This window comes from Bifidobacterium boum (genome assembly GCF_000741535.1).
GTDB classification, from domain to species: Bacteria; Actinomycetota; Actinomycetes; order Actinomycetales; family Bifidobacteriaceae; genus Bifidobacterium; species Bifidobacterium boum.
Genome location: NZ_JGYQ01000002.1, coordinates 115,343 through 173,013, shown reverse-complemented (window position 1 = coordinate 173,013; position 57,671 = coordinate 115,343). Strand labels below are relative to the sequence as shown.

Here is a 57,671-nt window from a genome sequence, read left to right as displayed (position 1 = left end):
GGCAAGGGCAGCTCAAGCAGTTCGCCCCGGACTACCATCCCGGCCAGCGCGGCTACCAGTTGGGCCGGTACGGCAATGAGGAACAGCTGTATGCCGTGGTCTACGCGGAATATCAGCATCGTTTGGCGGCGGCGAATGCCGTCGATTTCGACGACCTGATTATGCGTACCGTCGAACTGCTGCGCACCCAGCCGGATGTCGCCGATTATTACCGGCATAAGTTCCGCTACATCCTCGTCGACGAGTACCAGGACACCAATCATGCGCAATACGTGCTGATCCGCGAGCTCGCGGGTATCGACGCCCATGAGCAGCCCGATTCATCGACGATTGGCGCCGGCAGGGTGGGTCCGGCGTGGGTGACGGTCGTGGGCGATTCCGATCAGTCGATTTACGCGTTCCGTGGCGCTGATATCAGCAACATCCAAGATTTCGAGAAGGATTTCCCGGACGCGAAGACCATCATGCTCGAGCAGAATTATCGTTCGACGCAGACGATTCTCGATGCGGCCAACGCGGTCATCTCCCACAACGAGGGACGCAAGCCCAAGAAGCTGTGGACCGCCGCCGGCAAGGGCGAGCCGATCACAGGCTACGCGGCGGATAATGCGCAGCAGGAAGCCCTGTGGATCGCGACAGAAATCGCCCGTCTCGTCGCCGAAGATGGCTACAAGTACTCCGATGTCTCCATCATGTACCGGGCGAACGCCCAATCACGCTCCCTGGAAGAGGCGCTGATCAACGCGGGTATCCCGTATCAGCTGATCGGTGGCACCAAGTTCTATGAGCGCAAGGAAATCAAAGACGCCATCGCCTATCTGCAAGCGATTGTCAACCCGGCGGACAGCGTGAATATGCGGCGTATCCTCAATGTGCCCAAGCGTGGACTGGGGGCTCGCGCCGAGGCGCTGGTCGCATCGTACGCCGACGCCTATGCCGCACCGTTCTGGCAAGGAATAGCCAATATGGAGCAGATCGAGGGCCTGCCCACACGCACGGCGAAATCGCTCGGCGCATTCCGCGACACCATGCAGCATCTCGCCGCGTTCGCCCGCGACCATGCGAACAAGCCGTCGGATATCGTTGCCGAAGTGCTTGACAAGTCCGGTTTGCTTGAAGAACTGCAACGTTCGCAAGACCCGCAAGACGCTTCCCGCGTGGAGAACCTTGCGCAATTGCAATCGGTTGCAGCGGAATTCGAGCAGAACACGCCTGACGCCACGCTTGAGGGCTTCCTTGAAACCACCGCGCTGGTGGCTGATTCCGACCAGCTGCCCGGCGAGAACGAAGACAGCGGCAAAGTCACGCTCATGACCCTGCATACCGCCAAGGGCCTCGAATACCCGGTCGTGTTCCTCACCGGTATGGAACAGGGCACGTTCCCGCATTCCCGTTCGCTCGAAGACACCAGCGAACTGGCGGAGGAGCGCCGACTTGCTTACGTGGGTATCACCCGCGCCAAGCAGCGCCTGTACCTGACGCGCGCCGCGGTCCGCTCGCAGTGGGGGCGTGCCGACGATATGATGCCCAGCCAGTTCCTTGATGAGGTCCCTGACGAACTGATCGACTGGAAGCGCAAGGAAGCCAGCACCGAACGCATGAGTGGCGGCTGGAACTCCGAAGGTTTCGGCGATGACGAGTTCGGCGGCTGGGACGATGATGATTTCTCGTCTTCCAGTTTCGGCGGATCGACATTCGGATCATCGTACGGTTCAGGACGATCGTCCTCGTCTTCCCGTCGGTCGGGTGGTTCATCATACGGTTCCACGTATGGCGGTTCCTCGTATGGATTGCGCTCCGGTTCGTCGCGTGGCTCACGTTCAAGCTCGTCCTACGGTACCTCGTACGGTTCACGCAATGCGTACGGCTCCTACGGCTCGTCAGGTTCAGGACGTTCCGGCAAGGTGACGACACGCCGTACCACCCCGATGCGCAAGAAAGCCGCTTCATCGCCGTCCTCATCATCGGCCGGAGCGGACAATGGCTTGAATATCGCGGATTTCCAAGTTGGAGACAAAATCACGCACGACAAGTTCGGCTTGGGTACCGTACTGGAAACACAGGATAAAGGGCGCAACTCCGTCATCACGGTGGACTTCGGCTCTGACGGTGTCAAACGGCTGATGCTCCGCGCCGCTCCGATCGAGAAACTCTGAACGGTAGCACAGCGGCGTCGGATTGCGTCATAGTCGCACGCATGGTGTATGTTAGTGACTCGTGTGTGCAACCGCACACACTATCTGGAGTCTTAGCCCGTCAGTGGGTCGGCGATGGTTCTGTCCAATCGGAATCACCGTTCGTGCATGGCACGATGAAGCACTGGAGAGGCTGGCTCAGCGCGAAGGATTTCTTTCGCGTTCCGTTCAGATAACGACAGAAAAGGAACAACATGACTAACGCTCAGCGTTCCCGCCGTCAGGTGCGTCTTTCTCGCGCCCTCGGCATTGCACTGACCCCGAAGGCGCAGCGCCTGTTCGAGAAGCGTCCGTACGCTCCTGGCGAGCACGGCCGCACCCGCCGCCGCACCGAATCCGATTACGCGGTGCGTCTGCGTGAGAAGCAGCGTCTGCGCGCCCAGTACGGTATCTCCGAGAAGCAGCTTCGCGCCGCTTACGTGAAGGGCACCCGTACCGCCGGCCAGACCGGTGCCGCTATGCTCACCGATCTTGAAACCCGTCTCGACGCCCTCGTGCTTCGTGCTGGCTTCGCCCGCACGACCGCTCAGGCTCGTCAGTTCGTGGTGCACCGTCACATCCTGGTTGACGGCAACATCGTGGATCGTCCGTCCTACCGCGTCAAGCCCGGCCAGACCATTCAGGTTCGTCCGAAGAGCCAGACCATGGTCCCGTTCCAGGCTGCTGCTGAAGGCGTCCACCGTGACGTGCTTCCTGCGGTTCCGCCGTACCTCGATGTCAACCTCGCCTCCCTGAAGGCGACCCTGACCCGTAAGCCCGTTCCGGAAGAGATTCCGGTTCAGGTGAACATCCAGTACGTCGTCGAGTTCTACGCTCGCTGATCTGGATTCATTCCATTTTTCAAGGACATACAGCATAAGGCCCCGCTTGCATGCGGGGCCTTATGCTATCTGCTGTTCGACCGTCGCATGTTGCGCATGACTCATACTTTTCTGCCGACACTGAGGTGGGTGTGAGCGTCGGCAGAAGCAGACGATGGTGGATTTGCGCTCGGCTGCGTCGCCTGCATGGTCAGCCCATACAGGCGCGAGTCCACGACATGCTCGCCGGCGTGCTTTTACTCGCCGAGCACGCCTGCGACGATCGACGACACGATGGACATGATCAGTGAGCCAAGCACGGACCACCAGAATCCGCTGATGACCACGCCGACGTCGAAGAACGAGAACGCAAGCCATGACGCGAGTTCCATGAACAGCCAGTTGATGACCAGAGCAACAAACCCAAGACTGAGAATGGACAGGGGGAGCGCCAGCACATGCACAACGGGTTTGATGGACGCGTTGATAAGCGCCATGAATAGCGAGAACGCGGCAATACCGAGGATCGGCGGGTCGCCTTTCGCTTGCATGCCGGGTAACAGAGCGACCATCACTCCGGCGGCGATGGTCATAATCAGCCAATTGATAAGAAACCGTCTCATGGGCACAGTCTACCGCAATAGCGCCGTATCATCCGCCACCATGATGATGCCGTGCCCGCGCACGAAGCGTCATTGGCCGCAGAATGCTTGACGCATCATGATGGCGTAGGCGTCCCGGCCTTGTGGCGTCAAATGTGTGCCGTCATCATACAGGTATTCGCTATGTCCTTCGCTGGTGCCGTACCAGTCGATCACTCCGACATTGGCATGATGCGCCGCGAAAGACCGAATGGTCGCATTATTGGGATCCTGCCATGAGACCGGTGTGCGCAGTGTGAGGAAATACACCGGTTTGCCGTCGAAAGCTTCGACAATGCCTTGTAACGTGGATTCGTCACGAATCGCTCCGTTGTCGCCGAGCGCCACGACCACGGCATTGCCGGCGGTTCCTGCTGCGGCGTGTTGGGCGTAAAAACCCGGAGCGGTTCCCAATTGGCGGCTGACTTGCGCGTCAATAATAGCCTTCGGCATGATCTGTTGCAACGGTTCCGCTGCGCCTAAAGCCACGGAATCACCGATGATCAGCGGGTCTGCTGAGCATGATCCGCTGGAGGCGTCATACGCCCACTGCGTCAATGGCATGCCTTTGGGGACTTTCTCCGCTTTTGGGGTCACCGATGGCGTAGGTTCTGGTGGTTTCGAGCTGCTGGTGGTATGCGGTGCCGGGGACGTACCGGCGTGAGCGTCGGATGCTTTCATTTTGGGGGATGCGGATTTGCCATGATGCGGATCATGGAGCCGTGAGACGCTACGCTCCGCGATTTCAGGGCGCAGCATCACGGCTCGCCGATACGAAATCTCCTGCCAATTGGCGGGGACAACACCAAGCACCACTGCGGTGATCAAGCCAGCCACGCTGAGCACACGGGCGGCCGGGCGCAAGGATGACATCGTGGAAATGACGGGGGCGCTCACACGACGGCGAAGGGAATCGAATGGTGGCATAGTCTCGGTCGTGTCGGATAGCGAAGACTGGTTGTCAGCGCCACGGTTCGCCATACCAAAAGGCTGAGCGAGCCCCTCATGCTTGTCGTCATGCGCTCGTGTCAGGGGGCGTTCAACGAACTTGTACAGCAATTCCGCGGCGGCACATAGGATGAGCGCTTCCACCAGCCAGCCCCACCACGGCAGATCGGCGGTACGGGTCGCCGGGTTCATCACTTCGAGCAGCGGGTAGTGAACCAGATATAATGCGAATGCTCGAGAACCGATAGTGACCAGCGGGGCGCAGCCGAGTACCCGGTCAGTCAGCGAATCCGCCGACGTGCAGGCTGCGACGATGCATGCTGACAGCAACGCGGCGCCGGTGAACCCGCCGCGGTACATCCACGCATCGTCGCCATGGACGGTGAAGCAGCCGACGGCCAATACCATCAGGGAAACCATCGCCGCGATATCCAGTGCGTCGACGTGTACTGATCCGAGACTGCCATACCAGTTGAGTACGCGTGATAGCCACACAGGCATCCGCCTTGCGGAGGAGCCGCCTTCCGCCGACGCTCCTATGGCAGCCCGCCAGGCCGCAGTGTCATCAAGCATGAGCGCGAGCTCGGCGCCGACGAGCATTTCCGCGGCACGGGTGTCAAGCCCATAATACGCGTGAGTCGTATCGTCGCCGTGGGATGCGGACCATGCCATGGCAATGCTTGACAGGATGATCATGAACCACACTGCACCATGAAGCCACGCACGTGAGCGGCACACACGGTGCAGCAGCCATAGTAGCGCCGTCCAGACAATCGCAAACTGCATAATGACGGCAATGAACCACAGCGGTGTAAAGGGAGATGGAAGACCAGCGGCAGCAAAATACGGTACTTTGCGCAAAATGTACACCCAGTTGACGGCGAACACAGCAGACGGCAATGCGTCGGACTGGGTTTTGGGCAGTAGCGACGGGGCGAGCAGGTATATCAACGGCACCGTCAGCGCAATGGAAGACAGGAGCATGGGCCACAACCGGATAAGACGCTTACGGATCATCGTCGCGTAGCGGAAGCGCCCTGACTGCCATGCGTGCTCAATACTACGTGTCATGAGGAATCCGGTGATCACGAAGAACGTCGTGACACCGAGGAACCCACCAGAGAACGGGGAAGGTGATGCATGATACGCGACGATTGCAATGATTGCGAGTGCGCGCAACCCATCGATACCACGGAATCTCGGCGATATCCGTTCGTCATGCGATGTGGTGGCATTGCTCATATTGAAGCCGGCTGAACGTGCCAACATGGTCCCTTTCCTCATGCCCGATGCGATAGACATTTCTACTGAGCACCGAAGACGTAGCGGAGCGCGACACGCCGGAGACCGGATGGTTGCTCAGATCAGCGGCGATAGCATGGGAATATGAGGATTCACATCTATCTCGTGCGACACGGGCAAACCTTCTTCAACCGGTACAACCGGTTGCAAGGATGGTCAAATTCACCATTGACCGATCAGGGCATTGCCGACGCGGATACTGCGGCACACAAACTAGCTGATATCGCATTTGCTGCCGCCTACTGTTCGGACACTACGAGGGCTGAACAAACGGCGCGCCGGATTCTCGACGTGAATGAGCGGTGCGGTCATGTGCGTCCCAAGCTGGTTGCGGATATGCATTTTCGTGAGCAGTTCTACGGGTATTTTGAAGGGCAGGACATGTCAATGGCATGGTGGGCGGCGGGCGCCCCTCATGGTGTCGGAACGTACAACGCCATCGTTGACCGGTATGGGTTTGCAGCAACACGTGATTTCCTCAAAGAGGCTGACCCGTTCCATGATGCTGAATCCGATGGGGAATATTGGGAACGTATCGCAGGAGGGTATCGTCTGATTGCGCAGAATCCTGATTTGCGTGACGGGGATAACGTGCTGCAGATTTCCCACGGCAACACGCTGCTCAGTCTTATGCAACGGTTCGCTCCGGAGGGGTATGACTTGTCCTGTCGTCCGGCCAACGGCAGTGTCACACAAATGGACTTTGACACTGAGGCTCCGTTCGACCATGCTCTTAGCGTAGTGTCGTACAACAAGTGACAGGAACAGATAAGGTCGATGTCATTCGGGTGATGTTTGCCGTCTCGCCCGGATACTAGGCTAAATGCGGTATTGTAAGCGCATGATGCGCGTGAGCAGAAAGAGGTTCGCATGGGTGTCGGAGACGTCGCCGGTCTGATCGCGGCAATCGCATTCGCGATTCTTGTCGGTTTCTTGATCTACCCCCTGATCCGTTTGGGCAAGCTGTTCGACCAGGTCGCCTTGACGGTCAAGGAGTCGGGCGACCACGCCATTCCGGCTCTTGATGAAGGTGTCACTACAGTCAAGCAAGTGAATAAATCCTTGGCCGACGTCAACAGGATTTCCGATTCCGCGTCGACGACCGCCACGAATATCAGCGCATTGACTGATTTGTACGGATCCTTCCTCGGCAAGCCTGTTATCAAGGCTGCGTCGACCTTGTACGCTGTGAAAACTACCGCCCAGTCCTTCTTCTCCAAGAAATCCGGGCTTCGGTCCACACCCGCCAAGCCATCCGCTCCAACAGCGGTGAAGGCGACTTCCCAGACCAAGGAGGCGTGATGAAACGAGTATTTTGGGTTGCGGTGGGCGTCACCATCGGCGTGGTCGCAGTGGCCAAAGCACAGGCCTATGTCAAAGCGAACACTCCTGACAAGGCGAGACAGTTCCTGCTCGGCCCTGACCAGAACAATGTGATGCAACGCACGCTTGCAGGACTGATTGAGGAGTTCAACACCGCACGCAAGGCACGGGAGGCTGAGCTCAACCGGCAATATTCCGGCATCGCCGAATAGCGCAAGTCCATTGCTGAACTGACCACATTCCGCTATATATTTCTGTCGGGCCCGCCGCACATGTCGAGCCCTCAACAACACAAGGAGTTATCTCGCTTATGCGCACTGCAGACATCGCAAAGCGTTATCTCGACTATTTCGAGAAGAACGGCCATATGGTCGTACCTTCGGCGTCACTGATTTCGCCGAACCCGACGACCTTGTTCACCATCGCAGGCATGGTGCCGTTCATCCCGTATTTGCTGGGCGAGCAGACACCGCCGTCGAGGCGTATGGCATCGAACCAGAAGTGCGTGCGTACGCTGGACATCGATGAAGTCGGTAAAACCACGCGTCATGGCACCTTCTTCCAGATGCTTGGTAATTTCTCGTTCGGTGATTATTTCAAGGAAGAGGCGATCCACTACGCGTGGGAGTTGCTGACTACGCCGCAGGATAAAGGCGGGTACGGCTTCGACCCTGAAAAGCTGTGGGTCACCACATACACTGACGATGAGGAAGCCCGCTCCATCTGGAAGAACGAGGGCTTCGACCCAGAACATATGCAGATTTTCGGTATGGAAGACAACTTCTGGACCACCGGTGGCCCTGGCCCTGGCGGTCCATGCTCCGAGATCTATGTCGACCGCGGTCCGGAGTATGGCCGGGATGGTGGCCCGGCAGCCGATGAAAACCGTTTCATCGAAATCTGGGATCTGGTGTTCGAGAACTATGAGGTGGATAACGTCAAGTCCAAAACCGACCTGCATATCGTCGGTGAACTCGAGCACAAGAACATCGATACCGGTGCCGGTCTTGAACGTTTGGCTTACCTGATGCAAGGCAAGCAGAACATCTATGAGACCGATGAGGTGTTCCCAGTCATTGAGGCCGCACAGAAGCTGTCCGGCCGCACCTATGGCGAGGATCCTGAAGCCGACGTGCGTTTCCGCGTCGTTGCCGACCATGTGCGTTCCGCACTCATGATCATGTCTGACGGCGTGCGCCCCAGCAACGTCGGCCGTGGTTACGTGTTGCGCCGTCTGCTGCGTCGTACTGTCCGTTCGATGCGTATGCTTGGCGTGCGTGATCATGTGCTGCCTACGCTGTTCCCGGTGTCTGAAGCCGCGATGGAGCCGAATTATCCTGAACTCAAGGACACGTTCCACGATGTGTGCGAATCCGCGTTCGGTGAGGAGGATGCGTTCCTGCGTACATTGGAAAGCGGCACCACGATTCTTGATGTCGCGGTCAACCAGGCCAAGAGCCACCATGGTGAAGTGTCCGGTGAGGATGCGTTCAAGCTTCATGATACGTATGGCTTCCCGATCGAGCTGACTCTGGAAATGGCTCAGGAGCAGGGGGTCAAGGTTGATGAGGCCAAGTTCCGTGAACTCATGGCTGAACAGAAGTCCCGCGCTCGTGCTGATGCGCTCAAGAAGCGTCACAACGTTGACTTGAGCGTGTATGACGATTTCAAGAAGACTCTGGCCAAGCCGATTGACTTCTTGGGCTACACCGATTTTTCAAGCCGATCCAAGGTGCTGGGCATCATGCAGGAAGGCAAGGGTTCTGTTCCGGCGGTGACCGGTCCGGCGAATGTCGAAGTCATTCTCGACCGCACGCCGTTCTACGCGGAGGCTGGCGGCCAGCTCGCCGATCAGGGTGAAATCATCTCTGACGATGGCGCCGTACTCGAAGTGGATGATGTGCAGAAGCCGATCAAGGATCTTATCGTCCACCAGTGCCGTCTGACTGAGGGAACCTTGGTTGTCGGCGCTGATGTGAACGCCAATATCGACCTCAATCGCCGTGGCGCAATCGCACGTTCGCACACCGCCACACACATGGTGCATAAGGCGTTGCGGGAAGAGCTTGGCCCGCAGGCGACCCAGCGCGGTTCTGAGGATGCGCCGAACCGTCTGCGTTTCGACTTCCAGTGGTCCAAGGCCCCGAGCAAGGACATCATGAACGCTGTCGAGGCTCGGGTCAATGATCGCTTGCGCGACAATCTGGCCGTTACGACAACCGAAATGAAGTTCGATGACGCCATCGCTCTCGGCGCGATGCATCTGTTCGGCGAGAAGTACGGCGATATCGTCCGCGTCGTCTCGATTGGTGAGGATGGCTGGAGCCGTGAGCTGTGCGGCGGCACCCATGTCGATCATGTCGGCAAGATCGGCCAGATCAGCATCATGTCCGAGGCTTCCATCGGTCAGGGTGTTCGCCGTGTCGACGCCGTGGTGGGCCAGGGTGCATACGAGTTCAATGCTCGCGAGCATGCTCTCGTCTCCCAGCTGTCTGACAAGCTCAATGCTCGTCCTGACGAATTGGCTGACCGTGTCAATACGCTGCTGGCCAAGCTCAAGGAATCCGATCGTCGTCTCGCATCGATGTATGAGTCCCAACTTGCAGCGGCCATTCCGCAAATCGTCGCCGAAGCGCAGCATTCCGACGCACCGGTTGTCGTAGCCGCCAAGAACGTGGGGCATTTCGGCTCCTTCGACGCCCTGCGTAAGACCGTGCTTGATATCCGCGGCCGTCTCGGTGAGGATAAGCCTGTTGTCGTGGCTCTTGCGGGCGTGAACGCCGATGATAAGCCGATGGTCGCCGTCGCCACCAATGATGCTGCACGCAAGTCGGGCATCAAGGCTGGCGACTTGGTTCGCGGCGCTTCCAAGGTGCTCGGCGGCGGTGGCGGCGGCAAGCCGGACTTCGCCCAGGGCGGCGGCGCCGACGCGAGCAAGATCGACGCGGCGTTGGTTTCGTTGCGTAACGAGGCGATGAGAGGCTGACCACATATGGTGTGGCTTGGCGTCGACCTTGGTGCAGCCCGGGTCGGACTGGCATTGTCCGACCCGGAGCTGACCTTTGCGCACCCGATTGGCAATATTCGCGTGTATGGCGACGCGTTGGAAGCCATCGATGACGTGATTGACATCATTGAACGCGAGCATGTCGACCACGTGGTGGTAGGTATGCCGCTGTTGCTGAGCGGTAGTGCGGGAGAAAGCGCGAAAAAAGCGCGACACTGGACTCATGAGTTGGTTGCCCGCATGGTTGAATATCGTGATACGGATCAATTGCATATTGACGATATCCCAGTGGTTGAATTGCATGATGAACGGCTGACCACAGTCACCGCGCACCGACAGCTGTCTGATGTGCGTATTGCGACGCGTGGGCATCGACCTATGGTGGATCAGCAGTCGGCGGTGCTGATTTTGCAGTCTGCGCTGGATGCTGCACGGACGGACGAAGGACAACACAATGGGGTGCTGTCCGATGAGACAAGGAAGAGGAACGAATATGGCGGATGATTTTCGTGATTTTTTCGAGGAGCGTACGCAATGGACTGATCCGGACGCTCCCAAAGCGCTTGAGTCGGATGCACATATCCTTTCGGATGAAGAAGCCCCACGTTCCAGGCGGGAAATCCGCAAGTCGAAGGAACGTAAGCGGACACGACAGTTGACTCGTATCGTCGCCATCGTTCTCGTGGTTGCCGTCGCCTGCTCGTTGGCTGGATTCGGATATCATCGGCTCACCATGTGGCGGGACGCTCGTGAGCGAGCATCTGAGACGTTGACCGCAGATTATCCGGGGCCAGGCAGCGGCGCTGTGGAATTCACGGTCGAAAGCGGCGAAGGCCCAGCGGAAATCGGTGACAAACTGGTGAAAGCCGATGTCATCAAATCGCAAGGTGCGTTCACCAGTGCAGTCGCAGCGAATAACAGCACGCTGTATCCGGGAACGTACGAGCTGAAGAAGCACATGGCGTCAGCTGATGTCGTCGCGATTCTGTCCGACCAGTCCAAAGCCACGGGCTTCCTCCAAGTCAAAGCGGGGGAGCGTGTCTCCCAGGTGATTGCTGACGCGGCGAAATTATCCGGTATCAATGCCGACGATTTCAATGCGGTGATCAACGGCGGCGGTGCGGGTATTCTTCCCGCTGAAGCCGGCGGCAAGTTCGAAGGCTGGTTTGAACCGGGAACCTATAACGTGAAGAATCACGGTTCAGCGAGCGACATCATCAAAACGATGGTTGATAAGCGGGTCGAAAAGCTTGACGCTCTCGGTGTGCCTACTGGCACCGACCGTCAGCGACTGCTGATTATCGCCTCGATTTCAGAATCCGAAGTCAATTCAGAAGAATACTACGGCAAAGTGGTACGTGTGATTCTCAACCGTATGGCCAAGAATATGCCGCTGGGCATGGATTCGACTGTCGCTTACGGTCTGGGCGTCTCGGCGGACAAGCTCACCGACGCCATGCTCAACGACGCTTCGAACCCGTATAACACGCGAGTGAACACGGGACTGCCGCCTACCCCGATCAGCAATCCGGGAGAATCCGCCATCAAAGCGGCGATGAACCCGCCGGAAGGTGACTGGCTGTATTTCGTCACGGTCAACCTGACCACAGGAGAGACGAAGTTCGCAGCAACGGAAGACGAGTTCTGGAAGCTGCGCGACGAATACAAAAACTCGAACAGTAATGCGAACTGATACCCGCCGTATCATTCGTCTGTAATAGAGTCCATATAGAAGACGTGGCCGTGTGGGCGGTCGCGATTGCCGCTAATATGCGAAAGCAGTAGAGCTGTGGCAAGACACGTAGAAATACAGAGACAAAGGAGACCACATGTTGCGTTGGCAGACCGCCGGAGAATCGCATGGTGAAGCGCTTGTCGCGATGATGGAGGGGCTGCCTGCCGGCGTGCAGGTCACCACGAAGGACATTTCCGAGGCCCTCGCCCGCCGCCGCTTGGGCTATGGCCGTGGCGCCCGCATGAAGTTTGAGCAGGATCAGGTCCGACTGCTTACCGGCGTGCGGCACGGCTCCACGTTGGGGTCGCCGATTTCCATTGAAATCGGCAATACAGAGTGGCCGAAGTGGACCGAAGTCATGAGCGCCGACCCGCTCGATCATGAGCTGCCGCAAACCGGTCGCAACGCGCCGCTGAGCCGTCCGCGCCCAGGGCATGCCGACTTGACGGGGATGCGTAAATACGGGTTCACTGACGCCCGTCCCATTCTCGAACGTTCCAGCGCACGTGAAACCGCGTCCCGTGTCGCGTTGGGCGCTGTCGCATCGAACTTCTTGGAACAATGCTTGGGCATTCGCACGGTCGCTCACGTCATCTCCATAGGGGGCGTGGGTATTGACGAGGATACGCCGCTGCCGCTGCCGGATGACGTCGCCGCACTCGACCAGTCTCCCGTTCGTACCTTGGACAAGGATGCGGAGCACCGCATGATGGAACGTATCGATGAGGCGAAGAACGCCGCGGATACGCTTGGCGGCGTGATTGAGGTGATCGCTTACGGCGTTCCTGCTGGTCTTGGCACGTATGTCGAGTCCGACCGGCGTCTCGACGCCGCGTTGGCGAGTGCACTGATGGGCATTCAGGCCATCAAGGGTGTGGAAATCGGCGACGGTTTCAAAGAAGCGGATCGTCCTGGTTCCCTTGCCCACGATGAGATCGTAGTCAATGATGACGGACGGATCAGCCGGTTGAGCAATCGTGCAGGCGGTATCGAGGGTGGCATGTCCAACGGTGAGCCGATTCGTGTCCGTGCCGCTATGAAGCCTATCCCATCGATTCCCAAGGCGCTGCGTACGGTGGATGTGCTCACCGGGGAGCCTGCCCAGGCGATCAACCAGCGTTCTGATAACACTGCAGTGCCGGCTGCGTCTGTTGTCGCCGAAGCGATGGTTCGTTTGACGCTGGCGAAGTTTGTGCTGGAGAAATTCGGCGGGGACAATATCGCTGAGACCCGCCGTAATGCCCAAGCGTATCTCGCGTCCTGGCCTGAACATTTGCGCTGATGTACTGTACCGGTTCGGCATTACAGCGGGAACGTGAGGTGAAGTGATATGACGCAGCATCATCGTCGGTACGGTGGCAGCCGTGACGCTTCGCGACGTCGCTATGCTACGCGACGTGCCGATGTCGCATCTCATCAGGAGGGCAGATTGTCGGCTCCCGTAGCTGTGCTTATCGGCATGCCGGGGGCTGGCAAAACCAGAGTCGGTGGGGAAGTGGCCCAGTTGCTTGGTGTCCGATTCACCGATTCGGACGAGGTGATTGAGCATCGCTCCGGCATGAAGATCACGGACTATTTTGAACGGTACGGTGAGCCGAAGTTCCGTGCGTTCGAATGCGACGTCATTGAGGATCTGCTGCATTCCACGGACGGTATTCTGTCACTCGGCGGCGGGGCTCCGATGACCGGCCAGGTCCGTGAAGCGTTGGCGGCTTATGAGGAGAACGGCGGGAAGGTCGTCTATTTGCAGGCTGATCCGCATGAGGCGATGGAGCGTGCCCGACGCGGTGGGAACCGGCCGATGCTGGCGGGAGATGCCGACGCGAAGTGGCGTGCCCTGTATGAGGTGCGGGACCCCGTGTTCCGTGCTATCGCGAATGTGCAGGTCCGCACGCACGGATCGTCGCCGCAGCATGCGGCAAAGAAAGTGGTGGATATGGTTATGGAACATGATGTGCATGTCACTGGTGCGTCAATCACCCCGTATGATGTCCGAATCGGTGTGGGAACGTCGAATCATCTTGCGGAAGTCCTCGGTGACAAGCCGGTCAAGGTTGCGTTGATCCATACGGCGCCGGTGCAACGGCACTCCGATCGTGCGCGTGCATTGCTGCGTCAGGGGGGGTATGAGGTCAGTGACATTCTGATTCCTGATGCGGAAGCCGGCAAAACCATTGAAGTTGCCAATGGTATCTGGCAGCGTTTGGGCGATGAAGGATTCACTCGTTCTGATGCTGTCGTCGGTCTCGGTGGCGGAGCGGCGACGGATCTTGCCGGATTTGTCGCCGCAACGTGGATGCGTGGCATCCGATACGTGAACTGCCCGACGTCATTGCTGGCGATGGTGGATGCTTCCACAGGCGGGAAAACCGGCATCAACACACCGCAAGGCAAGAATCTGGTCGGTTCGTTCTACACGCCTGCCGGCGTGCTCGCTGACATGCGTGCGCTGGAAACGCTACCTAACGATATTTTCGTCGAAGGTCTGGGCGAGGTAGCGAAGTCCGGTTTCATCCGCGACCCGCAGATTCTGACCATCCTTGAAGAGCATGCGCGCGAGCTGCGCGCTTTTGACGGCAGCACATTCCTAGGGTCGCCGTTGGAGGGCGTGGTCGCCGAACTGATTGAGCGTACGGTTACAGTCAAGGCATACCATGTTTCCAACGATTTGCGTGAAGCGGGGCTGCGCGAGTTCCTCAACTACGGTCACACGCTTGGTCATGCCATTGAACAGATCGAGCATTTCAAGTGGCGTCACGGCAATGCCGTGGCTGTCGGCTGTGTTTTCGCGGCTGAACTGTCCCATATTCTCGGGTATATCGACGAGGATTTGGTCGAGTATCATCGCGATTTGCTTGGCTCCTTGGGATTGCCCACATCGTGGGGCGGCGGCGACTGGCAACGTGTTCTGGCGCTGATGCACCGTGACAAGAAGGCACGCGGTAATACCTTGCGTTTCGTCATTCTTGACGGTATCGGTCATCCGATTCATTTGGATAATCCGCCGATTGAAGCAGTCCATGAGGCTTTTGAACGGATTCGCCCCACACAGTGACACGGTGGGTGTCCACGAGTCCAATATCATCGGAACGCAGAAAGGTAAACGTATGACGCGTCGTGTTCTTGTCGTCAATGGGCCGAATCTTGGCCGTCTCGGTGTCCGCCAGCCTGATGTCTACGGTCATCAGGATCTACAAACGCTTCGTGAGGATTGTGAGCGGTGGGGCCGTGACCTCGGTTTGGATGTCGAGGTTCGGCAGACTGACGACGAAGCCGAGATGATTCATTGGATGCATGAGGCCGCGGATGGTGCGATTCCGGTGGTCATGAACCCGGCGGCATTCACGCATTACAGCTATGGTTTGGCTGATGCCGCACACATGGTCGGCGATGCCGGGGTGCCTCTGATGGAAGTGCATATCTCCAATCCCGCATCACGCGATGAATTCCGTAAGCGCAGCGTGATTTCCCCTGTGGCTACAGGCACGATCACCGGGCTTGGATTCTTCGGTTACAGGCTCGCCCTTGAGGCGATCGCCCATATCATGGGCGAATGACTGTAGGCATGGGCGTTATTGTGGGGCGGGAATCATCGTAGGTTCCCGCCCCACGTTACTGAGGTGCTCCCGATCATGACAACGTTTTCCTTGGCCATGCAATGATGCATGTGTCCGGTTGGATACCATCTACTGCCGGTGCTGCTGTACGCGGGCGGTTTTCTTTGATTGTTGGCGTGTGTCAACGCCACGTTGTCATTGCAAAATATTCACGTTATCATAGAAGCGCCGAGTACAAACGTATGCAATCCCCATTCAGGGAACTCCACAGGCCGCCACAGTCGATGTGACGGGAGGCATACCACACTGCTGCGAAGCCCCAGGATGGCAAGTCCGCGGCGCAAGCCGCGAACCAGCCGGCGGATCTCGCCAAGACCGGCGCTTCCGTTGCCGGTGCCATCCTCGTGTGCCTCGCACTGGCCTTGGCTGGTGCAATGTCACTGGCAGGGGAGCACAGAGCCAAGCACGGCGCATACCGTGACTAGCCTGGTCTACGGCGCATAGTCCGACCTCGTGTCAGACGCGTCCCACCAACGGGTGACGAACGTAAGACAACGTTCGTCACCCGTTGTCGTTTTCATCGACTCGTTTGCGCTCCCGCAAGGTGTTATCGTCCACCGCCGACTGCGAACGTTTGCAGGACCGAGCCGCCCGTCATACAATGCTGTCAGCCCATCCAACGGAGGAATCATGAAACAACGCATCAGAACCATCCTGATCGCAGTGCTGTGCATCGCCGTCAGCGCAGGCCTTACCGTAGCGACATTCCGTACACCGACCGGCATCACCGCCAATTTCGATCCGGCCAGCTACCGCAGTGACGTCATCGTTACCGCGTTCCAGGAAAACTGGACGTCGATCGCCAAGGAATGCACCAAGACATTTGGTCCGGAAGGCGTCGCGTATGTCCAAGTCTCCCCGCCGCAGGAATCCATCAAGGGAACGCAATGGTGGACTTCATATCAGCCGGTCAGTTACAAGTTAGACTCCAAGGAAGGCACTGAACAGGAATTCAAATCCATGATCGCCACATGCAAGGCGGCGGGGGTGGGCATCATCGCCGATGCCGTCATCAACCACACCACCGGCGTCGGGCAGGGCAGCGGCACCGGCACAGTCGGCAGCGCATACGATGCGAAGGGAGATTTCCCCGCTATCGGATACACTGCCAAGGATTTCCATTCCTGCGACTCGGATGTCATCAATTACACGGACCAAGAGAATGTCCAGGATTGCCGTGTCACCGGATTGCAAGACCTCGACACGTCTTCAGCCCATGTACGAGACACACTCGCCTCGTATTTCGCCAAACTCATCAACTATGGGGTCGCAGGCTTCCGCGTCGATGCCGTCAAACACATCTCCAACACGGATGTCCTCGCCATCAAAAAGCTCGTAGCACAGAAAACCGGACGCTCCCTGAACGATATCTGGTGGATGCAAGAGGTCATCGGCAACGTGAACGAGGCAGCGGCGATCCAGCCGAAGAACTACACGCGTTCCGGGCAGGTGTCGGAATTCCAGTACGCGTACCAGCTCAAGACCTTCTTCTCCAATTCGCTTGTCGGGGGCACCAAGTCGATCAAGGACATCACCAGCAATCTCGTGCCAAGCGACGAGGCGGCGATATTCGTCACCAATTGGGATACGGAACGCAACGGCATGACGTTGACATACCGTGACGAGAACTCGTATCTGCTAGCCAATGCGTTCATGCTCGCGTACCCGTACAGTACGCCGAATATCTTCTCCGGCTATGAATACGAGAACAGTGATGACGGCGCTCCAGGCGCCACCTCGACCTCCGTTCCCGATACGACCTGCGGCACGGGGTCGGATTGGACCTGCACGCAACGGTGGACGGCGATCCGGGGCATGATCGGCTGGCATAACGTCGCCAGGTCCGCACGCATGGTGGATTGGCATGACGACGGCGATAACGTAATCGGTTTCGGCCGCGGCAACCGGGCATACATCGTCATCAACAACGGGGAAAACGATGCCGCCGTGTCGTACGCCACCTCGATGCCGGCAGGCGAATATTGCAACGTCTATGCCAGCGGCGATTGTTCGTCGACGGTGCGTATCGGCATCGACGGCAAGCTCAATGCGACTGTGCCGGCGGGATCGGCCATAGCGATCCATGTGGCTGCCACGCCGTCCACCTGGCACGGCGGTTCCGCCCGCGACGCATCCGACCCGGATTGGTATGGGAACTGAGCAAGAAAGGGAATACTCGGCACCTGTCGCTCGTTTAGGGTAAAATTGTTAATGTTGGGTTGTTATCGTGTATCTCAGATGCACAATCGAGCATCCAGGAAGATGCTCGATTCCGCCCGCACATGCGTGTAGAGAAATGCTTGGAGATGGTGAGGCAGCTATGGGTGGCAGTGAACATGGCATGGCACTGCGACGGCTGGTTTGTGACGCCAACAAACACATGCCGGCGATAGTGACGTTAGTGACCATAGTAATCGGCATGTTCTTCATCGTGGTGACGCCTCCAGGGCACATCCCGGATATCTGGGCACACGTGTATCGGATTGACGGCATCCTGAACGGCGATGTGCTGGTCAGACCAGTCGACTCGAAAAGCTTGCTGCATGGTTCCAACGGCAATGTCGGTGGTCACGTTGACTGGAGTTGGATCAACTTTTCCCTACAAGAATATGACGGGTACGATCCAGCAGTCGTCAGAGCAGATACCATCACCACACAGGATGCCGCAGGAGCTGATGTCCCGTACAACAACTCGGCTGTGAACTCTCCAGTCACCTACCTGCCACAACTTGTTGCATTTGCCGTAGGCAAGACATTTGGGATGTCTGCGCATGCTACGTATTATCTCGCGGAATTCGTCATGCTTGCCGTTTATGCATTGTGCATGGGTCTGGCTGTCGCTGCATTGCCGAGATGGCGAATACTCGTCAGCATCGCAATGGTATGCCCGGTGATAATGTACCGCAATGCATTCGCGATTTCAGCGGATTCTTTCACTCAAGCGTGTACGTTCCTTCTGACCTGTATGGTGTTCAGGACGCTGTACCGCCGTGTGTCTGTTCGCTATTGCATCGCCTTGGCACTTTTGTCGGTTTGTACGGCAATGTGCAAATTCACCTATGCACCATTGGTGTTGCTCATCCTGTTTGTACCCCATATGCAACGGCGGTTTGCCGGGGAGCACGTCGCCGGAGCGGCGCAAGGTAAAAGAACCTGCCGCGACCCTCGACTGTGGATATGTATTGCTGCAGTGGCCGTGTCATCGATATGGCTTGTCGTGTGGATACGCCTGACCTCATGGTTCGTCACGACTCCGATGATTGTGCCATCTGAGAATGTAGCCGCAAAGAAACGCGCACTGATGGGCAGTTTTACTGGTGTTGCGCAAGCGGCTTATGCCATCGGCAAAGCGATTATCCACGGCAAGTCCAACATGGACAATATTGCGAATAGCATCGTTATCATCTGCTGTTGGTTAGCAGTGCTTGTAATGACTGTCCTGATTACTGTCACAACGGTCACCAAGTCGTTGCCCGTCCGCATGCGAGTATTCCTGTGGTGTGCATGGGGCATCGACGTGGGCATCATCCTGCTGACATATCTTGCACTCTGGCTGCAATATACGCCTATTGGCATCGACGAGGTCTATGGCATGCAATATCGATATTTTCTTCCATTGACGGTGTTGTTGGTGCTCTGTAGCGCCGAATGTGTTGCCAGCTTGTACGCTGTGAAACAGCATAACGGGAACGCCGTGTCGGTTGACCCTTGTTGATTGGCGTGGAATGCATATCGGCGATGAACGCGCCATGTGACCGCCATCGACCCTGCAACGGCGGTCACATGGCCGGTGGATATCGATTCGGAACACTTTCCTGACGATTAATTTCGTGCCTATACGTCACAGTATTTCGATGCGGACAAGGACGGGACGCTCAGCGAGTCCGAGGCTGATGCCGTTACGAAGATTTCCATCACCAGCAAGACAATCTCAAGCCTCAAGGGCGTAGAGTATTTTCGAAATCTGACCCAGCTGCTTGCCTGGAACAACCAACTGTCGTCGTTGGACGTGTCGCATAACACCCGGTTGACGACGCTGTATGCAGCCGACAATATGCTGTCATCATTGGATGTGACGCATAACCCGCGACTGAAGGAACTGGATGTAGAGGGTGATGAGCTGACTTCATTGGACGTGTCTCACAATGAACAGCTGAAGCATCTTGATGTGGACCGAAGCAGCTTGCCATCGTTGGATGTGTCGCATAACGTCCAGCTGTCCACGCTGTATGCCACCGACAACCAACTGTCGTCGTTGGACGTGTCGGTGAACAGGCATCTGACATCCCTGTGCGTAGACGGCAACAGGCTCTCGTCTCTTGATGTATCAAAGAACATGAAGCTGAAAGTCCTGAGACTGTGGAGTAACAGGCTGCCGGCATTGAACTTGTCGGCGAATGCGCGACTGACGGAATGTTCTTCAGCCATGCAGCGGGTGACCTTCGCGGCAATGAAGTCACCGGACGGTACCATGACGGTATCGATGAAGCGAGCAGGTATCGACCCGTCATGGGTGAGCGGTGTATCCGCTGGCATGTTTGACGCTTACAGGCGTGGTGACGTTTTCCGAGTCCGAGACGGTCCAAGGATTCTCATATCGCTACGACACGAAGACACCAGAGGGGGTGACGTGGATTGCCGCATGACGGTGAATGTGACACTCAAGAAATGACCCGGCATGACTGCATCGCATGGCGCTTGCGGGATGGATACGGATTCTGTGGCGCTGCAGTGTCAGGGAAACACGCCGGGTCATGGCGAGATGATAGATTGGAGTTCCATGGCAAGAAGACAACATGGCAATGCATCGGAACACGTCACCAAGCATATTTTCGTCACCGGAGGCGTGGTGTCCTCCCTCGGCAAAGGACTGACTGCTTCGTCCTTGGGCCGCCTGCTGCGCAGCCGCGGAATCCGCGTTCTTCAGCAGAAACTCGATCCCTATATCAATGTCGACCCGGGCACAATGAACCCCTTCCAGCACGGTGAGGTCTATGTCACCGAGGACGGCGCCGAAACCGATCTCGACATCGGCCATTATGAGCGCTTCCTTGATGTCTTCCTCAGCCAGAAGGCGAATGTCACCACCGGTCAGATTTATCAGTCCGTGCTGCGCAAGGAGCGTGCCGGCGAGTATCTGGGCCAGTGCGTGCAGGTGATCCCGCATATCACCAATGAGATCAAGAGCCGTATGCGTGCCCAGGCGGCGGACGATGTCGATGTGATCATCACGGAAATCGGCGGCACCGTCGGCGATATCGAATCGCAGCCGTTCCTTGAGGCAGCCCGTCAGGTGCGCCGCGAACTCGGCCCGGAGAACTGCATGTTCGTGCACGTTTCGCTGGTTCCGTACATTTCCGCCGCGCACGAGCTGAAAACCAAGCCGACCCAGCATTCCGTGATGATGCTGCGCCAGCTGGGCATCACGCCTGACGCGCTGGTCCTGCGTTCCGACCGCACGCTGAATCAGTCCATCAAGGACAAGATTTCGCTGATGTGCGACGTCGATCCCGAAGGCGTGGTCAATTGTGTCGACGCCCCGAGCATCTACGATGTCCCGAAGATCCTGTTCGACGAAGGACTGGACGCTTACGTCGTCCGTGAACTCGGTCTGCCGTTCCATGATGTCGATTGGGCTGAATGGGAGGATCTGCTCGAGCGCGTTCATCACCCCAAGCATGAGGTGAATGTCGCCATCGTCGGCAAGTACATTGATCTGCCGGACGCTTACTTGTCCGTCACCGAGGCGATCAAGGCGGGCGGCTTCGCCAATTATGCCAAGGTCAACGTCAAATGGGTCGCGGCTGATTTGTGCGAAACCTGGGAAGGCGCGAAAGCGGCGCTCAACAATGTCGATGGCATCGTCATTCCTGGCGGTTTCGGCATCCGTGGCATCGAAGGCAAGATCGGCGCGTTGAAGTTCGCTCGTGAGACGGGCTTGCCGGCACTTGGCCTGTGCTTGGGACTCCAGTCCATGGTCATCGAGTACGCCCGTGACGTCCTCGGTCTTGAGGATGCGAATTCCACCGAGTTCGAGCCGGATTGCAAGAATCCGGTCATCGCCACGATGGAAGAGCAGAAGGATATCGTCGCCGGCCACGGTGATATGGGCCACACCATGCGCTTGGGCTCCTACCCGGCGAATCTCGAGGAGGATTCCTTGGTCGCCCAGCTGTATGGCAGCACCCATGTGACCGAGCGTCATCGTCACCGTTACGAGGTGAACGTCAATTACAAGCAGCAGCTGCGTGACGGCGGCATGCGGATTTCCGGCGAAAGCCCTGACGGCGAGCTTACCGAGTTCGTGGAGCTTCCGCAGGATGTTCACCCGTTCTACGTGGGCACGCAAGCGCATCCTGAGTTCAAGTCCCGTCCGACGCGCCCGCATCCGCTGTTCGCCGGTCTGGTGAAGGCGGCTCTGGATCATCAGGCGGCTGATCAGGGCTGACCGGCATGCATCGTGGTCGGCTTGACTGACTGGACACCTGCCGAATGCGCCTGCACATGCAAACTGTGCAGGCGCATTCGTTTCGACACGCCCATCACAGGAATCATATGATTTCGCATGAGGCGTAGTTCGGACAATCTCTAGTGTTTTCCGGTCAGGTCTGTTAGGTTAGCGATGGAACTACGAATGAATGGAGGCAGCGTACGGTGGCGAGTGAACACACACCAAACGCCGCGGCGGATGTGGAGATGAGCCAGTATGTGGCTGACCGTTCCCGCGTCAACGAGGAAAAAATCAAACAGGACGATGAAATCATCAGCCAGTTCGGTGACTACAACTACGGCTGGCATGATTCCGACGCCGCCGGTGAGGCAGCGAAGAAAGGCATCGACGAGAATGTCGTCAGGGCGATCTCCGCGGACAAGCATGAGCCGCAGTGGATGCTGGACATGCGCCTGCGCGGGTACCGTGCTTTCGTCGAAAAGCCGATGCCGTCATGGGGTGTCGATCTGAGCGGATTCAACGCCGATGATTTCAAGTATTATGTCAAGCCCCTCAAGGAGCAGGCGAAACGTTGGGAAGATCTTCCCGATGATATCCGCAATACCTACGACAAGCTGGGCATTCCTGAAGCGGAGAAGAAGCGTCTCGTCTCCGGTGTCGCCGCTCAATACGAATCCGAAGTCATCTACAATTCAATCCGGGATGATCTGAAGAAACAGGGCGTTATTTTCGTTGACACCGATACCGCGGTCCGGGAATACCCCGATCTGGTCCGCAAGTATTTCGGCAAGGTCGTGTCCCCGGAAGACAACAAGTTCGGTGCGTTGAACACCGCGGCATGGTCCGGCGGCTCATTCGTCTATGTGCCCAAGGGCGTTCATGTGGATATCCCGTTGCAAGCGTATTTCCGCATCAACACGCCGAATATGGGCCAGTTCGAACGCACGCTCATCATCGCGGACGAAGGCTCCTATGTGCATTACGTCGAAGGGTGCACCGCCCCGATCTATTCCACGGATTCGCTGCACGCCGCAATCGTCGAAATCGTGGTCGAGAAGCATGCCCGCGTGCGGTACACGACCGTGCAGAACTGGTCGAACAACGTGTACAACCTCGTAACGCAACGCGCCTATGTGCGTGAGGGTGGCACGATGGAGTGGGTCGATGGCAATATCGGCTCCAAAGCCACGATGAAATACCCGGCCTGTATCCTCGCCGAACCGTATGCCAAGGCATCCACCATGTCTCTCGGCTTCGCCGGCAAGGGCCAATATCAGGATACCGGCGCGAAGATGATTCATCTCGCCCCGCACACGAGTTCTACGATTGTGGCGAAATCGATTTCCCGAGGCGGCGGACGCTCGGCATACCGCGGTCTGGTCAAAATCGTTGACGGCGCCGAAGGTTCGAGCTCGTCGGTCGTATGCGATGCTCTGCTGGTTGACGATTTCTCACGTTCCGACACGTATCCGCATGTCGACGTGCGTGAGGATGACGTCTCCATGGCGCATGAGGCGACTGTCTCGAAGGTTTCCGAAGATCAGCTGTTCTACCTCATGAGCCGTGGTCTCGAAGAGAAGGAAGCCATGGGCATGATCGTCCGCGGCTTCGTGGAGCCGATCAGCCGAGAGCTGCCTATGGAGTATGCGCTTGAGCTCAACAGGCTCGTCGAATTGCAGATGGAAGGATCGGTAGGCTGATCCATGGCAGAACAAGAGCAGAACACCATGCAGAATGTGCAAAACGTACAGTCCCAGACGCAACCGACCAACACGGAGATCGACATCCCGAAGGCCGATCCGCATGATCCGTATGCTTTTCCTGCGGCAATGCCGTCGAGCGCGGATCGTGAACCTCGGTCCTTCGAGGTGGACGCGTTCAGCCAGCCGACCCGCAAACAGGAGGATTGGCGCTATACGCCGATCGAGCGTATCGAAGAGTTCTTCGACGTGTTCGAACCAAGCGGTGAAACGCGCATCGAAGTGACCGACACCGGCGGTCAGCCCGTCGACGGCGATCATGTCGACGTGTCGCAGGTCGCGCTGGGGGAGAAGCCCTCGGGGACCGTGCTCATGCCGAATGACCGCGTGTCGGCGGTTGAATGGGCCAGCGGTAAAACAGCGACCGTGATACGACTGCGCGGCGAGCTCGACAAGCCGGTGCTCGTGCGCATCCACGGCGGAGGTGACGACCTTGATGCGGTGCATCTGGTCATTGTCGCCGAGGATCGCGCGCATGGCGATGTCATCGTCGAACATGACGGCCGTGCCCGTATCGCCGAAGGCGTGGAAATCTCGACGGGTGCCGACTCGCATATCTCCACGACTTTCGTGCAGGAATGGGACAAGGGTTCCAAGCATGTCGGCAATCATCGCATTCGCGTCGGCGCCGGAGCGTCGTTGCGGCATTCCGTCGTGACGCTTGGCGGTGATGTGGTGCGCATCCGAATGGACCAGGATTTCGGCGGCTCACAAGGCGACTTGAACATGCTGGGCATCTATTTCGCCGATCCCGGCGAGCATATCGAGCATCGGACGATGGTTGTGCACAATTACCCCGAATGCAAGTCCCGTGTCGTGTACAAGGGCGCTTTGAGCGGTAAGGGCGCCCATTCCACATGGGTGGGCAATGCGCTGATCGAGCCGACCGCACCGGGCACCGATTCCTACGAACTCAACAGGAATCTCGTGCTCACGCCCGGCGCCATCGCTGATTCCGAGCCGAACCTGGAAATCGAGAACGGCAACATCGTCGGCGCCGGTCACGCCAGTTCAGTCGGCCGATTCGATGATGAGGAACTGTTCTATCTCGAATCCCGTGGTATCAGCGAAACCGAAGCGCGCAAACTGGTCGTCCAAGGATTCTTCGCGGAACTTGTCGAAGAAATCGGCGTACCTGCCATTGCACAGCACCTGATGAATGTGATCGACCGTCGCCTGGCACGAGGCGAGAACGCGGCCATGCAAGCCGTATTGGAGGAAAAGTAATATGCAGCACACTCTCGAAATCAAGGACCTCTACGCCTCTGTGGAAACCAAGGAGGGACGCAAGCAGATCCTCAAGGGAGTCAATCTGACAGTCCATTCGGGGGAGACCCATGCGATCATGGGCCCCAACGGCTCCGGCAAATCCACACTCGCCTACACGCTCGCAGGACATCCGAAGTACGAGGTTGATTCCGGTCAAGCGCTGCTCGACGGCGTGGACATTCTCAAGCAGACGCCGGATGAACGTGCAAAGGAAGGCCTGTTCCTCGCCATGCAGTACCCGGTCGAAGTGCCGGGCGTGTCCATGACCAACTTCCTGCGTACCGCGAAAACGGAAGTCGACGGCAAAGCGCCGTCAATCCGCACCTGGACCAAGGAACTCAACGAGGCGATGAAGCGGCTGCGCATGGATCCGAAATTTGCGATGCGTTCCGTCAATGAGGGATTCTCCGGCGGTGAGAAGAAGCGTGCGGAGGTACTGCAGCTCGAACTGCTCAAGCCGAAATTCGCCATCCTTGACGAAACCGATTCCGGCTTGGATGTCGACGCCTTGCGCATTGTGTCCGAAGGCGTGAACCGTGCCAAGGAGAACACCGATCTGGGCATTCTCATGGTCACCCACTACACGCGCATCCTCAAGTACATCAAACCGGATATCGTCCATGTCTTCGCTGACGGTCATTTTGTCAAGACCGGCGGCCCCGAGCTTGCGGACGAACTCGAGGAAAACGGCTATGACGAGTACTTGCCGGAAGGCAGCACGGAATCGGCACTGGCCTGAGAAAAAGGCAGGTTGGACATGACAGATGTTGATTTCGCCGCTATCCGCGAGCAATTCCCGATTCTGGATCAGCGCATCCACGGTCACCCGCTGGTATATCTCGATTCCGCTGCGACATCGCAAAAGCCGCAGTGCGTCATCGATGCCGAAAGCGAGTTCTATCGAACCATCAACGCGGGCGTCCACCGCGGAGCCCATGAGTTGGCGGCACGCAGCACGATGGCGTTTGAAGAGGCGCGTGCGAAGGTAGCGCGTCTGGTCGGCGCCAACAGCGAGGAGGGCGAAGAGGAGATCGTCGTCACCGCCGGCGCTACCGCCGGATTGAACTTGCTGGCGACCGCATTCGGCAACGCGAGTCTCGGTCGCGGCGGCAAGCCGGCTCAGCGTTTCGCGCTGAAGCCGGGTGATGAAATCGTGGTTTCTAAAGCGGAACACCATTCTGTGCTTCTGCCGTTCCAGGAGCTCGCCTACCGTACCGGCGCCACCCTCAAATGGTTCGATCTGACCGATGACGGACGCATCCGTTCCGATACCGCCGATCAGGTCATCACCGAACGCACGAAAGTCGTCGCGATCACCCATGTGGGCAACACCACGGGCGCTGTTACCGATATCGCGCCGATCGTCCGCCGCGCCCATGAGGTTGGAGCGGTGTTCATCCTTGACGCGTGCCAGTCCGTGCCACACCTGAAGGTCGATTTCCATGCGATGGATGTCGATTTCGCTGCGTGGAGCGCCCACAAGATGTATGGTCCAACCGGCGTGGGCTTCCTGTATGGTAAGCGTGAACTGCTCGAGGCGTTGCCGCCGGCCAATTTCGGCGGATCCATGGTCGAATTGGCATGGATGGACAAGCCGGCTGAATACATGGCCCCGCCCGCACGTTTCGAAGCGGGGACCCAGCCTGTCGCCCAAGTGGTCGCCGCCGGCGTCGCCGCGGACTGGATGCGCGCAATCGGCATGGAGAACATCGAGGCCCATGAGAAGACCATCGCCGGCGAACTGCTCAAACTCGGCGATATCGACGGCGTGCGTATCCTGGGACCACGCGAGAACGTCAATCGTATCGGTACCGTGGCGTTTGACGTGCAGGGCGTCCACCCGCATGATGTCGGCCAGTTCATTGACTCACTTGGTATCGCTATCCGCGTAGGGCATCATTGCGCGCAGCCGGTGCACCGTCATTTCGGGTTGTACGCTTCCAACCGCGCGTCCACCGGTGTGTACAACAGCATCGAAGACGCACAGGCGTTGGTTGAAGCGGTCTCCAAGGTCCGGCCGTTCTTCAAGGCCTGACGCAACAGGCTCGAAGCGCACATGAGACTGCGCTTTGGGCGTATCCGGTATCAGGTATGGCGGTAACGTGCTTGCGGGGGTATGATATGCCCCCGCAAGCATATGAGCGAGAGTAGGGAACAGGCATGAGCGACGATTTCGGCATGAGCGGCGACGACTTGGAACAGATGTATCAGGAAGTCATTCTTGAAGCTGCGCGCGATCCACACGGAAAAGCGCATTTCGCGCCGGATCTAGCCAAAGAAAGCGACACCGCAGTGGAGTCTTCGCTCGATCAGGGTGAAGCGAGCGTTCGTCAGCAGCACGAATACTGCGAAACAGGGCAATCCCACCAGTTCAATCCGACCTGCGGAGACGAGGCGACCATCCGCGTGGAAGTGTCCAAGGATGAGCCGCATCGCATCGAACTGCTTGAGTGGGATGGTCATGGTTGTTCGATTTCTCAGGCGAGCCTGTCGGTCATGACCGATCTTGTCGAAGGCAAGACCGTCGAAGAGGCTATGAGCCTGGGGGCCATTTTCCATAAGCTTATGGAATCCCGCGGTAGAGGCCTCGCCGATGACGCTGAGAACGAACAGCTTGAAGATGCCGTGGTATTCCAAGGTGTTTCGAAGTATCCTATGCGTATCAAATGTGCGTTGCTCGGCTGGGAAGGCATGAAAGATGCCGTCGCCAAGGCCTTGGCCTCGCAAGACAAGACATCCACCGGCGAAGCCGACTAAGCCGATAAGGAGCATGATGACAGATCAGGGCAATCTGGTCCCCGAACCGGAATCCACGATTTTTGACACGGTATCCCAAGCTTTGGGCAATGACAACGCCGCGCGTAAGGTCATGGCCAACCCGCAGTTGTTGGGCGCACTCGGCACGCCTGCCGAAGACACGTCCGCCGACCCGGCCCAATCCGGAGGGGTATCCCAGGACAATCGGTGCGCGTGCGGCAAGCACAGCAAGCAGGAATGCCAACATGACGATGGCGAGACCGGCGATGACGACATCCCGCTGGTCGCTGTGGATGATATCGGCCGTGCGACGGCACAAGACGTCAAAGAGGCGCTGCATCAAGTGATCGATCCCGAACTGGGTATCGATGTCATCGACCTTGGTCTGGTCTACGGCATCGAAATCGACAATCTGGGGCGGGCGATCATCACAATGACCCTCACCACGCCGGCATGCCCGCTGACGGAACTCATCGAGGACGAATGCGCGAGCACCCTTGCCGGTCTTGTCGAGGAATTCCGCATTGATTGGACGTGGCAGCCGCGGTGGACCGTCGACAAGATCACGCCCGAAGGCCGTGAACAGCTTGCCGCCATCGGTTTCAATCTGGATGCGATGCCGCAATACTGAACAATCCATCGCCCGTAGTTGAGCACCGCACGCATCCGTATGTGTGCGGTGCCATCGCGCCTAGTTTCGGTTGTCGTGCTTCCTTACTTCTGACGTTCGTAAGGAAGCACGATTGCTTAATCCTTCACCCGTGTCGCATAGAATGCGACGGCACTGGACGCCGCGACATTGAGACTGTCGACACCGTGACTCATCGGGATTTTCACTGTCAGATCCGCATGCGAGATGGTGCGATGGGACAATCCGTCGCCTTCTGTGCCGAAAATGAGGGCGAGTTTGTCGATATGATCAGCGGATGCGGGGCTGTTGTCAAGTCGTCGTACCAGCTCGTCAAGGCTGATGGAGTCGTCAACCAACGCCATGGCCGCCGTGGTGAACCCCAGGTCGTGCAGTTGCGCGAGGCCTTGGATCGGCCAGAAATGCGTGTCGTCGCCGCCGATACGCGTCCACGGCACTTGGAACACCGTGCCCATAGATACGCGTGCCGCCCTGCGATAGAGCGGGTCGCCGCACGAAGGCGTCACCAGAACAGCATCAACGTCGAGCGCCGCAGCGGAACGCATCAACGCTCCGACATTCGTGTGGTCGACAATATTCTCCATAACAGCAACACGACGTGCGTTGCAGCACACTTCTTCAACGCTTGGCAAGGGCCAGCGTTTCATCGCTGCGAGCGCCCCACGATGCAACCGGTAGCCGGTCAGCTGTTTGAGTTGTTCGGGGCTCGCTACGTACACGGGGATTCCGGTTCCCCAATGCTGGTCGATGAATGCGAATTCTTCGCTCATGCCGACAATCCACGGTTCTTCGACAAGCAGGGAGATCGGCTCGCGTCCTGCAGCGAGCGCCCGGTCAATGACTTTCGGTGATTCCGCGATAAACAGCCCTTTTTCGGGTTCGAGACGATTACGTAATTGGAGCTCGGTGAGATTGGTGTACGCGGCGATGCGTTCGTCGTCGATGTTTTCTACGCGAATTAACTGCATGGGAACGGCTCTCCCTTGTCTGTTGGTTCATTGATGGCGACGGTCGGGTCGTCGTCGGGTATTGCTCGCTGCGGGACTATTGTAGGCGTTGTCGTGTTGTCAGGCGTACCGTCCAAGAGCGCGTGAGAGCAGGGACAGGGCGACGGGGCCGGCGGTGGAGGCGCGCAGGATGTTGTGGCCAAGGAGCGTGCAGAGGGCGCCCGCCTTGGCGAACTCGTGTGCTTCCTGATCGCTGATGCCGCCTTCGGGGCCTACGACGACGTGGATGGTGCGGCTGCGCCCATCGTCGAGGCAGCGCTGTTCCAGTCGGGTGACGCCCTGCTCGATTTGATTCCAGTTTGCGGTGGCATCCTGATGGAGGACGACGACCATATCGCCGAACACCATCGCCCGATGGCATATGGCGATGAGTTCCTTGCTGGAAATGCATTCACCGAGCTGAGGCCGCCACGCACGGCGTGATTGTTCGGTTGCCGCATCCAGTGTTTGCGCCCATTTGCGGTCGGTTCGACCGGCTTTCCATTTTGCGATGGAACGGTCTGCCTGCCAGGGGATGACCTGATCGACACCTATCTGGGTGGCCATGTCGATGGCTTGCTCGTCATGTCCTGTTTTGGCGAGTGCTTGGATGAGCGAGAGCCTGGTGATGGGTGGTTCTTCTTTACTGAAGGAGTTGACCTGTGCTTGACCTTGCTGGGCGTCGACCAGCGTAGTGTGGATGCGCAGGCCGTTGCCATCGGAAAGCTGTAAGGTGTCGCCGTCTTGTAAGCGCATGGCTTGGATGGCGTGGCGCCTGATGGCCTTGGGCAGGGTGATATTCCATCCCTCGCGCAGCGCATCGGTGTTTACTGGCGCGTCATCGGATTCGGGGTGGAGCAAAAACAGCGGATCGGTCATGATAGCAAGGCTAGCACTTGGCGGAGGACCGGGCCCTGTGGAGCAGCAGGGGTATCGGCGTCGTAGCGTGTTTGACTGCGTGCGACGGCGTACAAAAAACGACACGCCGATGATTGCGTGATTTGCGTCGTTGGATTGCTGTGCTATAGTTTCTTTCTGTTGCTTCAAGGCACATGTCCGGGTGGCGGAATGGTAGACGCGCTAGCTTGAGGTGCTAGTGCCTATTTTAAACGGGCGTGCGGGTTCAAGTCCCGCTCCGGACACTGATAAGGCTCCCAATCGGGAGCCTTTTTTCTTTTCTCAACTTGGTGACCTGCCTGCCGATAACCGGGTTATGTGATGTCGAACGCTTGTGCGGTGCCACCGATACATCGGGATCTATGCGCAAACGATTCACCGCACCGCGATTTTCCCATACGCCCGTCTGCCGACGCTGAGGCAGTTGCCGCTATTGTCAGAACCGTCTGCCGACGCTAGGGGGAGTTGTCAGTGTCGGTGGAGGCGTCTGCCGACGCTGGGATCACCGTCAGTGTCGATGGAGGCGAGGGAGGCCGGGATTCGGGCGGTGGCGTGTGGATGATGCGGGAGAACTGTCGGGATTCCCCGGTTCGTGCCTGTTCGCCCGTATCCGGCGTGGGAGTTTACGGGAATCCGGCGTCCTCGCGGATATTGTCCCCACGGGAACGTTGGAAATCCGCGGTTCGTGAAAATCGCCCCTGAAACCGCCGACGGGAGAACACCGCCGAAACCGCGAATCCCCGATAAACTCCCACAAAACCACGGGACATTACGACCAGATCGCCCATGCGCGGAAAATCTCCCACACCAGTCCGGCACCACCGCCGTCCTACAACATCCAAGCATGTGTTGCACCGCCAAGCATGATGACCGCGGGCGATAGCCAGCATATGTGTCCCGGCATGCATCATCCGCCATGATGCTTTCCCAATAGGGCGAAACTCCTGTCATCCGCGTCACAAGGGGTGTCAACACGTGCTTGTGCCGACATCGACAAGGTCGTGAGCGTCAGCAGAAGCGGGGTGGGCGGGATTGACCCGTATTGCTGGCGACGGCCACTATGGCCTCCTCACCCCAGGGTCGGGACTTCCTTGATGACGTGTTCTAGACGTTCTATACGGTCTCGTCATTGCTGGCTCTTATCCGAACCGCTCAATATGATGGATTCCGGGTGTACGAATTGTATATCCAAGACCCATCCGATAAGGAGTGTGTATGAGCCAGTCCGATGATTGCCTGTTCTGCAAGATCGTAGCGGGGGAGATTCCGAGCACCAAGGTGTACGAGGATGACACGGTGTACGCGTTCAAGGACATCGCTCCCAAGGCGAAAGTACATGTTCTGATTGTGCCTCGTAAGCATTACGCGAATGCCGCCGAACTCGCCGCGGCTGATCCGAAGACGCTTGCCCACATCGTCGAAGTCGCGCAGCATATTGCGGACGATGCATTCCACGGCGCATACCGTCTCGTGTTCAATACCGGCGAAGATGCGGGACAATCCGTCTTCCACGTGCACGCGCACGTTCTGACCGGCGAGAAGTTCGAAGAGTAGGGTGTCTGGGCACGTGGCTACCACTACACGCGTTGTGACGGTTCCCCCCGAGCTTGATCCCGTCTCGGTGTTCGGTCCGGTTGACGAAGTGATTCGTGTCGTCGAACAGGCTTTTCCTGATTTGACCATCATCGTCAGAGGTAACAGGGTCGCCATCATGTCACGGTCGAAACAAACTGAGGCTCAGGCGGCTCAAGCTGAAGAGGTTATGCATACGCTGATTGATGAAGCGTATACCGCCCCTATGGATGCCGACACGGTTCGCAGATTGTTGGACCGCCGGGTGCTTCGCAACGGCGTACGTGCACAACGTGTGGATGACGTCCGACGTTTTGGCGCCTCGGCGGCGATTCCCCGTAATGCGATGGCCGGCAATGATGAGCAGTATCGTACAACCGATCGTCGCCGTGCCCATGTCCCCGGCGTGATCACGTTTGCAGCAGGTGTGCCGGTACGGCCAAAAACCGCTGGGCAGATTGCGTATGTGAACACCATCGAGTCGAATACTATTACCTTCGCCATCGGACCCGCGGGCACCGGCAAGACGTATCTGGCCGTCGCCAAAGCGGTTCGAGCCTTCCAAGATGGCGAGGTGAGACGGATCATCCTCACCCGTCCTGCGGTGGAAGCGGGGGAGAACCTCGGCTTTCTGCCTGGTACACTCAGCGAGAAGGTCGATCCCTACCTGCGTCCGCTCTATGATGCGCTTTCGGACATGCTTGGCGCTGAGCAACTGCATCGGCTGATGGATGATGGGACGATTGAGGTAGCTCCGCTGGCGTATATGCGTGGTAGGACGCTCAACGATGCGTTTGTTATTTTGGATGAAGCCCAGAACACCACTGAGCAACAGATGAAGATGTTTCTGACGCGACTCGGGTTCAACACCAAAATGGTGATTACCGGCGATATCACGCAGGTTGATTTGACAGTTCCTCGTTCGGGTCTTTCCACTATCGAGCAGATTTTGCATGGTATTGACGGTATTGCTTTCGCACACCTCGAAGCGAGTGACGTGGTTCGTCACGCGTTGGTCGGTAAAATCGTCCAGGCGTATGATCGTCATGCGGCGATTGCGGGGGACCATAGCGGTAGGAAACGAGGCAAGCACCACCCTGACCATGCCACGCACGCCCCGGAATCGATTGGTGACCGCGAACCCTGTGAAGATGGTATCGGAAAGGATGAAGCGTGAGTGTTGACGTAACCAATGAGACCATTTGGCGAATCGACCCGGAGGTTTTTTCACAGCTGGGCGTGTGGGTGATGAGCCAGATGCGTGTCAGCATCCAATCCGACTTGACGATCCTGTTTGTCGACCCTGACCCTATCGCCCAATTGCATGAGCGGTGGATGAATCTACAAGGGCCGACGGATGTGATGAGCTTTCCTATGGACGAGCTGCGGCCTTCCGACGGACCGACGGAAATGGAAGGTGTGCTCGGCGACATCGTGATTTGCCCGTGGGTGGCGGCCCAGCAAGCGTTGGCTGCCGGACACAGCACCATGCAGGAGATGATGCTGCTGACCATTCACGGTATTTTGCATCTGTTGGGATACGATCATGTGACCGCTGAGCAGGAGCAGCAGATGTTTGGTTTGCAGCGGCAGCTGCTGTTGACGTATTTTGCGGTTCGGCAGGAGGACGTTCCGTCAGCGGTGTTGCCTGCGGGGTCGCCGAATCTTCTTGCCCAGTATGATGCCAAGCATTCCGGGGAACAGGCTGCCGGTACGAGCAAGCAGAAGTAACTGGATAACTGTCCTATATGACAATAGGACAGTTATCCTGGGCAAATCCGCAAGAGAGGAAACAGCATATGGATATGACGGCAATCACCGTTATCGTCATCCTTACAGTCATCGCGGCATTGCTGGTTTGGCTGTCGTTGTCCATGGCGGCAGCAGAAGGCGCGGTTTCCCGAGTGACACGGGCGAGTTTGAACAATCGTATTCTCGAATTGCAAACCAACCAGGAGCTCACCCAGTTCTCTAGGATGAAGAAAATCGGCAGCATCCATAAGGTCCAGCGTCTTATCGTCGATAGATTCGCCACCTCGGGGTCGTGCGCATTCGTCAGAATCCTGTGCAATGTGGCGGACGGTGTGCTGGTTGCCTCCATCGTGTCGTTGTGCGGGGGGGCGTTATGGGTACAGCTGCTCAGCGGCGTCATCGCCGGCATACTGATCGGCATTGTTTCCACACTCGTCCGTCCGCGTTCGGCAGGTGCCGTCAAGCCGGTCGATATTATGTTGCGGCACGTTCGCGCTGTCTCCGTTGCTGTCGCGCTGACACCATTCGCAGCGGTCGGCGGCGACAAGGTCTCCAAGCGGCATCACCGTGAATCCTCGGAACTTTCCGACGACGAAGAGCTTGAGAAGCTCCAACTCGAGCAGGGCAGAGCAACCATCGATCGGCTGGTGGAGGCCAACGATTTCGATCCGGAAGTCTCCGAAATGCTACGTAATGTCCTGACCTTGTCCGAAACGCTTACCCGTGAAATCATGGTGCCGCGTACGGACATGATTTGCATCGAGCGTAGTCGTAATCTGAGGGATTTCCTGCAATTGTGCTCACGGTCCGGCTTCTCGCGGGTTCCTGTCATCGGTGAGGACGTCGACGATTTGATTGGTATGGCGTATCTGAAGGATGCGGTGCGCGCCACTGCTTTCAATCCGGATGCGATTGACCGAGAAGTCGGCACCATCATTCGAAATCCAATGCTTGTTCCGGAATCGAAACCCGTCGATGACTTGTTCCATGAGATGCAGCGCACTAGGCAGCATGTCGCCGTGGTCGTCGATGAATACGGAGGTATTGCCGGCATGGTCACCATTGAGGATGCCATTGAGCAGATCGTCGGCGAGTTGGAAGACGAGCATGACCGTACTCAACACGGGGAGCCCGTGCAGGTCGGCGAGCATACGTGGCGCATGCCTGCCCGTACCCCTATCGCTGATCTTGAGGAGATCTTCGAGGTCGATATCGATGAGGATGATGTCGATACGGTGTACGGGTTACTGACCAAGCTGCTCGGCAGGGTCCCGATTGTCGGCGCATCCGCGGTAACCAGGGGACTGCGGCTGACGGCGGTTGATTCCGCCGGACGCCGCAAGAAGGTTTCAACGATTGTGGTGGAGCCCGCGCACGTCGAGCCCAGCGAGGACACTGGAGAACAGCATTCCGGCGGTGTGCGACCGGAGCACAAGACATCAACGGGAACGGACTCTACGAGCACCGACGACGATCATCAAGGAGAAGCATGAGCGAAAGCGCCAACAGCAGCGAACAAGAACCGGTCAAAGGGCAAGAGGTATACCGGTCCGGCTTCGTGGCGGTCGTAGGCCGGCCAAATGTCGGCAAATCCACACTGATCAATGCACTGGTAGGCACCCAGATCGCCATTGCCTCCTCACGCCCGGAAACAACACGAAAAGCGATTCGCGGTATTGTCACTACCGATAACGCACAGCTGGTTCTCGTCGACACTCCGGGAATCCACCGCCCGCGTACTCTGCTCGGGCAGCGGCTGAATGACGTTGTTGAGGAATCACTTGCTGATGTGGACGAAATCGCGTTCCTGCTTCCCGCTGACCAGGAGATCGGTCCGGGCGATAAGCGCATCCTGAGCCGTCTGCGCTCACAGTTCGCCAAAAAACGCGATGATGGGACGTTCGCATGGAAGATCCCGCTCATCGCCGTGGTCACCAAAATCGATGAGCTGAATCGTCAGGAGCTTATGACAAAACTCATTGAAATCAACCAATTCGCTGATTTCACTGATATTGTTCCGGTGAGTGCCCGTGAATACGACAATGTCACGGAGGTACGCAATGTGCTCATCGAAAATATGCCAGAGGGTCCTCAGATGTATCCGGCAGACCAGATTACCGAGGAAAAGCCGGAATCGACGATTGCTGAGCTTGTCCGTGGAGCGTTCCTCGAGGAGCTTGATGATGAGCTTCCCCATTCGCTTGCCGTCGTCGTTGACGATATCGAATATCCCGATCCGGATGATACGGAAAGTGACGGTAAAGCGCATGTGCTGGTTTCCATCTACGTGGAACGCGATTCGCAGAAGCCGATCATCATCGGACATAAGGCTGAGCATCTGGTCAAGGTCCGTAAGAAGCTGAGGACCCCGGTCAACAGGATTGTCGGGCAGAAAGCCAAACTCGACCTTCATGTCAAGGTCGCCAAAGACTGGCAATCCGATCCGAAGAAGCTTGAACGGCTCGGCTTCTGACAACTGGGTTCCAGATTCTACGACACGCCCGGACGCTGTAGAAGCATGCTGAATGGTTGTGGCCCGCACGCGGTATGCGCATGTGGGCCACAACCATAATCAAGCGGAGCGAAAAAAGCTCACTGCTGCTTGCGCTTGGTATACATCTGCGTATTGAGTAAGGTGGAATACCGTTTGATCACCTTCGGACGGATAACCTTCATCGACGCGGTGAGCAGACCGTTCTCCTGAGTGAACTCTTCAGGAAGAATAATGAACTTCCTGACCGATTCGGCGCGTGAAACACCTTCATTGGCCATGTCGACATACTTCTGAACCTCAGCGCGGACTACTGCATTGTCGGCGGCTTCCTGCATGGTCATATCAGGGTTGAGTCCTTTGGCCTCAAGCCAAGGACGCAACGATGATTCATCGAGCGTGATCAGCGCAGAAATGAACGGCCTCTTATCTCCCAATACCAAAGCCTGGGACACGAATTCACAGCGTTGGATGGTTTCTTCAATCGGTCCGGGGGAGACGTTCTTGCCGCCGGCGGTGATGATGAGATCCTTCTTGCGTCCAATGATGTAGAGGAAACCGTTGTCGTCCAAATGACCCAAATCGCCGGTCGCGTACCAGCCGTCCTCAGTGAATGAGGTTTCGGTTGCTTCCTGGTTCTTGTGATACGCGTGGAAGACCGAAGCGCCCTTCACCTGAATCTCGTTGTCTTCGGCAAGACGGATCGAGAACCCGGGGAACGGGATACCGACCGAACCCTCATGGAATGGCACGCCCAGCGGGTTGAAGGCGCAGGGGGCCGTCGTCTCCGTCAGACCATAGCCTTCGTACACCGGGACACCTGCGCCACGGAAGAATGCGAGCAAATCCGGGTCAAGAGGTGCGCCGCCGGTGACGATCCACTTGGCTCGACCGCCGAGCACCTCACGCAACGAACGGTATACGAGCGGATCATAGGCTGTACGTTCCATCCGCGTCAATGTTGAAGGCTTGCCTTGATCGCTGATCTCCTTCATATATTTCTGCGCGGTGACAACCGAAGCGGCGAACATCACGCCCTTGGCACCATGACCGGCTTTTTGCGACGCCGCATTGTAGATTTTCTCAAGCACACGGGGAACCACGATCATGACGGACGGCTTGGATACCTGCAAATCGCCAATCATGGTTTTGATGCCTTCGGCGATGTAAATATGCAGCTGGCTTGCCACGCAAATGTAGTTGATGGCGCGGGCGAAAGAATGGGCCTGTGGCAGGAACAGCAGAATCGTGTTCTTCTCATTGTGCAGCAGATCCGGCATGTAATCGGGAAGATTGAGTGCCGTAGCGCAATAATCCTCGTGCGTCATTTCGACGCCTTTGGGGGCGGCAGTCGATCCGGAGGTGTACACGATCGAGCACAAGTCGGTCTTCCTAACCGATTCGATACGTGCGTCAAGCTCCTCGTCGCTGACGGCATTGGCGTACGCTTGCAGCTCGTACAGTCCGCCGGTTTCGAAGCAGAAAATCTGTTCGAGTGTCGGGCATTCCTCCAACGCGCCATCCGCTTTGTCTCGCATGTCGGTGGTTTGGACAACCAGGAACCGGGCGTCGGAGTTGTCGACAATATTGCGGATCTGCTCCGCCGAATCCGTGTCGTAGATGGTGGCGAGCACGCCGCCGCACGCCATCACAGCGGCGTCGAAAACATCCCATTCATATGACGTACGGCACATGAACGCCACGCCATCACCCTTCTTCAATCCATAGTGAAGAAGACCTTTGGCGGTCACACGAACCTCGTGGAGGAACTCGTTGGCGGTTTTGGTAACCCATTCCCCGTTGACCTTGAATGTGTATAAGGGCTTATCACCCATACGTTCGGCACGATCCGCGTAGACGTCGTAAATGCTCCAACCGTCGTCAAGCGGGGGATTGCCCGCAGTGGCGGCAGTCAGGCATCCGGTCCGCTGATCGATAAACGTGGTGGTCGGATATCCTGGCCCCCATTCTGCGGTATTCGGCAGATTCACAGGCATATCGTGTTCTTCGATGTCCTGGACCTCGACATAGTCGGGATCTCCCGGCTGATCATCACTGACCGGATGAGTGAATCCTTCTCCGAGGCGCAATGCCTTACGAGTGATTCTCATCGTCTGTTGTTTGACGGAATTCAGTACCGACACGTCCTGCTCCTTGGCCTTCAGCTACGTCTATCAACCTTGTGATAGTAGTCGAAATCATCTGTTCCGTCACCTTACGGTGCCGTAGCCGTTGCGGCCAAACGGCCGGGTAATGGATGTCATGATCATGAACCGGCACGGATACGGTACACTGTCGACGTACCCTGTACGCGTACATAGTAAAGAAGCTAGAAAGGGCTGCTATGGCTGAACAACCAGAAGCCAGCGTGCTGTTCGGAGTCTTCAATGAGACCACGGAGCATGAACAGCGTGTGGCACTGACGCCTGACATTGTCGCGAGACTGCGCAAACACGGCGTGACATGCATGATTGAGCACGATGCCGGAAACGCGGCACAATACACTGATGCAGATTATGAGCATGCTGGAGCAACGGTCAGTGACCGCTCGACATTGCTCGCCCAATGTGATGCGTTCGGTTTTGTTTCCAGACCTACTCCTGACCAGATCGCCGCGATGCATGCGGGACAATGGGTGATCGGTCTGCTGGGCTCTTTCACGGACAACGCGTATGTCGCTTCGCTGCAAGCTGCGGGATTGACGGCCGTCGCCATCGAACGTCTGCCACGACAGCTCAGCGCCGCCCAGTCCATGGATGAGATGACTTCGCAGAATTCCGTCATGGGATATAAGGCGGCATTGGTCGCGGCGAATGCCTACCGTTCCTTCCTGCCGATGATGACTACGGCAGCCGGCACGATTCGTCCGGCCAAGGTACTGGTGCTCGGCGCCGGCATCGCCGGCCTTCAAGCTATTGGCACCGCCCGGCGCCTGGGCGCCGTCGTTACGGCGTATGATGTACGTCCTGCTTCGAAGGGCGAGGTGGAGTCGTTGGGCGCCAAATTCTTGGACCTTGGTCTGGATTTCTCTCAGGGCCAAGGCGAGGGAGGATATGCGCGCCAACTTACCGAGCAGGAGCAGGCCGCGCAGCAGGCCGCGGTTGATGAGAAAGCCGCGCAATTTGATATTGTCATCACCACGGCGAAAGTCCCCGGTAGGAAGCCTCCGGTTCTGCTGACATCTGCCGGCGTGGCGGCGTTGCACCGCGGTGCGGTGGTCGTAGACTGCGCAGCCAGCGCTTTGGGCGGCAATGTCGAGGGGTCGACGATCGGTACCCAGGTCACTGAAGGCGGTGTCACCATTATTGGTGCCCCGACGCTGGCCTCGGAAGTGTCGAACACGGCGTCAAACCTGCTGTCAAGGAATGTTGCGGACGTGTTGGCTCATTTTGTGCGTGACGGTCAGCTCCGGATCACGCCCGGCGATGAGATCGACGACGCTTTGGTCGTCGCCGGCAACACAGCCGAGCCGTCGGACGAATCAGAGAAAGAAGGGCAGTGACATGAGTCCGCTTGTTGTATCCATCACATTGTTTGTGTTGGCGTTGCTGATCGGCGTTGAAGTCATCGGCAAAGTTCCCGCCACCTTGCATACGCCGCTGATGTCCGGCGCGAACTCCATCCACGGCATTGTCATCGTCGGCGTTGTCATCGTCGCAGCCGAAGCGAATTCCCCATTGGCGTATGTATTCGTCTTTCTTGCGGCGATACTCGGCACGATGAACGTTGTGGGCGGCTATGTCGTCACCGATCGCATGCTCGAGATGTTCAAAAGTTCCAAGCCGGCCAAGACATCGGACGAGGATAAGCGCGAGGAGGCAGACAAGTGAACGCCATCGATACCGTAGCTTGGTTCGTATACCTGTTGTCAGCCGTGATGTTCGTCATCGGTCTGCATTTCATGAACTCCCCGAAGACCGCACGTCGGGGCAATCTGATTTCGGCTGCAGGCATGGTTATCGCCGTCATCATGGCATTTGTACGCTTGTTCGTCACCGGATACCGGTCGACCACGGCGATTGTGCTGCTCCTGCTCGGCATCCTTATCGGCGCCGTGGCTGGTGTGGTCAGCGCGAAAAAGGTGAAGATGACCGACATGCCGCAGCTGGTGTCGATTTTCAACACGGTCGGTGGCGGAGCCGCCGCTTTGGTCGCACTCAACGATATTCTTACGCCGCAAACCGCCCCCAGCCTGGTTGTCCTCATTACCGCAGGCCTGGGTGTTGTCATCGGTTCAGTGACCTTTACCGGTTCTTTGGTGGCGGCAGGTAAATTGCAAGGCGTGAAATTCCTGCGCAAGCTGACGATACCGGGTAAAGGCCTGTTCAATGTGTTGTTCATCGTCTTGACCGTCGCGTCATTCGTCATGCTGTGCGTGCAACCTGACCGCAGGCTGCTTTGGGCGGTGCTGACGACGCTGTTCGCGCTCGTATATGGTTTGGTGTTCGTTATCCCGATTGGCGGCGCCGACATGCCGGTCGTCATCTCGGTGTTGAACGCGTGCACGGGTACCGCTGTCGCGATGAGCGGTTTGGCGATTGACAATGTCGCGCTGATTGTGGCCGGTGCTTTGGTCGGCGCGGCTGGCGTCACCCTTTCCATTCTCATGGCGCAGGCAATGAACCGTCCTCTGCATAGCGTGCTCGCCGGCGGCTTCGGCGGTGCTTCGGCGGCGACATCCTCGCAGGAAGGCCCTGAGGGCACCATGAAAGAAACCACGGCAGATGACGTGGCTGTGCAGCTGGTGTACGCGGAGAAGGTCATCTTCGTACCGGGATTCGGCTTGGCGCAGGCACAGGCACAGCGTGAGCTGGCTGATTTGGGCGAATTGCTGAAAGCGCATGGGGTCGAAGTCTCGTACGCCATCCATCCCGTTGCGGGGCGTATGCCCGGCCATATGAATGTGCTGCTCGCCGAAGCGAACGTGCCTTATGATGAGCTGGTGGATCTCGATGACATCAATCCACAGTTCTCCTCTGCCAATGTCGCGCTGGTGGTCGGCGCCAATGATGTGACCAACCCAGCTGCCCGTCGTCCGGGAACCCCGGTGTCCGGCATGCCGATTCTCGATGTCGATCAGGCGCAGCATGTCGTGGTGATGAAGCGTGGCCGCGGCCGAGGCTACGCGGGTATCGAGAACGAACTGTATTTTGAAGACAACACACAGATGCTGTTCGGTGATGCCAAGGCTGGACTTCAGGCGGTGATCGCGGCGGTCAAAGAACTGCTCGCCTAATCATTGACCATCCAGTCAGCATACGTTAGCGGGGTCTGGTCCGGCGTCCGTCACGCCGGACCAGACCCCGCTAACGTTGATGCATCAGCCGACGAGTCCATTTCTTTGACCATGTTATGGACAAATCACCACATCGGGCAGCTCGGGAACGTATGATCACATCCGTATCAGCAAGACAAAAGGTCCGGTGACACCGGGCACCATGTCAGCGAATGCTGGCCAAAAGCCGGTTCGTGTGTGTGATTTGGCGGCGATTGTCAACTCCATTCAAACAGTGGAGTACCGCATCGCCGCCTTTCCTTTTCGCGATGACGCGTCTGAATCACGGATTATGCTTCACGCCAGCCCGCTGCCGCCTCAACGAATCCTCTGACCGCATTCCAATACGCGTCAGGCGCCGTGCTCGCCGACAAGGTGTGCCCTGCCCCTTGGACGCTGAACGTCCTGCACAACGGTCCGCGATACGATGCCGCGATCCTATCCATGAACTCGTAGGGGACCATGGTGTCATTGGTGCCGTGCACGCACAACAACGGGACACGCATGCGGCGCGCTGCGCACAGACAGTCGCCACGACGGAAATCGGATTTGGTATGGATGCGGGCGCACGCGTTCATGACTGCCACTGTTTGCAGGCCAATCCCGCGTGGCATCTTCAGCATGGTTTTCGCTACAAACCGCAGTTCGGCGTCAATGGTGCTATATCCACTGTCCTCTACGACGGCGATAACCTGACGGGGGATGTCAGGTTCGGCAGCGGCGAGCATCACGGCGACTGCCCCCATCGAATTGCCATGAAGAATAATAGAGGCATCGGGATCGGCGCGGACCACCAAGTTGATCCAACACATCACGTCGCGTCGATCAACGTATCCGAGCCCGACATACCGGCCTTGGCTGCGTTCATGGGCGCGCATCGCCGGAACGATTACGGTGCATCCCATCCGTGCATATCGCAGGGCGTATTTCGCCATTTCCTGCGGTTCGCCACAAAATCCGTGGCAGCATATCGCATACCAATGCGGCCGGGGATGGACGCTATCGGGGTCAAGAACCCATGCATGCAAGCGAAGACCGTCTTCGCTGTACGTGGTCCAGGATTGTCTGGTGTCGTGGAACCAGCGGGAAGCCGCCTGTTGTTCGGCATTGTCGCTTTGCCGGAGCTGTTCGCCGACCGCTTCATTGGCACGTTGACTGTTCTTGACGAACAGGGGAGAGCGGGTATCGCAGGTGAAACGATAGGCGAGGCCGCCAAGCGTCGCCGTTGCCGCTCCCGCCACGGCGGTGAAGATGGCAGTACCTTGGCCGATATGTCTGATTGTTGTCGTCATCGTCGAAGACATAGGCGTTCCCTTTCCGATACCGAGCTGCTTCTCCCATTGTATGGCTATCTTTGGTTCTGCCTACGGTTTGGCTCCGTTTCGGTTTGTCCTTGTCGCGCGCAACGGGGTTGACCATCGCTTCGTGGTTTGTCCGCAGCTGAAGTATACTGTTCTGTGTTGCTTTGGCGGACTTGTTCGCCACGCTTTGGCGAGGGAGGCGCAGCCTCCGTTATCGACTCGGCTGATGGCAAGGCACCCTCATGGTGTTTGGAATCGGCGCGTCGGCGCGCCGAAACAACACACGACTCCGAAAATCGAGTCGACAACAGCTCAGTTACTAGTGAGGAGAGCCACTATGGCAACCAACACCATCAGCCTCGAAGGCGAAGTCCGCGACCAGTTCGGCAAGGGCGTCGCCCGCCGTCTGCGCGTAGCCAACAAGATCCCGGCGACCATCTACGCCGGTGGCAACCAGCCCGTGTTCGTCACCCTCCCGATGAAGGAGACCACGCTGGCGCTGCGTCACACCAACGCCCTGTTCACCATCAAGTTCGGCGACGACTCCAAGATCGCCGTCGTCAAGGACGTCCAGCGCAACCCCGTCAAGCGCATCGTCGAGCATGTGGACTTCTATGAAGTCAAGGCCGGCGAGAAGATCGACGTCGAGGTGCCGGTGTTCGTCGAAGGCACCCCGAAGGGCGCTGCGGTCGCGTTCGTCGACATCCAGGAGCTCAAGGTGCGTGCAGACGTGTCCAACCTGCCTGAGCGCATCGTCATTAACGTTGACGGCATGACCGACGGCACCAAGGTCTTCGCCAAGGACGTTGAGCTGCCGGAAGGCGCTGAGCTCGACATCGACGATCCGGAAGAGTCCGTGGTCACCGTCGAGGTGCCTGAGGACGCCACCGAGTCCACCGCCGAGACTGCTGACACGACTGCCGCTCCGGCTGCCGACGCCGCTGCTGCTCCGGCCGCTGACGCTGCTGCAGACAACAAGTGATTCGTCGCCGGGCACTATAGCTGATACGCAGAGCTCGGCAGCAAATCATGGACAGGGACCCCGCCATCGTGCGGGGTCCCGCCATAATCGGCTCTTTCATAATGTGAACCTCTTCACACATTCGTCCCATACCTGTGCGAGAGTACTCCTTAGAGCCGGTGCCACAAGTACCAGCGCAACATACGCAATACCGTGATAACGGTTGATTCAAGAAGAAGTTATTATGACTGAACAATCACATCATGATCCCGCGCAACTCAACAAGCTCGCCGACGAATTCACCGTCCTACCCAATGATCACCCGGCTTCGGACGCCAAGCGTCAGGAGCTGATCGACAAGCCGGCTTTCGGTCAGATTTTCTCTGACAACATGGCTCATATGACGTGGACGGACGGCGAAGGCTGGTCCGATCGCCGTATCGAGCCGTACGGACCGTTGAAGATGGATCCGGGTGCATCGGTGCTGCACTATGCGCAGGAATGCTTCGAAGGCCTCAAGGCGTATCATCATGCCGACGGTTCGATTTGGCTGTTCCGCCCGGATGCGAACGCGGAACGTTTCCAGAACTCCGCCAAGCGCCTGTACCTGCCTGAACTCCCGATCGACGATTTCCTCGGCTCTGTCGCGGCGCTGGTCCGTCGCGATGCCAACTGGGTGCCGACCCGCCGAGAATACACCCTGTACATGCGTCCGTTCATGTTCGCTTCCGAGCCGTTCCTCGGTGTGCGTGCCCCGAAGGAAGTTGATTATTGCGTCATCGCCTCCCCGTCCGGCCCTTACTTCCCGGGTGGTGTGAAGCCGGTCAGCATCTGGATCGAAGACAAGTGGTTCCGCGTCGGCCCTGGCGGCACGGGCTTCGCCAAGTGCGGCGGCAACTACGCCGCTTCGCTGCTCGGTGAATACACCGGCATCAAGAACGGCTGCGAGCAGGTGTGCTTCGTGGATGCTGCGACGAAGACCTACCTCGAGGAGCTCGGTGGCATGAACATGTTCATCGTGCACAAGGATGGTCACCTGGAGACCCCGTCGCTGACGGGCAACATTCTGCCTGGCGTGACCCGTCGCTCGATCATCCAGCTCGCGCAGGATGACGGCCACGATGTGGTCGAAGGCATGATCAAGTTCGATCAGCTGGTCGAAGACATCAAGTCCGGCGAGGTCACCGAAGTGTTCGCTTGCGGTACCGCCGCCATCATCACCCCGATCGGGCGCTTCAAGTCCAACGACATCGACGTGACCGTCGCCGACGGCGGTTCCGGCGAGCTGACCATGAAGCTGCGCAACCAGCTGCTCGGCATTCAGCTCGGCGAGATCGAAGATCCGCACAACTGGATGTGGAAGGTCTGCTGAGACCAAGCTCATCGGCTGACTGAAACCCATACTGTTTCGGTCTTTCTGTAACAGGGCGATTCCTTTCGGGGAGTCGCCCTGTTACGGTATAGACAAAAGAGTCCGCGGGCGTATCAGCCCGCGACCCATCCCGTGTCCCGCCGCTGCGACACCACCGGCAACCAGGAGGCATGACCATGACTGTCACCGTCACACTCGAAAGCAATGGCTTCTTCATGGGCATCGAATATGTGGCGGTCTTTTGCTGCGGTTTGCTCGGCGGCCTCGCCGCCATACGCAAAGGTTATGATCTGTTCGCCATTCTGCTCACCGCTTGGCTGACTGCACTCGGCGGAGGCATCGTACGCGATGTGATTCTTGGCGCGTTGCCACCTGTCGGCATCTCTGATCGCGCCATGGTGTTGACTTCAATCGCTGCAGGATTGATGGTGGCGGTCATGCATCCCGAAGTCAATCGTCTCAAATGGTCCATGCTCGTTCTTGACGCTTTGGCGCTTGGACTGTTCGCAGTGAACGGCACCCAGAAAGCGTTGATGTACGGTACCAGTGGCATGACCGCTGTGTTCTTGGGAATGTTCACGGCATTGGCAGGTGGTCTGATACGGGATATGCTGCTCAATGAGGTGCCTATGGCGGTGCGGGACAGGCATTGGTATGCCTTTCCATCGTTGGTCGGGTGCATACTGACCGTGATGTCATATCGTCTTGAAGGCCATGGGCTGATTTCATATCGGATGGAAATCGTCGTCGATATCGCTATTGTCATTGTCGTCGTCTTGATGCGGGTGCTGTCTGTCAGATTCGACATCGAATTGCCTGGTGCCATGCCCCGCGATGCGCCTGTACATATTTCGGCGTCGATGCGTCGGCAGCATGAGCATGACCGCGATCATGATGCCTGACCGGCAATTCGCATGATCGTGCCGAGCCGAGTGTGGCGTACCGGCCGAGCGCATATCCGACTTCACATACGAAGAGGGGGTTCCATGCATGTGCCGCATGGAACCCCCTCTTGGTGGGGAATCGGTCAACGCCGATTCATATGCAAATCACGTCACGATGAACGTGATGCGACCGAGTCACAGCGCGTTGATGGCGCGAGCAAGACCGGACTTGCGGTTCGCAGCCTGATTCTTGTGAATCACGCCGGCGCCGGCGGCCTTGTCAAGCTTCTGAGCGGCGAGCTTGTACGCTTCCTCGGCAGCGGCCTTATCGCCAGCGGCGATGGCTTCGCGGGTGCGACGGACGACGGTCTTCAGGCCGGACTTCACCGACACGTTGCGCTTGTGCGCCTTCTCGTTGGTCAGGACGCGCTTCTTCTGCGACTTGATGTTTGCCAATGTAACTCCAAACGACGGTTGCTATAAGGACATACAAACGTTAATGATACCACGGAACCGGGATAACTTGCGACGTGCGGCACGCGCACGATGAGACGACGCGGCGGATGCACATGCCGGACATTGCCGGTAGACTAAGACCATTGGAATACCGTTGCGCAGTCGGACGCGGCTGCGGTGGCATCCGCCACAGACAACCAGTTGATACATGCCGGCAACAAGCGCCGGAAAGGAGAATTTCAGTGATTGAACCGAAAAACAAGCCTGGCTTTACCGATCAGTCGCTGATTCGCAACTTCTGCATCATTGCACACATCGACCACGGAAAATCCACCGTAGCCGACAGGATTCTCCAGCTGTCCGGCATCGTCCCGCAGCGGGAGATGCACGACCGCTTCCTTGACCGCATGGATATCGAGCAGGAACGCGGCATCACCATCAAGTCCCAGGCCGTGCGCGTGCCGTGGACGGTCGATGGTACGGAATACACCCTCGGCATGATCGACACACCAGGCCATGTGGACTTCACCTATGAGGTATCCCGCGCGTTGGCAGCATGCGAGGGCGCAGTGCTGCTCGTGGACGCCACGCAAGGCATCGAAGCGCAGACCTTGTCCAACCTGTATATGGCGATCGACCACGACCTGACCATTATCCCCGTACTCAACAAAATCGACTTGCCCAGCGCGGAACCCGACAAGCATGCCGAAGAAATCGCCGGTCTTATCGGGTGCAAGCCTCAGGATGTGCTTCGGGTCTCCGGCAAAACCGGTGAGGGTGTCGCCGATCTGTTGGACACCATCGTCATGGACGTCCCCGCTCCTCACGGGGACCCCAAAGCGCCGGCGAGGGCGCTCATCTTCGACTCGGTGTATGACTCCTACCGCGGCATCGTCACCTATATCCGCATGGTTGACGGCGAACTGAAATCCCGCGAGAAACTGCACATGATGGGCATCGGCATGACTCACGACCCCATCGAGATCGGCGTGATCAGCCCCGATATGACCCCCACGAAAGCGCTGGGCGCCGGGGAAGTCGGCTATGTGATCACCGGAGCGAAGGATGTCAGCCAGTCGAAAGTCGGCGACACCATCACATCCGCCATCAAACCGGCAAGCGAGCCGCTGCCCGGATATCGCGACCCCAAACCCATGGTGTATGCCGGTCTGTTCCCGATCGACAACGCGCAATTCCCGGAATTGAGAGACGCGCTCGACAAGCTCAAACTCAACGACGCGGCGTTGATTTACGAACCTGAGACCTCAGTCGCCTTGGGATTCGGCTTCCGTTGCGGTTTCCTCGGCCTGCTGCATATGGAAATCGTCTGCGAGCGCCTCGAACGTGAATTCGGTCTGGATCTCATCTCGACCGCTCCGAGCGTGCCGTATGAGGTCACCGCCGAAGACGGAACAGTGCACCACGTCACGAATCCGAGCGAATTCCCCGAAGGCAAAATCAAGAAAATCGTCGAGCCCATGGTCGCCGCGGATATCATCACGCCGAAGGAATTCATCGGTTCGGTGATGGATCTGTGCCAGGAGCATCGCGGGGAGATGGGCGATATGGAATATCTGAGCCCGGAACGCGTCGAAATGCATTACCGTATTCCACTGGCTGAAATCGTGTTCGATTTCTTCGACCAGCTCAAGAGCCGCACCAAGGGCTATGCTTCGCTCGATTACCATGAGGACGGCGAACAGGCGGCTGATTTGGTCAAGGTCGATATCCTGATTCAGGGCGAGAAGGTCGATGCGTTCAGCGCCATCGTGCACCGGGACAAGGCGTATTCCTACGGCGTCATGATGACCAAGAAACTGCGCGAGCTTATTCCCCGCCAGCAGTTCGAAATCCCGATTCAGGCGGCGATCGGTTCGAGGATCATCGCGCGCGAGAATATCAGGGCTTTGCGCAAGGACGTGCTGGCAAAGTGCTATGGCGGCGACATCACGCGTAAGCGTAAGCTGCTGGAGAAGCAGAAAGCCGGCAAGAAGCGCATGAAGATGCTCGGCCACGTGGAAGTGCCGCAAGAGGCGTTCATCGCGGCGCTTTCCACCGGTGAGGCTGGTAATGACCGCGATACGAAAGACAAGATCCGCGCTGCGCAGAAGGCGGATAACTGAGTTGATGGCAGGCCCGCAGACACGGCGGGCCTGGGGAAGCGCCGTCTGATTCGCCGTATGAGACGAATCGAACGACGGCATGATGTGGATTGTGGTATGGCATGACGTTCGAGGTGTACATCCACGTGCCTTTTTGTATGAGGCGCTGCGGATACTGCGATTTCAACACCTATACGGCTCGTGATTTGGGTGAGGGGGCGTCTCGCGGCAATTACGCGCGGATGGCGGTTCGCGAGATGGAGCTTGTGCGTGCATGGCAGGCGGCGCATGGCATCCGTGAGCAGAAGGCGGCTACGGTGTTTTTCGGCGGCGGCACGCCCACGATTCTTCCCGCCGCTGATTTGGTCGCCATGCTCGACGCGGTGCGTCGCATCTGGGGGATTGAGCCTGACGCGGAAATCACGACGGAGGCGAATCCGGACACTGTCGACGCCGACTATATCAAACGGCTTGCCGACGGCGGGTTCACGAGGATTTCGTTCGGCATGCAGTCCGCCGTGCCCCATGTGCTCGCTACCCTTGACCGACGGCATACCCCGGCGAATGTGGAGGCTGGTTTGCGGGCGGCCGATGCATACGGGCTGCGTTCCAGTGTGGATCTGATTTATGGGGCGCCGGGGGAGAGCTTGGAGGATTGGCGTACATCGGTGCGTACGGCGATCGGTCTTGGTGTGAATCATGTTTCCGCGTATGCGCTGACCATCGCCCCGCACACCAAGATGGGCAGGATGATCGCCGCCGGCGCTCTTCCCAAACCCAGTGATGATGATGAGGCGGCGAAATACGAAATCGCCGATGAGGCTTTCGCCGACGCCGGGTTGCACTGGTATGAGATCAGCAATTGGGCGCGGCCTGGCTACGAGTCGCGTCACAACTTGGGGTATTGGCGTAACGTCGATTGGGCGGGTATAGGTCCCGGCGCGCATTCGCATTACCGGTTAGAAGGGGAAGCTGCCGGGGTGGCGAGCAGCAGCTTGGAAAGCAGTGTTGTCGACAATCCCCAGTCAAAGGATTGTGGTGCAGGGGATGCGGTTGCGCGTCATGATGATGCCGGATTCCGCAAGACCGCGGCGACCGCCCCCGGCATCTCGAGCATATCGGTGGCAGCCGGTTCCGTCGGTTTGCGTGCTTGGGACATTGCCCATCCGCGCACTTGGGCGCATGCGATCAATGCCGGCACCGTGCCATGGGGTGGCTGTGAAGGGATCACGGCCCGAGAAGACCGCGAGGAGACGCTCATGCTGGGATTGCGCTTGCGAGAAGGTTTCGACACGTCGCGTTTCGCGGGCATCATTCCCGATGATGCGTGGGTGTCTTTGCAATCCGAAGGGCTGATCACATTGGCGCCCGGTTCGCGTGCCGGTCAAGGGTGCATCGCCGTGCCCACGCTACGCGGCCGGTTGTTGAACGACCTCATCATCGAACATCTGTTCGATCACCTGTGAGCCGCGGACAGCGGGCGCAGCGGCCGTCTGCCGCCGGTGACATGGAAATCGATCCATGTCTCTTTCATGCCTCGCCGATGGCATGCTCAGAGAGCCCGTCCGGGGCATACCTCGCTGAACACGCAGCACTCGCACACCGGCTGCTTGCGGCAATGGTTCTTGCCATGTTCAAGCAGCAGCCAGTGGTACCGGCCGTAGACTTGGTAATCAGCGGGCAGGCCGGATTCGAAGAAGCGGCGGATTTGCCGGTCGTCGCTGAACCCGTACCCCATGCGGTCGAGGAAACGGCGCGTGTAGGCGTCAATCACGAATGACGGCTTGTGCAGCGCGAACACGAGCATCGCGTCCGCGGTTTCCGCGCCGATGCCTTTCAAACCCAGCAGTTCGCGCCGCAGCCGATCTTGGTCTACTGTTCGTGCCTGTTCGATGTCGAAGCCATACTCGCGGTACCATTCGGTGACCGTGCGGATCGTTGCAGCTTTCGCCTTCATGAAACCGCACGGGCGGATCGTCTCCTGCAGCTGTTCGACAGGCATCGCCAGCACTTTGGCGGGCTCGGGTTCACCCCATGCGGCGAACACTTTCTCCACCTGCGTCCACGCTGTGTTCTGTACGAGGATGGCGCTGACCATGATTTCGTACGGCGTACCCGGCCACCATCGCGGCGTGCCATAGCCTTTGACCAGGTTGTTGTAGACCTGCTGCGCTGTCAACCGTTCCATGATCAATCCCGTCTCATCGCGTTACCACGAGCGCCGCCCGTAGTGGGGCATTCCGCCCGCATTGTGTTCACGGTGTTCAGCATATCGCTGAGCATATCGCTGAATCATTGTGAGCGGTCACGGTGCCGTGCAAGGATGGAACCACCAATCTTGGAGACAGCTGTGAACGTCTTGGAGGCAACCGTGAACAAACACCAGATGCCATCATCGTCAGATAACCACAAGTCGTCCCTCACGCACTCAGAGAATGCCCAAGCACAGACCAGCCGCACACCCGCCGCCATTGAGGTACGCGGGGCTCGCGTCCACAACCTGCGCAACATCGACGTGGACGTGCCGCTCGGCAAGATCGTGGGAATCGCCGGTGTTTCCGGATCGGGCAAGTCGTCGCTCGCACTCGGCGTACTGTATGCGGAAGGCTCACGCCGCTACCTCGAATCCCTTTCCACCTACACGCGCCGGCGCATGACGCAAGCCGAACGCGCCGATGTGGACGACGTGTGTTACGTGCCCGCCGCGCTAGCATTGCACCAGCGCCCCGGCGTGCCCGGCATCCGCAGCACCTTCGGCACAATGAGCGAACTGCTCAACAGCCTGCGTCTCATGTTCTCGCGCCTGGCAAGCCACCGATGCCCCAACGGTCATTACGTCGAGCCCACCCTTGCCGTCGCCGCCATGCAGCCAATTGTCTGCCCCGAATGCGGGGCGCAGGTTGAGGCGCCCGGGGCGGAGGATCTCGCCTTCAACAGCCGCGGCGCCTGCCCGACCTGCCAAGGCACCGGCATCGCGCACATCGTCGACGAATCCACCCTCGTGCCCGACCAGTCGAAGACCATTGACGAAGGCGCTGTCGTCGTATGGGGCAGCCTTATCTGGTCGCTCATGACGGACGTGTGCCGTGAGATGGGCGTGCGCACCGATGTGCCGTTCCGCGATCTGACCGACCGTGAGAAAGAGATCGTCTACCACGGGCCGATGGTCAAGAAGCACATCCATTACGTCAGCAAGAACGCACAGCAGGACGGTGAGCTTGACTTCACGTACTACAGCGCCGTCAACACTGTCAAGAATGCGCTTTCCAAAGTCAAGGACGAGCGCGGCATGAAACGCGTCGCCAAATACCTGAAGGACGGCGTGTGCCCTGACTGCCATGGCACGCGTCTGAGCGACGCCGCGCGGGCGCCGAGGCTGCGGGGCATCGGGCTGGACGAAGCGACCGCGATGACGCTCGGCGATGCCATCGAGTGGGTCAAGGGCGTGCCGGATTCGCTGCCCGCCAAGATGCGCCCGATGGCGAAGAACATCTGCGATTCGTTCCTCGACACAGCGCGCCGCCTGATGGACCTTGGCCTGGGATACCTGTCGCTCGACCGCGCCGGCTCCACGTTGTCGACCGGCGAGCGTCAGCGCGTGCAGCTGGCCCGCGCCGTGCGCAACCGCACGACCGGGGTGCTCTATGTGCTCGACGAGCCGTCCATCGGCTTGCATCCTTACAATCTGCAGGGATTGGTGGGTGTGATGGACGATTTGGTGGCCGATGGCAATTCCGTGGTGCTGGTGGATCATGACACGCAGGTGCTGGGCCATGCCGATTGGATCGTCGAGATGGGGCCGGGTGCCGGAGCGGACGGCGGCAGTGTGATTGCACAGGGCACTGTGCGTGACCTGGCGGGCGATGCCCGGTCGGTGATCGGCCCGTTCCTCGCGCGGCAGGTTGAGTCCGGGTCGGAGGAGCGTGCGACGGCTGACGGAAGTGCGGCTGCCGCTGCGGAGCGTGTGCGCCCCGTGGTGCCGGAGGGAGAGGTGTTCGACATGGGCACGATAGCCATGCACACCCGCGCCATCCACACCGTGCATCCGTTGGATGTGCGCATACCCAAGGGTAGGCTCACCGTAGTGACCGGCGTGTCAGGATCCGGCAAGACGACGATGGTGCTCGAAAGCCTGGTGCCGGCGCTTCAGGCGGCCGCGGATTCGGCTGGTTCAACTGATTCTGCTGATTCGACTGATGTTGCGTTGCCTGCGCATGTGCAGAGCCTCTCGGCGCCGGGAATCAAGCATGCCAAGCTCATCGATGCCACGCCCATCGGCATCAACGTGCGCTCCACCGTCGCCACATACGCGGGCATTCATGACGAGCTGCGCAAGGCGTTCGCGCGCACGGACGACGCGAAACGGCTGGGGTTCAAGGCAGGGGACTTCTCATACAACACCGGAAGGCTGCGGTGTCCCACATGCGACGGCACTGGCCAGATTTCGCTCGACGTGCAGTTCCTGCCTGACGTGCAGGTGGATTGCCCCGATTGTCATGGGTCGCGCTATGACAAGCAGGCTGATGCGATCCGTCGTCCGTTCGGCGGCGTTGCGAAGGGCAGCGGCACCGGGGTCGGCGGCGCGGTTGAATACAGCCTGCCGCAGCTCATGCGCATGAGTGTGGACGAGGCGCTCGAAGCCTTCGATTCCGGCCGCGGGCTCAAGCTGCTGCGTCAGCGCTTGCAGACGTTGCACGACCTGGGGCTGGGCTATCTCACGATCGGGGAGCAGACACCTGGGCTCTCCGGCGGCGAGGCGCAGCGCCTCAAGCTTGCCAGCGAGATGGGTCGAGCCCAGGACGATTCGCTGTTCGTATTTGACGAGCCGACGATAGGCCTGCACCCCAAGGACGTACTCACGCTGCTCGACGTGTTCCAGACGCTCATCGATCACGGCGCCACCGTCATCGTCATCGAACACGACCTCGACGTGATGCGCAACGCCGACTGGATTATCGACATGGGGCCGCTCGGAGGTGTGCTAGGTGGTCGCATCGTTGCCCAAGGCACGCCTGATGACATTCGCCGCGACCCCGACAGCCTCACCGGCCGGTTCCTCTGAGACAGGGGCACAGCTGGCAAGGCATGGCTGACGGCGGGCGATGCCGGTGAGGCGGGTGAAGACGGCGGGCCGGCCGGTCAGCGCTTGATCAGATATTTGGCTTCCGCGAAGGACTCGCGCACCATGTTGTTCAGGAGCATGTCGCGCGGGGAGCCCGCCGCGATGCCTTGCACATCCGTGTACCCCTGGTCGCGGGCGATGTGCAGGGAGCGGAATACATGGAAGTCGTTGGTGACGATGCCGATGGACGGTTCGAATGCGTCGCTTCTCGCGCTGCCTGTGTTGCTGGCGCGGTCGATGATCATGCGGCTGTTGTGCAGGTTCTCCACGGTCGTGGTGGAATCGGGCTCCTCGATGATGCGCGACGCATCGATGCCGGCGTCATGCTCAAGATAATCCGCCATTCCTCGCGCCTCCGCATACGGTTCATTGGGGCCCTGCCCGCCCGAGACAATGCACATCGTGTTTGGGTTGGCGCGCAGGTATTCGGCCGCCTTGTCAAGTCGGTAGCGCAGCACGAGGCTGGGGGAGCCTCGGTGGACCTGCGCGCCCAGTACGATGATGTAATCAAGGTTCCAATCGCCTTCATCGCGCATGTGAGAGACGACGGCGGCTTGCGACACGCCAAAACCACACAGTGCGACACACAGCACGATGCCGATGGGAATGCGCGCCGCGTTGGGCAGCGCACGCCACCAATGGAACCAGATTGCCGCAGCCCACACGCCGAGGGCGAGCGCAAGAGCCACCCAGAACAGCCAGAATGACGTGCCGGTGTGCGTGTTGTAGACCGCACGGGCGTACCACAGGCTGGCGAGCGCGCTGATGCTCACAATCGCCGTCGCCACCTGACGCAGAGGAAAGTGAATGTACGAAACGGCTGGGTTGGTGGCGGTCGCGGCAGTGGCGGTCGCGGATTTGATGGTTGTGGTTTTGGCATCGGTTGAGGCGCCGGTGTCGGTGGCGGTGCTGGTGGTGTCGGTGTCGGAGTCGGCTTCGGTAGCGCCACCTGTTGAATGAGGGTCGTGTCGGTTGTCTTGCGGGTCCTCGGACAGGAGTTCATTCATCATGGATCGTCCTTCAGCGGTTGTCTGTGGCGGATTGCCCTTGGGCAGTCTTGCGTGCCGCGGGTCGCGTTCTATGCGTAGCGTCAGCAGTGATGCAGCTCATTCCACCATGTGTATCGATTGTTGGCGAGCTTTCCCTGTTCTTTGCTTTCCATTGTATTTCATTCCTTTTCGCTATCTCTTGTCATCTCCTTTCCCGTATCTCCTCTCTTTCTCCCCGCTTTCCCCCTTTTCCGCCTCCTTCTCTCACCTTCGGCGTGTCGCGCTTTGACTTCAAGTGCACTTTAAGTCCTACCGTGAAGTTATCGAAAGCAAACACAGCTGGATGCCAACCCAGAGGAGATGCGCCGCATAGAACGCTGTGCTGCGGACTGCATGACGATATACAAGGAAACCACATCATGACGGATTCAGCATTGATCCAGAAGCCAATCTCAACAACGGGGTGACGACCAAACTCGCCGCGGAATACCTCGCACGCGGTGTCCAAACAAGCCCACAGGCGCATTTGTAACAACCCGATGCAAACACAATTCAATCCACACAGGCCGAAGGGTAAGCATTCGGCCCTACTACCAAGGGGATGACAATGATCAAGCAAACAGCAGGACACGATCAGTTGGGCGATTTCTCGCCGAAGTTCGCCCATTACAACGACGATGTGCTCTTCGGCGAAGTGTGGAACGACCCCACGCTCTCACCTAAGACGCGCAGCATCATCACAATCAGCACCCTCATCGGCAAAGGCATCACTGATTCCTCACTCAAATACCATCTTCAGACCGCCCGCACCAACGGCGTGACCCGCGACGAAATGGCATCGATTCTTACGCATATCGCTTTCTACGCAGGCTGGCCGAACGCATGGGCGGCATTCTCGATGGCAAAGGAAGTGTATGCCTCCGATGCCACGCGTGACGAGGCAGAGCAGGACGAGCACGGCGGTTTCTTCGGCATGGGCGAACCGAACGACGGCTACGCGCAATACTTCACCGGACGTTCCTACCTCAAGCAGGTGAGCGCACCTGGTGATCCACTCGTCATCCACAACGTGACATTCGAACCTGGATGCCGCAACAACTGGCACATTCACCATGCCGCGCGTGGCGGCGGGCAGATCCTCATCTGCGTCGATGGTGAAGGGTGGTGCCAGTTCGAAGGCCAACCTGCGAAGCGCATGCTTCCAGGCGATGTGGTGGAGGTGCCGGCAGGAGTGAAGCATTGGCATGGCGCCGCGAAGAACAGCTGGTTCTCTCATTTGGCGTTCATGCTGCCCGGCGAAGGCATGAGCAACGAATGGCTTGAGCCCGTCACCAACGCCGAATACGACGCACTCGTGGCATGACGGGCGGTTCTATCGACAGTCTGCGACCGGGATTGAACGGTTCAGGCAAACAATGCAAACGAGTCAAATGACTCAAGCGATTCAAACATCGAGGAACAAATGAAGACATTGGTGGTGTATTTCACTGAAAGCGGTTGCACACGCCGTGTGGCACAGACCATTGCAGAGGCGACTGGAGCCACGCTGTATGAACTCAAGGCGGCGCAACCATACACGTCGGCAGACCTTGATTGGCGCAATTCGGAAAGCCGCGTCAACCGTGAGGCGAACGATCCCGCTGCACGCCAGTCGGTGAAGCTTGCGGATACGTCCGTGCCGGACTGGGATTCTTACGATGTGGTGTTCATAGGCGCCCCGGTATGGTGGGGAGTCGCTGCATGGCCGATCGACGATTTTCTCACCTCCAACGATTTCACCGGCAAGAAGCTGGCAGCGTTCGTTACCTCGGCAAGCTCGTCGTTCGGCAACGAATCCGAGGTCGAAGGCATGGCGAAGAGCGCCCAGTGGCTGGGCGGCAAACGCTTCCCATCCTCTGCATCCGATTCCGCCATCCGTTCCTGGATCGAGTCCCTGGCGCTGTAGCGAGGCGATTCCCGCACCCGCAATGATTCCACACTGCTAACCTCCCTCTTCGGCGATCGATACGCCCTCCGTCGAAGTGGGAGGTTTGTGGTTTGGGAAACGTGTGTGTTCTCTTCCCATCGCGCTCGCGGTTGCCGATGGAACCTTGAGATTGCAGCTGTTGACTTACAACCAAGCGGTGCAATGCATCCTCAGCCAACGGGCATCCCTTGGTAGGGAGCGGCGCTTACCATAGGAAGGCAGCATAAAAAGAAGGAAGAAGGGACGCAGCATGGCATCGAAGAACACGAACCGGCACGATAACCGCGACGACGATGTCGATAACGATTTCGACGATGATACCAGGCACGGCAGGTCACAGCGGCATACGGGGTGGCGAGTCGCGGCCGTGATCGTCGCCGGCGCCTTCCTCGTCGCCGCGGTGGCCTCGGGCGGAATCCCGGGGCTCGAGCAGATCGCGCAATCGTGGGTGTCCTCGTCTCCGTCGGATTCGTCCGCCACCGCTGCGGCGACTTCCGACGCTCCGGCCGATGCCGGCAGCTCCGCAACCGCCTCCGACATCTCGTTCTGCACGGTCGGTGGCCTCGACCAGCATTACGACAAGCATGGCCGCGAGATGGGCTACGCCTCGCCCGAGGACTACGAGCAGGCCGCCGCGCAAGTGGTCGAGGCGCCCGACACGATGCACAAGCCCGAGTCGGAGGACGACGACACCGTGTACTACCAGCAGTCGGGCAATAACTTCGTGGTCGTGTCGGATCGCGGCTGCATCCGCACGTATTTCCGCCCCGACGACGGCATCGCCTACTACAACCGCCAGTAGTCGTCGCGCACCGACCGCGATTACTACTTCAAGGATCGCCGGTTCGACGTCACCGATTACTAATACTGACTGATCTGGCGCATCGGCGATTCACGCCTCGGATATGTGGCTGCATCACAAGGATTCCGTGCCGATCTGAATGTGGGGCTTGACTTTTTGAGGTCGCCGGTATATGGACAAACAACGATATTTGACCTGTCTGCGCTGTAACCTGTGAGGGCAGTGTATTGGGTCGCAGGCATTGTCCTGCCTAAAGAGAGGTGGTTTCGGTGACGTTCAAAGCTCCGCT

Annotated in this window: 48 protein-coding genes and 1 tRNA gene (2 of these 49 running past the window's edge); 40 read left to right on the top strand and 9 right to left on the bottom strand. The window is 58.4% G+C overall.

The genetic code is table 11. The features are described from left to right. Together BBOU_RS00770 and rpsD are read left to right on the top strand one after the other, a co-directional pair. Positions 1 to 2,156: the 3' portion of an ATP-dependent helicase gene (locus BBOU_RS00770; RefSeq protein WP_026502986.1), read on the top strand. It extends 496 nt beyond the left edge of the window; 2,156 of the gene's 2,652 nt are visible here — the last part of the coding sequence; the start codon falls outside the window, past its left edge; its stop codon occupies positions 2,154 to 2,156. A gap of 233 nt (positions 2,157 to 2,389) precedes the next feature. Continuing rightward, complete coding sequence (gene rpsD, locus BBOU_RS00765; protein WP_026502985.1) at positions 2,390 to 3,016, top strand: 30S ribosomal protein S4; 627 nt, start codon at positions 2,390 to 2,392, stop codon at positions 3,014 to 3,016. Between the two features lie 236 nt (positions 3,017 to 3,252). Here rpsD and BBOU_RS00760 read toward each other — a convergent pair whose 3' ends face one another. Both BBOU_RS00760 and BBOU_RS00755 read right to left on the bottom strand, forming a co-directional pair. After that, positions 3,253 to 3,618 (bottom strand): phage holin family protein, encoded by a 366-nt coding sequence (locus BBOU_RS00760; protein WP_026502984.1) that lies wholly within the window; start codon positions 3,616 to 3,618, stop codon positions 3,253 to 3,255. Between the two features lie 69 nt (positions 3,619 to 3,687). After that, positions 3,688 to 5,853, bottom strand: a complete 2,166-nt coding sequence (locus BBOU_RS00755; protein WP_051616765.1) for an acyltransferase family protein — start codon at positions 5,851 to 5,853, stop codon at positions 3,688 to 3,690. A 117-nt stretch (positions 5,854 to 5,970) separates the two neighbouring features. Between BBOU_RS00755 and BBOU_RS00750 the strand changes: the two genes are divergently transcribed. The 19 genes from BBOU_RS00750 (at position 5,971) to BBOU_RS00660 (ending at position 28,436) form a co-directional block, all read left to right on the top strand. After that, a complete protein-coding gene (locus BBOU_RS00750) occupies positions 5,971 to 6,645 on the top strand; it encodes a histidine phosphatase family protein (protein ID WP_026502982.1) in 675 nt (224 codons plus the stop codon). A gap of 111 nt (positions 6,646 to 6,756) precedes the next feature. After that, positions 6,757 to 7,188 carry a DUF948 domain-containing protein gene (locus BBOU_RS00745; RefSeq protein WP_033490378.1) on the top strand — a complete coding sequence of 144 codons (432 nt, stop codon included), beginning with the start codon at positions 6,757 to 6,759 and terminating at the stop codon, positions 7,186 to 7,188. After that, entirely contained in the window at positions 7,185 to 7,421 is a 237-nt protein-coding gene (locus BBOU_RS00740; protein ID WP_026502981.1) for a hypothetical protein, read from the top strand. Before BBOU_RS00745 ends, BBOU_RS00740 begins: the two co-directional genes overlap by 4 nt. A 98-nt stretch (positions 7,422 to 7,519) precedes the next feature. Further along, positions 7,520 to 10,195, top strand: a complete 2,676-nt coding sequence (gene alaS, locus BBOU_RS00735; protein WP_026502980.1) for an alanine--tRNA ligase — start codon at positions 7,520 to 7,522, stop codon at positions 10,193 to 10,195. 6 nt (positions 10,196 to 10,201) lie between these two features. Further along, complete coding sequence (ruvX, locus tag BBOU_RS00730) at positions 10,202 to 10,720, top strand: Holliday junction resolvase RuvX (protein WP_051616763.1); 519 nt, start codon at positions 10,202 to 10,204, stop codon at positions 10,718 to 10,720. After that, positions 10,710 to 11,909, top strand: a complete 1,200-nt coding sequence (gene mltG, locus BBOU_RS00725) for an endolytic transglycosylase MltG (protein ID WP_026502979.1) — start codon at positions 10,710 to 10,712, stop codon at positions 11,907 to 11,909. The genes ruvX and mltG overlap by 11 nt, the downstream gene beginning before the upstream one ends. Before the next feature lie 136 nt (positions 11,910 to 12,045). Continuing rightward, complete coding sequence (gene aroC / locus BBOU_RS00720; RefSeq protein ID WP_026502978.1) at positions 12,046 to 13,233, top strand: chorismate synthase; 1,188 nt, start codon at positions 12,046 to 12,048, stop codon at positions 13,231 to 13,233. A gap of 147 nt (positions 13,234 to 13,380) precedes the next feature. After that, on the top strand, positions 13,381 to 15,006 hold the full coding sequence (locus BBOU_RS00715) for a bifunctional shikimate kinase/3-dehydroquinate synthase (RefSeq protein ID WP_026502977.1): 1,626 nt from the start codon (positions 13,381 to 13,383) through the stop codon (positions 15,004 to 15,006). Positions 15,007 to 15,058: 52 nt separating this feature from the next. Beyond that, positions 15,059 to 15,508 (top strand): type II 3-dehydroquinate dehydratase, encoded by a 450-nt coding sequence (locus tag BBOU_RS00710; RefSeq protein WP_026502976.1) that lies wholly within the window; start codon positions 15,059 to 15,061, stop codon positions 15,506 to 15,508. A gap of 690 nt (positions 15,509 to 16,198) precedes the next feature. Then, the gene (locus tag BBOU_RS00705) at positions 16,199 to 17,728 is read left to right on the top strand and encodes an alpha-amylase (RefSeq protein WP_026502975.1); all 1,530 of its coding nucleotides are present in this window, start codon (positions 16,199 to 16,201) and stop codon (positions 17,726 to 17,728) included. Positions 17,729 to 17,888: 160 nt separating this feature from the next. Beyond that, complete coding sequence (locus BBOU_RS08730) at positions 17,889 to 19,283, top strand: DUF2142 domain-containing protein (protein ID WP_051616759.1); 1,395 nt, start codon at positions 17,889 to 17,891, stop codon at positions 19,281 to 19,283. Positions 19,284 to 19,577: 294 nt separating this feature from the next. Next, positions 19,578 to 20,240, top strand: coding sequence for a leucine-rich repeat domain-containing protein (locus tag BBOU_RS08725; protein WP_155809245.1), 663 nt, complete (start codon positions 19,578 to 19,580; stop codon positions 20,238 to 20,240). Between the two features lie 108 nt (positions 20,241 to 20,348). Continuing rightward, entirely contained in the window at positions 20,349 to 22,016 is a 1,668-nt protein-coding gene (gene pyrG / locus BBOU_RS00690; protein WP_026502974.1) for a CTP synthase, read from the top strand. 248 nt (positions 22,017 to 22,264) lie between these two features. After that, the gene (gene sufB / locus BBOU_RS00685) at positions 22,265 to 23,719 is read left to right on the top strand and encodes a Fe-S cluster assembly protein SufB (RefSeq protein WP_051616785.1); all 1,455 of its coding nucleotides are present in this window, start codon (positions 22,265 to 22,267) and stop codon (positions 23,717 to 23,719) included. Between the two features lie 27 nt (positions 23,720 to 23,746). After that, positions 23,747 to 25,006 (top strand): Fe-S cluster assembly protein SufD, encoded by a 1,260-nt coding sequence (gene sufD / locus BBOU_RS00680; protein ID WP_051616783.1) that lies wholly within the window; start codon positions 23,747 to 23,749, stop codon positions 25,004 to 25,006. A gap of 1 nt (position 25,007) precedes the next feature. Continuing rightward, positions 25,008 to 25,787 (top strand): Fe-S cluster assembly ATPase SufC, encoded by a 780-nt coding sequence (gene sufC / locus BBOU_RS00675; protein WP_015450498.1) that lies wholly within the window; start codon positions 25,008 to 25,010, stop codon positions 25,785 to 25,787. Positions 25,788 to 25,805: 18 nt separating this feature from the next. Then, positions 25,806 to 27,083, top strand: coding sequence for a cysteine desulfurase (locus BBOU_RS00670; RefSeq protein ID WP_026502971.1), 1,278 nt, complete (start codon positions 25,806 to 25,808; stop codon positions 27,081 to 27,083). A 125-nt stretch (positions 27,084 to 27,208) separates the two neighbouring features. Beyond that, positions 27,209 to 27,805: a Fe-S cluster assembly sulfur transfer protein SufU gene (sufU, locus tag BBOU_RS00665; protein WP_033490380.1), complete on the top strand. Its 597-nt coding sequence runs from the start codon at positions 27,209 to 27,211 to the stop codon at positions 27,803 to 27,805. Positions 27,806 to 27,821: 16 nt separating this feature from the next. After that, complete coding sequence (locus BBOU_RS00660; protein ID WP_026502969.1) at positions 27,822 to 28,436, top strand: metal-sulfur cluster assembly factor; 615 nt, start codon at positions 27,822 to 27,824, stop codon at positions 28,434 to 28,436. A gap of 116 nt (positions 28,437 to 28,552) precedes the next feature. On the opposite strand, the gene BBOU_RS00655 is transcribed toward BBOU_RS00660, so the two are convergent. After that, positions 28,553 to 29,422 carry a TrmH family RNA methyltransferase gene (locus BBOU_RS00655; protein WP_026502968.1) on the bottom strand — a complete coding sequence of 290 codons (870 nt, stop codon included), beginning with the start codon at positions 29,420 to 29,422 and terminating at the stop codon, positions 28,553 to 28,555. Positions 29,423 to 29,521: 99 nt separating this feature from the next. Continuing rightward, complete coding sequence (locus tag BBOU_RS00650) at positions 29,522 to 30,319, bottom strand: 16S rRNA (uracil(1498)-N(3))-methyltransferase (RefSeq protein ID WP_026502967.1); 798 nt, start codon at positions 30,317 to 30,319, stop codon at positions 29,522 to 29,524. A gap of 175 nt (positions 30,320 to 30,494) precedes the next feature. Between BBOU_RS00650 and BBOU_RS00645 the strand changes: the two genes are divergently transcribed. From BBOU_RS00645 to era, 6 genes are all read left to right on the top strand, one after another. Continuing rightward, positions 30,495 to 30,582 (top strand) — tRNA-Leu (locus tag BBOU_RS00645). 970 nt (positions 30,583 to 31,552) lie between these two features. Continuing rightward, positions 31,553 to 31,891, top strand: coding sequence for a histidine triad nucleotide-binding protein (locus BBOU_RS00640; RefSeq protein ID WP_026502966.1), 339 nt, complete (start codon positions 31,553 to 31,555; stop codon positions 31,889 to 31,891). 13 nt (positions 31,892 to 31,904) lie between these two features. After that, complete coding sequence (locus tag BBOU_RS00635; protein WP_051616748.1) at positions 31,905 to 33,086, top strand: PhoH family protein; 1,182 nt, start codon at positions 31,905 to 31,907, stop codon at positions 33,084 to 33,086. After that, the gene (ybeY, locus tag BBOU_RS00630) at positions 33,083 to 33,640 is read left to right on the top strand and encodes an rRNA maturation RNase YbeY (RefSeq protein ID WP_026502965.1); all 558 of its coding nucleotides are present in this window, start codon (positions 33,083 to 33,085) and stop codon (positions 33,638 to 33,640) included. Before BBOU_RS00635 ends, ybeY begins: the two co-directional genes overlap by 4 nt. Positions 33,641 to 33,708: 68 nt before the next feature. Beyond that, on the top strand, positions 33,709 to 35,154 hold the full coding sequence (locus BBOU_RS00625; protein WP_081815517.1) for a hemolysin family protein: 1,446 nt from the start codon (positions 33,709 to 33,711) through the stop codon (positions 35,152 to 35,154). After that, positions 35,151 to 36,134: a GTPase Era gene (era, locus tag BBOU_RS00620; protein WP_026502964.1), complete on the top strand. Its 984-nt coding sequence runs from the start codon at positions 35,151 to 35,153 to the stop codon at positions 36,132 to 36,134. Before BBOU_RS00625 ends, era begins: the two co-directional genes overlap by 4 nt. 119 nt (positions 36,135 to 36,253) lie before the next feature. Here the strand turns inward: era and BBOU_RS00615 are convergent, their stop codons facing one another. Beyond that, the gene (locus tag BBOU_RS00615) at positions 36,254 to 38,296 is read right to left on the bottom strand and encodes an AMP-dependent synthetase/ligase (protein ID WP_026502963.1); all 2,043 of its coding nucleotides are present in this window, start codon (positions 38,294 to 38,296) and stop codon (positions 36,254 to 36,256) included. Positions 38,297 to 38,496: 200 nt separating this feature from the next. On the opposite strand from BBOU_RS00615, the gene BBOU_RS00610 reads away from it, so the two are divergent. From BBOU_RS00610 to BBOU_RS00600, 3 genes are read left to right on the top strand one after another with little or no spacing between them, the layout of a single operon-like run. Then, on the top strand, positions 38,497 to 39,654 hold the full coding sequence (locus BBOU_RS00610) for an NAD(P) transhydrogenase subunit alpha (RefSeq protein ID WP_026502962.1): 1,158 nt from the start codon (positions 38,497 to 38,499) through the stop codon (positions 39,652 to 39,654). Position 39,655: 1 nt separating this feature from the next. Then, entirely contained in the window at positions 39,656 to 39,982 is a 327-nt protein-coding gene (locus tag BBOU_RS00605; protein WP_026502961.1) for an NAD(P) transhydrogenase subunit alpha part 2, read from the top strand. After that, a complete protein-coding gene (locus tag BBOU_RS00600; RefSeq protein ID WP_026502960.1) occupies positions 39,979 to 41,388 on the top strand; it encodes an NAD(P)(+) transhydrogenase (Re/Si-specific) subunit beta in 1,410 nt (469 codons plus the stop codon). The genes BBOU_RS00605 and BBOU_RS00600 overlap by 4 nt, the downstream gene beginning before the upstream one ends. 329 nt (positions 41,389 to 41,717) lie before the next feature. Here BBOU_RS00600 and BBOU_RS00595 read toward each other — a convergent pair whose 3' ends face one another. Continuing rightward, positions 41,718 to 42,731 carry an alpha/beta hydrolase gene (locus tag BBOU_RS00595; protein ID WP_051616746.1) on the bottom strand — a complete coding sequence of 338 codons (1,014 nt, stop codon included), beginning with the start codon at positions 42,729 to 42,731 and terminating at the stop codon, positions 41,718 to 41,720. A gap of 334 nt (positions 42,732 to 43,065) precedes the next feature. Between BBOU_RS00595 and BBOU_RS00590 the strand changes: the two genes are divergently transcribed. The 3 genes from BBOU_RS00590 (at position 43,066) to BBOU_RS00580 (ending at position 45,963) form a co-directional block, all read left to right on the top strand. After that, positions 43,066 to 43,710, top strand: a complete 645-nt coding sequence (locus BBOU_RS00590) for a 50S ribosomal protein L25/general stress protein Ctc (RefSeq protein ID WP_026502958.1) — start codon at positions 43,066 to 43,068, stop codon at positions 43,708 to 43,710. Between the two features lie 223 nt (positions 43,711 to 43,933). Then, on the top strand, positions 43,934 to 45,061 hold the full coding sequence (locus tag BBOU_RS00585) for a branched-chain amino acid aminotransferase (RefSeq protein ID WP_015450515.1): 1,128 nt from the start codon (positions 43,934 to 43,936) through the stop codon (positions 45,059 to 45,061). A 170-nt stretch (positions 45,062 to 45,231) separates the two neighbouring features. Then, positions 45,232 to 45,963: a trimeric intracellular cation channel family protein gene (locus BBOU_RS00580; RefSeq protein WP_026502957.1), complete on the top strand. Its 732-nt coding sequence runs from the start codon at positions 45,232 to 45,234 to the stop codon at positions 45,961 to 45,963. A gap of 177 nt (positions 45,964 to 46,140) precedes the next feature. Here the strand turns inward: BBOU_RS00580 and rpsT are convergent, their stop codons facing one another. Beyond that, the gene (rpsT, locus tag BBOU_RS00575; protein WP_026502956.1) at positions 46,141 to 46,401 is read right to left on the bottom strand and encodes a 30S ribosomal protein S20; all 261 of its coding nucleotides are present in this window, start codon (positions 46,399 to 46,401) and stop codon (positions 46,141 to 46,143) included. A 242-nt stretch (positions 46,402 to 46,643) separates the two neighbouring features. Here rpsT and lepA point away from each other — a divergent pair, with 242 nt between their 5' ends. Beyond that, positions 46,644 to 48,524, top strand: coding sequence for a translation elongation factor 4 (gene lepA, locus BBOU_RS00570; protein ID WP_026502955.1), 1,881 nt, complete (start codon positions 46,644 to 46,646; stop codon positions 48,522 to 48,524). A gap of 101 nt (positions 48,525 to 48,625) precedes the next feature. After that, the gene (gene hemW, locus BBOU_RS00565) at positions 48,626 to 49,969 is read left to right on the top strand and encodes a radical SAM family heme chaperone HemW (RefSeq protein WP_026502954.1); all 1,344 of its coding nucleotides are present in this window, start codon (positions 48,626 to 48,628) and stop codon (positions 49,967 to 49,969) included. Between the two features lie 86 nt (positions 49,970 to 50,055). On the opposite strand, the gene BBOU_RS00560 is transcribed toward hemW, so the two are convergent. Then, a complete protein-coding gene (locus BBOU_RS00560) occupies positions 50,056 to 50,691 on the bottom strand; it encodes an endonuclease III domain-containing protein (RefSeq protein WP_033490383.1) in 636 nt (211 codons plus the stop codon). Positions 50,692 to 50,889: 198 nt separating this feature from the next. Here BBOU_RS00560 and BBOU_RS00555 point away from each other — a divergent pair, with 198 nt between their 5' ends. Then, positions 50,890 to 53,565, top strand: coding sequence for an excinuclease ABC subunit UvrA (locus BBOU_RS00555; RefSeq protein WP_051616781.1), 2,676 nt, complete (start codon positions 50,890 to 50,892; stop codon positions 53,563 to 53,565). A gap of 77 nt (positions 53,566 to 53,642) precedes the next feature. On the opposite strand, the gene BBOU_RS00550 is transcribed toward BBOU_RS00555, so the two are convergent. Further along, positions 53,643 to 54,635: a YdcF family protein gene (locus BBOU_RS00550; RefSeq protein ID WP_338010543.1), complete on the bottom strand. Its 993-nt coding sequence runs from the start codon at positions 54,633 to 54,635 to the stop codon at positions 53,643 to 53,645. Positions 54,636 to 55,221: 586 nt separating this feature from the next. Here BBOU_RS00550 and BBOU_RS00545 point away from each other — a divergent pair. The 4 genes from BBOU_RS00545 to gltB all read left to right on the top strand — a co-directional run. After that, positions 55,222 to 55,977: a carboxymuconolactone decarboxylase family protein gene (locus tag BBOU_RS00545; protein ID WP_026502950.1), complete on the top strand. Its 756-nt coding sequence runs from the start codon at positions 55,222 to 55,224 to the stop codon at positions 55,975 to 55,977. A gap of 99 nt (positions 55,978 to 56,076) precedes the next feature. Then, positions 56,077 to 56,559, top strand: coding sequence for a flavodoxin (locus tag BBOU_RS00540; RefSeq protein ID WP_051616744.1), 483 nt, complete (start codon positions 56,077 to 56,079; stop codon positions 56,557 to 56,559). 271 nt (positions 56,560 to 56,830) lie between these two features. Then, a complete protein-coding gene (locus BBOU_RS08720; protein WP_051616742.1) occupies positions 56,831 to 57,382 on the top strand; it encodes a hypothetical protein in 552 nt (183 codons plus the stop codon). A gap of 269 nt (positions 57,383 to 57,651) precedes the next feature. After that, positions 57,652 to 57,671: the beginning of a glutamate synthase large subunit gene (gene gltB / locus BBOU_RS00530; RefSeq protein ID WP_026502949.1), read on the top strand. It continues 4,552 nt past the right edge of the window; the window shows 20 of its 4,572 coding nt (coding positions 1-20); its start codon is at positions 57,652 to 57,654; the stop codon falls past the right edge of the window.

What these genes read in the sequence shown, in the direction of transcription:
- BBOU_RS00710 (WP_026502976.1), top strand. Translation starts at nt 15,059, where the DNA reads ATGACGCGTCGTGTTCTTGTCGTCAATGGGCCGAATCTTGGCCGTCTC.
- pyrG (WP_026502974.1), top strand. Translation starts at nt 20,349, where the DNA reads ATGGCAAGAAGACAACATGGCAATGCATCGGAACACGTCACCAAGCAT.
- BBOU_RS00760 (WP_026502984.1), bottom strand. Translation starts at nt 3,618, where the DNA reads ATGAGACGGTTTCTTATCAATTGGCTGATTATGACCATCGCCGCCGGA.
- BBOU_RS00550 (WP_338010543.1), bottom strand. Translation starts at nt 54,635, where the DNA reads ATGATGAATGAACTCCTGTCCGAGGACCCGCAAGACAACCGACACGAC.
- alaS (WP_026502980.1), top strand. Translation starts at nt 7,520, where the DNA reads ATGCGCACTGCAGACATCGCAAAGCGTTATCTCGACTATTTCGAGAAG.
- BBOU_RS00625 (WP_081815517.1), top strand. Translation starts at nt 33,709, where the DNA reads ATGGATATGACGGCAATCACCGTTATCGTCATCCTTACAGTCATCGCG.
- BBOU_RS00585 (WP_015450515.1), top strand. Translation starts at nt 43,934, where the DNA reads ATGACTGAACAATCACATCATGATCCCGCGCAACTCAACAAGCTCGCC.
- BBOU_RS08730 (WP_051616759.1), top strand. Translation starts at nt 17,889, where the DNA reads ATGGGTGGCAGTGAACATGGCATGGCACTGCGACGGCTGGTTTGTGAC.
- hemW (WP_026502954.1), top strand. Translation starts at nt 48,626, where the DNA reads ATGACGTTCGAGGTGTACATCCACGTGCCTTTTTGTATGAGGCGCTGC.
- sufB (WP_051616785.1), top strand. Translation starts at nt 22,265, where the DNA reads ATGAGCCAGTATGTGGCTGACCGTTCCCGCGTCAACGAGGAAAAAATC.
- BBOU_RS00605 (WP_026502961.1), top strand. Translation starts at nt 39,656, where the DNA reads ATGAGTCCGCTTGTTGTATCCATCACATTGTTTGTGTTGGCGTTGCTG.
- sufD (WP_051616783.1), top strand. Translation starts at nt 23,747, where the DNA reads ATGCAGAATGTGCAAAACGTACAGTCCCAGACGCAACCGACCAACACG.
- sufU (WP_033490380.1), top strand. Translation starts at nt 27,209, where the DNA reads ATGAGCGACGATTTCGGCATGAGCGGCGACGACTTGGAACAGATGTAT.
- BBOU_RS00745 (WP_033490378.1), top strand. Translation starts at nt 6,757, where the DNA reads ATGGGTGTCGGAGACGTCGCCGGTCTGATCGCGGCAATCGCATTCGCG.
- BBOU_RS00590 (WP_026502958.1), top strand. Translation starts at nt 43,066, where the DNA reads ATGGCAACCAACACCATCAGCCTCGAAGGCGAAGTCCGCGACCAGTTC.
- ruvX (WP_051616763.1), top strand. Translation starts at nt 10,202, where the DNA reads ATGGTGTGGCTTGGCGTCGACCTTGGTGCAGCCCGGGTCGGACTGGCA.
- sufC (WP_015450498.1), top strand. Translation starts at nt 25,008, where the DNA reads ATGCAGCACACTCTCGAAATCAAGGACCTCTACGCCTCTGTGGAAACC.
- BBOU_RS00595 (WP_051616746.1), bottom strand. Translation starts at nt 42,731, where the DNA reads ATGTCTTCGACGATGACGACAACAATCAGACATATCGGCCAAGGTACT.
- mltG (WP_026502979.1), top strand. Translation starts at nt 10,710, where the DNA reads ATGGCGGATGATTTTCGTGATTTTTTCGAGGAGCGTACGCAATGGACT.
- era (WP_026502964.1), top strand. Translation starts at nt 35,151, where the DNA reads ATGAGCGAAAGCGCCAACAGCAGCGAACAAGAACCGGTCAAAGGGCAA.
- aroC (WP_026502978.1), top strand. Translation starts at nt 12,046, where the DNA reads ATGTTGCGTTGGCAGACCGCCGGAGAATCGCATGGTGAAGCGCTTGTC.
- BBOU_RS00670 (WP_026502971.1), top strand. Translation starts at nt 25,806, where the DNA reads ATGACAGATGTTGATTTCGCCGCTATCCGCGAGCAATTCCCGATTCTG.
- BBOU_RS08720 (WP_051616742.1), top strand. Translation starts at nt 56,831, where the DNA reads ATGGCATCGAAGAACACGAACCGGCACGATAACCGCGACGACGATGTC.
- BBOU_RS00560 (WP_033490383.1), bottom strand. Translation starts at nt 50,691, where the DNA reads ATGGAACGGTTGACAGCGCAGCAGGTCTACAACAACCTGGTCAAAGGC.
- BBOU_RS00555 (WP_051616781.1), top strand. Translation starts at nt 50,890, where the DNA reads ATGCCATCATCGTCAGATAACCACAAGTCGTCCCTCACGCACTCAGAG.
- BBOU_RS00655 (WP_026502968.1), bottom strand. Translation starts at nt 29,422, where the DNA reads ATGCAGTTAATTCGCGTAGAAAACATCGACGACGAACGCATCGCCGCG.
- BBOU_RS00650 (WP_026502967.1), bottom strand. Translation starts at nt 30,319, where the DNA reads ATGACCGATCCGCTGTTTTTGCTCCACCCCGAATCCGATGACGCGCCA.
- BBOU_RS00755 (WP_051616765.1), bottom strand. Translation starts at nt 5,853, where the DNA reads ATGTTGGCACGTTCAGCCGGCTTCAATATGAGCAATGCCACCACATCG.
- rpsD (WP_026502985.1), top strand. Translation starts at nt 2,390, where the DNA reads ATGACTAACGCTCAGCGTTCCCGCCGTCAGGTGCGTCTTTCTCGCGCC.
- BBOU_RS00660 (WP_026502969.1), top strand. Translation starts at nt 27,822, where the DNA reads ATGACAGATCAGGGCAATCTGGTCCCCGAACCGGAATCCACGATTTTT.
- BBOU_RS00545 (WP_026502950.1), top strand. Translation starts at nt 55,222, where the DNA reads ATGATCAAGCAAACAGCAGGACACGATCAGTTGGGCGATTTCTCGCCG.
- BBOU_RS00705 (WP_026502975.1), top strand. Translation starts at nt 16,199, where the DNA reads ATGAAACAACGCATCAGAACCATCCTGATCGCAGTGCTGTGCATCGCC.
- BBOU_RS00640 (WP_026502966.1), top strand. Translation starts at nt 31,553, where the DNA reads ATGAGCCAGTCCGATGATTGCCTGTTCTGCAAGATCGTAGCGGGGGAG.
- BBOU_RS00580 (WP_026502957.1), top strand. Translation starts at nt 45,232, where the DNA reads ATGACCATGACTGTCACCGTCACACTCGAAAGCAATGGCTTCTTCATG.
- BBOU_RS00610 (WP_026502962.1), top strand. Translation starts at nt 38,497, where the DNA reads ATGGCTGAACAACCAGAAGCCAGCGTGCTGTTCGGAGTCTTCAATGAG.
- BBOU_RS00750 (WP_026502982.1), top strand. Translation starts at nt 5,971, where the DNA reads ATGAGGATTCACATCTATCTCGTGCGACACGGGCAAACCTTCTTCAAC.
- BBOU_RS00540 (WP_051616744.1), top strand. Translation starts at nt 56,077, where the DNA reads ATGAAGACATTGGTGGTGTATTTCACTGAAAGCGGTTGCACACGCCGT.